59 protein-coding genes, 1 tRNA gene and 1 riboswitch (1 of these 61 running past the window's edge) are annotated in these 54020 nt (G+C 63.1%); of the genes, 27 read left to right on the forward strand and 33 right to left on the reverse strand.

Annotated elements, in window-relative coordinates:
• Positions 1-540 (forward strand): IS630 family transposase (locus RXV90_RS06140; protein WP_316647603.1); only part of this gene is annotated, 540 nt, incomplete at its 5' end.
• Between the two features lie 71 nt (positions 541-611).
• Here RXV90_RS06140 and RXV90_RS06145 read toward each other — a convergent pair.
• From RXV90_RS06145 to RXV90_RS06155, 3 genes are all read right to left on the reverse strand, one after another.
• Positions 612-1562: a 1-phosphofructokinase family hexose kinase gene (locus tag RXV90_RS06145; protein WP_316647604.1), complete on the reverse strand. Its 951-nt coding sequence runs from the start codon at positions 1560-1562 to the stop codon at positions 612-614.
• A 108-nt stretch (positions 1563-1670) separates the two neighbouring features.
• Positions 1671-2609, reverse strand: coding sequence for an MBL fold metallo-hydrolase (locus RXV90_RS06150; RefSeq protein ID WP_316647605.1), 939 nt, complete (start codon positions 2607-2609; stop codon positions 1671-1673).
• Between the two features lie 97 nt (positions 2610-2706).
• Complete coding sequence (locus tag RXV90_RS06155) at positions 2707-3111, reverse strand: metallopeptidase family protein (protein ID WP_316647606.1); 405 nt, start codon at positions 3109-3111, stop codon at positions 2707-2709.
• Between the two features lie 69 nt (positions 3112-3180).
• On the opposite strand from RXV90_RS06155, the gene gltX reads away from it, so the two are divergent.
• The 3 genes from gltX (at position 3181) to RXV90_RS06170 (ending at position 6430) form a co-directional block, all read left to right on the forward strand.
• Entirely contained in the window at positions 3181-4503 is a 1323-nt protein-coding gene (gene gltX / locus RXV90_RS06160) for a glutamate--tRNA ligase (protein WP_316647607.1), read from the forward strand.
• A gap of 99 nt (positions 4504-4602) precedes the next feature.
• Positions 4603-4977: a hypothetical protein gene (locus RXV90_RS06165; RefSeq protein ID WP_316647608.1), complete on the forward strand. Its 375-nt coding sequence runs from the start codon at positions 4603-4605 to the stop codon at positions 4975-4977.
• Between the two features lie 61 nt (positions 4978-5038).
• Positions 5039-6430 carry an MATE family efflux transporter gene (locus RXV90_RS06170; protein WP_316647609.1) on the forward strand — a complete coding sequence of 464 codons (1392 nt, stop codon included), beginning with the start codon at positions 5039-5041 and terminating at the stop codon, positions 6428-6430.
• Between the two features lie 3 nt (positions 6431-6433).
• Here the strand turns inward: RXV90_RS06170 and RXV90_RS06175 are convergent, their stop codons facing one another.
• Positions 6434-7042 (reverse strand): gamma-glutamylcyclotransferase family protein, encoded by a 609-nt coding sequence (locus RXV90_RS06175; protein ID WP_316647610.1) that lies wholly within the window; start codon positions 7040-7042, stop codon positions 6434-6436.
• 47 nt (positions 7043-7089) lie between these two features.
• A riboswitch (glycine riboswitch) is annotated at positions 7090-7182 on the forward strand.
• A 147-nt stretch (positions 7183-7329) separates the two neighbouring features.
• Here RXV90_RS06175 and gcvT point away from each other — a divergent pair.
• From gcvT to RXV90_RS06205, 6 genes are all read left to right on the forward strand, one after another.
• On the forward strand, positions 7330-8454 hold the full coding sequence (gene gcvT, locus RXV90_RS06180) for a glycine cleavage system aminomethyltransferase GcvT (RefSeq protein WP_458646485.1): 1125 nt from the start codon (positions 7330-7332) through the stop codon (positions 8452-8454).
• A 19-nt stretch (positions 8455-8473) separates the two neighbouring features.
• A complete protein-coding gene (gene gcvH / locus RXV90_RS06185; RefSeq protein ID WP_316647612.1) occupies positions 8474-8833 on the forward strand; it encodes a glycine cleavage system protein GcvH in 360 nt (119 codons plus the stop codon).
• 94 nt (positions 8834-8927) lie between these two features.
• On the forward strand, positions 8928-11807 hold the full coding sequence (gcvP, locus tag RXV90_RS06190; RefSeq protein ID WP_316647613.1) for an aminomethyl-transferring glycine dehydrogenase: 2880 nt from the start codon (positions 8928-8930) through the stop codon (positions 11805-11807).
• A 5-nt stretch (positions 11808-11812) separates the two neighbouring features.
• On the forward strand, positions 11813-12307 hold the full coding sequence (locus RXV90_RS06195) for an asparaginase domain-containing protein (protein ID WP_316647614.1): 495 nt from the start codon (positions 11813-11815) through the stop codon (positions 12305-12307).
• A gap of 197 nt (positions 12308-12504) precedes the next feature.
• A complete protein-coding gene (locus RXV90_RS06200; protein ID WP_316647615.1) occupies positions 12505-13086 on the forward strand; it encodes a hypothetical protein in 582 nt (193 codons plus the stop codon).
• Between the two features lie 54 nt (positions 13087-13140).
• Positions 13141-13216 (forward strand) — tRNA-Ala (locus RXV90_RS06205).
• Positions 13217-13275: 59 nt separating this feature from the next.
• Here RXV90_RS06205 and RXV90_RS06210 read toward each other — a convergent pair.
• The 10 genes from RXV90_RS06210 to RXV90_RS06255 are packed head-to-tail and all read right to left on the reverse strand — an operon-like array spanning position 13276 to position 22918.
• Entirely contained in the window at positions 13276-14580 is a 1305-nt protein-coding gene (locus tag RXV90_RS06210) for an ABC1 kinase family protein (protein WP_316647616.1), read from the reverse strand.
• A 40-nt stretch (positions 14581-14620) separates the two neighbouring features.
• Positions 14621-15412 carry a creatininase family protein gene (locus RXV90_RS06215; RefSeq protein ID WP_316647617.1) on the reverse strand — a complete coding sequence of 264 codons (792 nt, stop codon included), beginning with the start codon at positions 15410-15412 and terminating at the stop codon, positions 14621-14623.
• Between the two features lie 3 nt (positions 15413-15415).
• Entirely contained in the window at positions 15416-16351 is a 936-nt protein-coding gene (locus RXV90_RS06220; RefSeq protein ID WP_316647618.1) for an isopenicillin N synthase family dioxygenase, read from the reverse strand.
• Complete coding sequence (locus tag RXV90_RS06225) at positions 16348-16971, reverse strand: NAD(P)H-dependent oxidoreductase (protein WP_316647619.1); 624 nt, start codon at positions 16969-16971, stop codon at positions 16348-16350. Before RXV90_RS06225 ends, RXV90_RS06220 begins: the two co-directional genes overlap by 4 nt.
• Entirely contained in the window at positions 16971-17552 is a 582-nt protein-coding gene (locus RXV90_RS06230) for an NAD(P)H-dependent oxidoreductase (RefSeq protein ID WP_316647620.1), read from the reverse strand. The genes RXV90_RS06225 and RXV90_RS06230 overlap by 1 nt, the downstream gene beginning before the upstream one ends.
• Before the next feature lie 3 nt (positions 17553-17555).
• Positions 17556-18956: an FAD-binding oxidoreductase gene (locus tag RXV90_RS06235; protein WP_316647621.1), complete on the reverse strand. Its 1401-nt coding sequence runs from the start codon at positions 18954-18956 to the stop codon at positions 17556-17558.
• 1 nt (position 18957) lies between these two features.
• A complete protein-coding gene (locus RXV90_RS06240) occupies positions 18958-20223 on the reverse strand; it encodes a cytosine deaminase (RefSeq protein ID WP_316647622.1) in 1266 nt (421 codons plus the stop codon).
• A complete protein-coding gene (locus RXV90_RS06245) occupies positions 20223-21083 on the reverse strand; it encodes an ABC transporter permease (protein WP_316647623.1) in 861 nt (286 codons plus the stop codon). The genes RXV90_RS06240 and RXV90_RS06245 overlap by 1 nt, the downstream gene beginning before the upstream one ends.
• Positions 21080-21865 (reverse strand): ABC transporter ATP-binding protein, encoded by a 786-nt coding sequence (locus tag RXV90_RS06250; protein ID WP_316647624.1) that lies wholly within the window; start codon positions 21863-21865, stop codon positions 21080-21082. The genes RXV90_RS06245 and RXV90_RS06250 overlap by 4 nt, the downstream gene beginning before the upstream one ends.
• Positions 21866-21922: 57 nt before the next feature.
• Positions 21923-22918: an ABC transporter substrate-binding protein gene (locus RXV90_RS06255; RefSeq protein ID WP_316647625.1), complete on the reverse strand. Its 996-nt coding sequence runs from the start codon at positions 22916-22918 to the stop codon at positions 21923-21925.
• 235 nt (positions 22919-23153) lie between these two features.
• Here RXV90_RS06255 and RXV90_RS06260 point away from each other — a divergent pair, with 235 nt between their 5' ends.
• The 3 genes from RXV90_RS06260 (at position 23154) to parA (ending at position 24847) form a co-directional block, all read left to right on the forward strand.
• On the forward strand, positions 23154-23540 hold the full coding sequence (locus RXV90_RS06260) for a RidA family protein (RefSeq protein WP_316647626.1): 387 nt from the start codon (positions 23154-23156) through the stop codon (positions 23538-23540).
• Positions 23540-24157, forward strand: a complete 618-nt coding sequence (locus RXV90_RS06265; RefSeq protein ID WP_316647627.1) for an SOS response-associated peptidase — start codon at positions 23540-23542, stop codon at positions 24155-24157. Before RXV90_RS06260 ends, RXV90_RS06265 begins: the two co-directional genes overlap by 1 nt.
• A 66-nt stretch (positions 24158-24223) precedes the next feature.
• Positions 24224-24847, forward strand: coding sequence for a ParA family partition ATPase (parA, locus tag RXV90_RS06270; protein WP_316647628.1), 624 nt, complete (start codon positions 24224-24226; stop codon positions 24845-24847).
• 80 nt (positions 24848-24927) lie between these two features.
• Here parA and RXV90_RS06275 read toward each other — a convergent pair whose 3' ends face one another.
• The 4 genes from RXV90_RS06275 to trxB all read right to left on the reverse strand — a co-directional run bounded on the left by RXV90_RS06275 (position 24928) and on the right by trxB (position 28847).
• Positions 24928-25299, reverse strand: a complete 372-nt coding sequence (locus tag RXV90_RS06275; protein WP_316647629.1) for a hypothetical protein — start codon at positions 25297-25299, stop codon at positions 24928-24930.
• Between the two features lie 265 nt (positions 25300-25564).
• Positions 25565-27271, reverse strand: coding sequence for a bifunctional sulfate adenylyltransferase/adenylylsulfate kinase (locus RXV90_RS06280; RefSeq protein WP_316647630.1), 1707 nt, complete (start codon positions 27269-27271; stop codon positions 25565-25567).
• A gap of 122 nt (positions 27272-27393) precedes the next feature.
• Positions 27394-27852, reverse strand: a complete 459-nt coding sequence (locus RXV90_RS06285; protein ID WP_316647631.1) for a hypothetical protein — start codon at positions 27850-27852, stop codon at positions 27394-27396.
• Complete coding sequence (gene trxB, locus RXV90_RS06290; RefSeq protein ID WP_316647632.1) at positions 27849-28847, reverse strand: thioredoxin-disulfide reductase; 999 nt, start codon at positions 28845-28847, stop codon at positions 27849-27851. The genes RXV90_RS06285 and trxB overlap by 4 nt, the downstream gene beginning before the upstream one ends.
• Positions 28848-29025: 178 nt before the next feature.
• Between trxB and RXV90_RS06295 the strand changes: the two genes are divergently transcribed.
• The gene (locus RXV90_RS06295; RefSeq protein ID WP_316647633.1) at positions 29026-29526 is read left to right on the forward strand and encodes an Lrp/AsnC family transcriptional regulator; all 501 of its coding nucleotides are present in this window, start codon (positions 29026-29028) and stop codon (positions 29524-29526) included.
• A 9-nt stretch (positions 29527-29535) separates the two neighbouring features.
• Here RXV90_RS06295 and RXV90_RS06300 read toward each other — a convergent pair whose 3' ends face one another.
• The 5 genes from RXV90_RS06300 to lgt form a co-directional block, all read right to left on the reverse strand.
• Positions 29536-30351: a Hint domain-containing protein gene (locus tag RXV90_RS06300; RefSeq protein ID WP_316647634.1), complete on the reverse strand. Its 816-nt coding sequence runs from the start codon at positions 30349-30351 to the stop codon at positions 29536-29538.
• A 439-nt stretch (positions 30352-30790) separates the two neighbouring features.
• The gene (locus RXV90_RS06305; RefSeq protein ID WP_316647636.1) at positions 30791-30952 is read right to left on the reverse strand and encodes a hypothetical protein; all 162 of its coding nucleotides are present in this window, start codon (positions 30950-30952) and stop codon (positions 30791-30793) included.
• Between the two features lie 304 nt (positions 30953-31256).
• The gene (pgeF, locus tag RXV90_RS06310) at positions 31257-32015 is read right to left on the reverse strand and encodes a peptidoglycan editing factor PgeF (protein WP_316647637.1); all 759 of its coding nucleotides are present in this window, start codon (positions 32013-32015) and stop codon (positions 31257-31259) included.
• On the reverse strand, positions 32012-33085 hold the full coding sequence (locus tag RXV90_RS06315; protein ID WP_316647639.1) for a class I SAM-dependent methyltransferase: 1074 nt from the start codon (positions 33083-33085) through the stop codon (positions 32012-32014). Before RXV90_RS06315 ends, pgeF begins: the two co-directional genes overlap by 4 nt.
• A complete protein-coding gene (gene lgt, locus RXV90_RS06320) occupies positions 33073-33966 on the reverse strand; it encodes a prolipoprotein diacylglyceryl transferase (protein WP_316647640.1) in 894 nt (297 codons plus the stop codon). The genes RXV90_RS06315 and lgt overlap by 13 nt, the downstream gene beginning before the upstream one ends.
• 94 nt (positions 33967-34060) lie before the next feature.
• Between lgt and RXV90_RS06325 the strand changes: the two genes are divergently transcribed.
• The 5 genes from RXV90_RS06325 (at position 34061) to RXV90_RS06345 (ending at position 37366) form a co-directional block, all read left to right on the forward strand.
• Positions 34061-34309 (forward strand): accessory factor UbiK family protein, encoded by a 249-nt coding sequence (locus tag RXV90_RS06325; protein ID WP_316647641.1) that lies wholly within the window; start codon positions 34061-34063, stop codon positions 34307-34309.
• Positions 34310-34559: 250 nt separating this feature from the next.
• Complete coding sequence (locus tag RXV90_RS06330; RefSeq protein WP_316647642.1) at positions 34560-35060, forward strand: type III secretion system chaperone family protein; 501 nt, start codon at positions 34560-34562, stop codon at positions 35058-35060.
• 205 nt (positions 35061-35265) lie between these two features.
• Positions 35266-36078 (forward strand): pyrroline-5-carboxylate reductase, encoded by an 813-nt coding sequence (proC, locus tag RXV90_RS06335; protein ID WP_316647643.1) that lies wholly within the window; start codon positions 35266-35268, stop codon positions 36076-36078.
• Positions 36075-36410: a tRNA-binding protein gene (locus RXV90_RS06340; protein WP_316647644.1), complete on the forward strand. Its 336-nt coding sequence runs from the start codon at positions 36075-36077 to the stop codon at positions 36408-36410. The genes proC and RXV90_RS06340 overlap by 4 nt, the downstream gene beginning before the upstream one ends.
• Positions 36410-37366, forward strand: a complete 957-nt coding sequence (locus RXV90_RS06345; protein ID WP_316647645.1) for a 2-hydroxyacid dehydrogenase — start codon at positions 36410-36412, stop codon at positions 37364-37366. The genes RXV90_RS06340 and RXV90_RS06345 overlap by 1 nt, the downstream gene beginning before the upstream one ends.
• Here RXV90_RS06345 and RXV90_RS06350 read toward each other — a convergent pair.
• On the reverse strand, positions 37363-37956 hold the full coding sequence (locus RXV90_RS06350; RefSeq protein WP_316647646.1) for a thymidine kinase: 594 nt from the start codon (positions 37954-37956) through the stop codon (positions 37363-37365). The genes RXV90_RS06345 and RXV90_RS06350 overlap by 4 nt on opposite strands.
• A 259-nt stretch (positions 37957-38215) precedes the next feature.
• Here RXV90_RS06350 and RXV90_RS06355 point away from each other — a divergent pair, with 259 nt between their 5' ends.
• Entirely contained in the window at positions 38216-38674 is a 459-nt protein-coding gene (locus RXV90_RS06355; RefSeq protein WP_316647647.1) for a hypothetical protein, read from the forward strand.
• A 7-nt stretch (positions 38675-38681) separates the two neighbouring features.
• Here the strand turns inward: RXV90_RS06355 and carB are convergent, their stop codons facing one another.
• The 3 genes from carB to RXV90_RS06370 form a co-directional block, all read right to left on the reverse strand.
• Positions 38682-41960: a carbamoyl-phosphate synthase large subunit gene (gene carB, locus RXV90_RS06360; protein WP_316647648.1), complete on the reverse strand. Its 3279-nt coding sequence runs from the start codon at positions 41958-41960 to the stop codon at positions 38682-38684.
• A 63-nt stretch (positions 41961-42023) separates the two neighbouring features.
• Complete coding sequence (locus RXV90_RS06365) at positions 42024-43295, reverse strand: glycosyltransferase family 87 protein (RefSeq protein WP_316647649.1); 1272 nt, start codon at positions 43293-43295, stop codon at positions 42024-42026.
• An 89-nt stretch (positions 43296-43384) separates the two neighbouring features.
• Positions 43385-44617, reverse strand: a complete 1233-nt coding sequence (locus RXV90_RS06370) for a class I SAM-dependent methyltransferase (RefSeq protein ID WP_458646486.1) — start codon at positions 44615-44617, stop codon at positions 43385-43387.
• Positions 44618-44853: 236 nt separating this feature from the next.
• On the opposite strand from RXV90_RS06370, the gene aspS reads away from it, so the two are divergent.
• Entirely contained in the window at positions 44854-46632 is a 1779-nt protein-coding gene (gene aspS, locus RXV90_RS06375) for an aspartate--tRNA ligase (RefSeq protein WP_316647651.1), read from the forward strand.
• 12 nt (positions 46633-46644) lie between these two features.
• On the opposite strand, the gene RXV90_RS06380 is transcribed toward aspS, so the two are convergent.
• The gene (locus RXV90_RS06380; RefSeq protein ID WP_316647652.1) at positions 46645-47121 is read right to left on the reverse strand and encodes a hemerythrin domain-containing protein; all 477 of its coding nucleotides are present in this window, start codon (positions 47119-47121) and stop codon (positions 46645-46647) included.
• 76 nt (positions 47122-47197) lie between these two features.
• On the opposite strand from RXV90_RS06380, the gene RXV90_RS06385 reads away from it, so the two are divergent.
• Entirely contained in the window at positions 47198-47899 is a 702-nt protein-coding gene (locus RXV90_RS06385; protein ID WP_316647922.1) for a GNAT family N-acetyltransferase, read from the forward strand.
• Positions 47900-47913: 14 nt separating this feature from the next.
• Here the strand turns inward: RXV90_RS06385 and RXV90_RS06390 are convergent, their stop codons facing one another.
• A complete protein-coding gene (locus RXV90_RS06390) occupies positions 47914-48630 on the reverse strand; it encodes a response regulator (RefSeq protein WP_316647653.1) in 717 nt (238 codons plus the stop codon).
• A 155-nt stretch (positions 48631-48785) separates the two neighbouring features.
• Here RXV90_RS06390 and mce point away from each other — a divergent pair, with 155 nt between their 5' ends.
• Both mce and RXV90_RS06400 read left to right on the forward strand, forming a co-directional pair.
• Positions 48786-49190, forward strand: coding sequence for a methylmalonyl-CoA epimerase (mce, locus tag RXV90_RS06395; protein WP_316647654.1), 405 nt, complete (start codon positions 48786-48788; stop codon positions 49188-49190).
• Complete coding sequence (locus RXV90_RS06400; protein WP_316647655.1) at positions 49187-49477, forward strand: DUF1467 family protein; 291 nt, start codon at positions 49187-49189, stop codon at positions 49475-49477. The genes mce and RXV90_RS06400 overlap by 4 nt, the downstream gene beginning before the upstream one ends.
• On the opposite strand, the gene RXV90_RS06405 is transcribed toward RXV90_RS06400, so the two are convergent.
• The 4 genes from RXV90_RS06405 to RXV90_RS06420 all read right to left on the reverse strand — a co-directional run bounded on the left by RXV90_RS06405 (position 49413) and on the right by RXV90_RS06420 (position 51471).
• On the reverse strand, positions 49413-50132 hold the full coding sequence (locus tag RXV90_RS06405) for an EI24 domain-containing protein (protein ID WP_316647657.1): 720 nt from the start codon (positions 50130-50132) through the stop codon (positions 49413-49415). The genes RXV90_RS06400 and RXV90_RS06405 overlap by 65 nt on opposite strands.
• Entirely contained in the window at positions 50129-50707 is a 579-nt protein-coding gene (locus RXV90_RS06410) for a nitroreductase family protein (protein WP_316647659.1), read from the reverse strand. The genes RXV90_RS06405 and RXV90_RS06410 overlap by 4 nt, the downstream gene beginning before the upstream one ends.
• 63 nt (positions 50708-50770) lie before the next feature.
• Entirely contained in the window at positions 50771-51028 is a 258-nt protein-coding gene (locus tag RXV90_RS06415; RefSeq protein ID WP_316647660.1) for a hypothetical protein, read from the reverse strand.
• Positions 51029-51096: 68 nt separating this feature from the next.
• Positions 51097-51471: a thiol-disulfide oxidoreductase DCC family protein gene (locus RXV90_RS06420; RefSeq protein WP_316647661.1), complete on the reverse strand. Its 375-nt coding sequence runs from the start codon at positions 51469-51471 to the stop codon at positions 51097-51099.
• A gap of 104 nt (positions 51472-51575) precedes the next feature.
• Between RXV90_RS06420 and RXV90_RS06425 the strand changes: the two genes are divergently transcribed.
• The 3 genes from RXV90_RS06425 to malQ form a co-directional block, all read left to right on the forward strand.
• A complete protein-coding gene (locus RXV90_RS06425) occupies positions 51576-52280 on the forward strand; it encodes a M48 family metallopeptidase (RefSeq protein ID WP_316647662.1) in 705 nt (234 codons plus the stop codon).
• A gap of 87 nt (positions 52281-52367) precedes the next feature.
• Positions 52368-52619 carry a DUF6455 family protein gene (locus RXV90_RS06430; protein WP_316647663.1) on the forward strand — a complete coding sequence of 84 codons (252 nt, stop codon included), beginning with the start codon at positions 52368-52370 and terminating at the stop codon, positions 52617-52619.
• Positions 52620-52756: 137 nt separating this feature from the next.
• On the forward strand, positions 52757-54020 hold the 5' portion of the coding sequence (gene malQ / locus RXV90_RS06435) for a 4-alpha-glucanotransferase (protein ID WP_316647664.1). It continues 596 nt past the right edge of the window; the window shows 1264 of its 1860 coding nt (coding positions 1-1264); the start codon lies at positions 52757-52759; its stop codon lies off the right edge, out of view.

The following is a 54020-nucleotide window of genomic DNA, read 5'->3' on the forward strand; positions in this document are numbered from 1 at the left end:
ATACCCGCCGTGTCTGACCGGCCGGAACGCGTTGTCTTCATTGACGAAACATCCGTCAAAACAAACCTGACCCGCCAGCGGGGATGGTCACCACGCGGCGAGCGATTGGTCATGGATGCGCCCTTCGGATCGTGGGGGACGCAGACCTTCATCGCAGGGCTCACCGCCGATGCCATGATCGCGCCGTGGGTGATCAGGGGTGCAATGGACGGTGCAGCTTTTGCTGCTTATGTCGAAAAGGTTCTGGTGCCGGAGCTCTCGCCGGGAACGGTGGTCATCCTCGATAACCTTGCCACGCACAAGAACGCCGCAGCGGCCAAGGCGATGCAGGAAGCGGGGTGCTGGTTCCTGTTTTTGCCGCCCTACAGCCCCGACCTCAACCTGATAGAAATGGCCTTCTCGAAACTCAAAGCTCACCTGCGCCGGATTGGAGCAAGGACCTTCACAGACATGTTCCACGCAATCGCTGAAATCTGCGATCTATACTCACCCGAAGAGTGTTGGAACTACTTCAGGGCTGCCGGATATGTCTCAGGTTAAAGGCCGGATGCTTTAGTTCGCCAGAATTAATAATAAGTTGCGCGTCACCGAAAAACGCGTGGATAGCGCTGTCAGAGCCTGCGGATAGTGCAAGCGTCCATCAAGTCTTCGGTCATTTGTCGGTCGCAGAGCCGTGTGGCTTCCGTGGTAACCGCCGCAGAGGCCGCCGCAACACCGAAACGCAGGCAATCTTCCGTCTTCCATTCCCGCGCGAGTGCGAGCGTATAGGCCCCCACGAAACTGTCCCCTGCACCGACCTTGGATACCACGGGAACATCCGCCCCGACCGAATGCCACGACCCGTCTCGCGTGGCGAGAACAGAGCCGTCTGCGCCCCGCGCCACGATCACGTGCTGGGCCACACCCTTGGCGATCAGTCGTTCGGCGAAGCGGGCTGTGTCTTCGGGGGCGGGATGAGCGCTGCCCGCGATTTCTTCGCATTCCTCGCCGTTCATTCGCAAGGTGTGGATCGCCTCGCGCGGCTTTTCCACCAGGTCGAAAAGCGCGGAGCCAGAGGTGTCGACGATAATCCGCGCGCCCCGTCCTGCGATGTGGCCTGCAAGGATCGAGGGAAATTCCTTTGCGACGCCAGGCGGCTGGCTGCCGGACAAGACAACCAGCGTGCCATCGCCAGTCGCCTGATCGACGGTATTTAGTGCGCGCGGCACATCCTCTTCGCGCCAGGAGGGTCCTGGCATCACGAAGCGGTACTGTTCGCCTGTAGAATTGTCGGTAACGGAAACGGACTGACGCGTCTCGCCCGGGCCCTGGAAGGCCACAGTTGCCACACCCTCGAGCGCGAGAAGCTGCAGAAGGTGCGCACCGGTTGCGCCGCCTATGGCCACCAGAGCCACGGATTGTCCGCCAAGCTGCCGGATCGCGCGGCTAACGTTGATTCCGCCGCCGCCGGGATCGATGTGGGGCTCGGTACACCGCAGTTTCGGGCCGGCCACAACCTCGGGCGCCGATGTGGCGTAGTCCACGGTCGGGTTCAGGGTGATCGTGAGAATATGGGCTTTCATGGCACCGGGGGCTCGCCTGTTTGCGCTAACGTCGAGGCCGCAGACAAGCCGATCCGGGAAAGGGCGTCAACCGTAAATGCGGGGCCGGGCGTGCCGGCCCCGATACCGTCAAACGGTAAGCTGATAGGTTTCCGGCACAAAGTGGAAACCGTCGCCGCGCGTATCGACGAAGCCCACGCCGGGGAAGGGCATGTGATAGCCGATGAAGGGAATGCGGTCGGCCGCCAGCATGCCGAGAACCCGGCGGCGTGCGGCCGCGGCAGCGTCCTTCTCTATGTCGAAGCGAACTTCCCAGTCCGGATAGGCAAGCGACCAGACGTGGTGGTTGGCGAGATCTGCGGTGATCAGAAGCTGCTCGCCCTCGGAGTCGAGCATATAGACCATGTGGCCCGGTGTATGTCCGAAGGCCGCCATGCTGGTCACACCCGATGCCACGCTGTGACCGTCGCCTACGAACTCCGTCTTTTCGGCAAGCGGCGTGACATTGCCGGCGACGCGCTCGTTCTCCTGACCAGTCCAGTAGGCGTATTCCGCCTCGCCCGCCACGTACCGCGCGTTAGCGAAAGTCGGGGCTCCTTCTGTCATAAGCCCGCCGATGTGGTCGCCGTGCATGTGGGTCAGAACGACTGTATCTATGTCGTCGCTCGAGAAGCCCGCCGTGGCGAGTACGCCTGCGATGGCCTCACCGCCAAGTCCGGTGTCGAACAGGATCGTTTCCGATCCCGTCTTGACAACGGTCGGGTTGAAGAAGGCCTGAAACCTGTCTGCGGGGATGAAGTGTTCGGCTGAAGCGGCCGCGAAGGTGTCGCTGTCAACGTTCATACCGAACGTGCCCTGCGGGTCATCGGTCACCGTGCGGGTGCCGGCGAGCACGACGGTGACCTCGAAGGCCCCGAGCGTGAAACGGCGATGGGTGTCGCTGCGTGCCGGCGTCTCGCCATGGCCGCCAGCCGAGGCGAGCGTTGGCGCGAGGGTTGCCGCAAGGGGAAGGCTCGCGCCGCCGACGAGCGCAGCCCTGCGTGAAAGAGATGTCTTCTTGAGGGTCATTTAGCGGATCACTTTCTGTCTTTCCATGGCCTTACGAGTTAGGGCTAAGTGGGATCAGGGAAAGGAACGATCTCGTGAGAAGCGGAGATTTGCCGCTTCACTCCCACCAGCGGTCGATTCGGGCAATGTCCTCGTCGGACCAGCCGAAATGATGGGCGAGTTCGTGGACGAAGACATGGGCCACGAGATCGCCAAGTGCGACGTCGCCACGCGCCGCCCATTCGTCGAGGATCGGGCGCCGAAAGAGCCAGATCGTGTCAGGGCCATCGGGTTGATCCATCACCGATTTCTCGATCAGCGGGATTCCGTCGTAGAGACCTGTGAGGTCGAAGGCGTCCGCGATCCGCATCTCGTCAAGGATTGGCTCCGGCGCGAAATCCTCAACGCGAAGCGTCACCTCTGCCGCCGCAGCACGGTATGGTTGGGGTAGGCCCGCGATCGCCTCCTTGGCCATGTGCGCGATGTCCGCGGCATCGGGGGATATGTGTTCAGACCAGTCCATTCTGCGCCTCCGTATGGACAAAGAAGCCTGCCTGTGGAAGAGGCTTGGCCCGTCGAAGGAGCCCCGAAGATGACCGTCACACGTTTCGCACCCTCGCCCACCGGCTATATCCACATCGGCAACCTGCGCGCCGCTCTGTTCAACTGGCTGATTGCGCGGAAGGCCGGGGGCACGTTCATCCTGCGGTTCGACGACACCGATCCCGAGCGGTCGAAGGAGGAATATGTCGATGCGATCCGCGAGGATCTCGAATGGCTCGGTCTGACATGGGACCGGGAAGAACGGCAGTCGGCCCGGCTCGACCGGTATGCCGAGGCGGCGGACCGGATGCGCACCGACGGGCGGCTTTACGAGGCGTTCGAGACGCCGACGGAGCTTGACCTGAAGCGCAAGAAGCTTCTCAACATGGGCAGGCCGCCGGTCTATGATCGCGCGGCATTGGAGCTGTCCGAGGATGAGAAGGCAAAACTCAGGTCGGAGCGCGGGGCAGGTCACTGGCGGTTCAAGCTCGATCAGGAGCGGATCGAGTGGACGGACGGAATCCTGGGCGATGTGTCGATCGACGCGGCCAGCGTGTCGGACCCGGTGCTAATACGCGGCGACGGGCAGGTGCTCTATACGCTCGCCTCGGTGGTGGACGATCTTGAAATGGGGATCACCGACGTGGTCCGCGGATCGGATCACGTGACGAACACCGCTACTCAAATTCAGATTATGGCCGCCCTCGGCGGGACCCCGCCAGCATTCGCGCACCATTCCCTCCTGACCGGCCCGCAGGGAGAGGCGCTGTCGAAGCGCCTGGGCACCCTGTCGTTGCGCGATCTTCGCGCCCAGGGGATCGAGCCGATGGCCATCCTGTCGCTCATGGCGCGGCTCGGCTCGGCAGACCCGGTCGAATTGCGAGCGGCGCCCGAAGATCTGATCGAGGGGTTCGATGTCGGCCGCTTCGGCGCCGCGCCCACGAAGTTCGACGTGGCTGATCTGTCGCCGATGACCGCGCGGGTCATCGCCGCAATGCCCTATGACTTGGTGGCCGATGAGATTCGCGCCCACGGCGTACCCGACGACATCGCGCCGCGCTTCTGGGAGGTCGTGCGCGAGAATGTAGGAACGCGGGCAGAGATTGCCGATTGGTGGTCCGTATTTCGGGACGGAGCGACGCCGGTCATCGCCGAGGAGGATCGCGGCTTTGTGGCCGAGGCCTTGGCGCTTCTGCCGCCCTATCCCTATGACTCGGAGACGTGGGGCACGTGGACGACAGCGGTGAAGGAGGCGACCGGGCGCAAGGGCAAATCGCTGTTCATGCCGCTTCGTCACGCGATCACCGGGCGGACGCGTGGGCCGGAGATGGCGGATGTGATGCCGCTTCTGCAAAGCCCTCCAAAGGTCTGACATTCCTGACACAGGAAACCTCGCATCGATATCGGACGGCTAAAATTATGCCGCATTTGCCTGTAGAAACAGGTGGGTGAGGCGAAAGCGGAGCAGCAGATGGCCGACCACATTCCGGAAAACGCGAGGGCCGACCAGTCGGACGACTGCGTGTCGAAGAGGCCGTGGAGCGAGGTGGTGAGCCGCTCCGCCAAGCTGTTTATGTTCAATGCCGCGGGCGAGGGCGGGCGATCCTTTGGACGTATTCTGTTCTACATTCTCCTGGCCCTGATAGCGCTCGTAGTCGTGACTTTCGTCATCGACAGCATCACCGGATGGTTCTCCGACACCTTCGATTTCTGGCCATTCAACCGCGCTCCCGTGGAAGAGGAAACGAGCCGCGGATTGTTCGGCTTCGGCTCCGACGCGCCCAAGGCCGAAGAGGCCGCGGAAGAGGCGGAAAAGTGGTACTGCAGATGGAATCCGCTTTGCTGAAGCGGTCCTGAGGCGTTCTTACGCCTCTTGTACGGGGTGGGGTTTTCCCTAACCTCCCGGCATGGCGAAGCAGGCCCGGTTTCTCGAGGGCAACCTCTTTCGGCACATTACCGTGATGTCGCTTACCTCCTCTCTGGGGCTGATGGCGATTTTCGCGGTGGATTTCATCGACATGATCTTCATCGCAATGCTGGGGAAGGCCGAGCTTGCGGCGGCGATCGGTTATGCCGGGGCGATCCTGTTCTTCACCTCGAGCTTCGGGATCGGCATGGCGATCGCTTCGGGTGCGCTTGTGGCGCGGGCACTTGGCTCCGGCGATGCGTTGCTTGCTCGGCGGAGAGCGACGACGGCGCTGGTCTACAGCATCTTCTTCGGCGCGCTGTTCGCCGGCGCCGTGTGGATAAACCTGCGTCCTCTGGCCAGCCTCGTGGGGGCAAGTGGCCTCACCCTCGATCTGGCGGTTCTCTACCTTTCGATCATCATCCCGAGCCTTCCTCTCCTTGTCGTTGGAATGGTCGGCGGTGCGATCCTGAGGGCTCACGGTGCGGCGCGGAAGGCAATGCTGGTCACCATCACCGGTGGGGTGATCAACGCGGTACTCGACCCGATCCTGATCTTTGGCCTAGACATGGAGCTTGCAGGCGCAGCCTGGGCCAGTGTGGCGGCACGGGTCGGGATCGCAGTGTCAGCCTTCTTGCCAATCTTGCGCGAGCATGGCGGGTTGACGCGGCCGACGCCGGAGGCGCTTGCCAAAGATTTTCGGCCGATCCTGATGATCGCCTTTCCTGCGATCCTGACACAGCTCGCCACTCCCGTGGGGCAGGCCTATGTGACGCGTGCGATGGCCGAGTTCGGGGAGGCCGCGGTGGCGGGCATGGCAATCGTGGGGCGGATGACACCTCTGGCGTTCGGAGTGCTCTTCGCGCTGTCCGGTGCAGTGGGGCCGATCATCGGGCAGAATTCCGGGGCCGGGAAGACTGACAGAGTGGCGCGGGCCTATCGCGACGCACTTCTTTTCACTGCCGGGATCACCCTGCTGAATTCACTGATCCTGTTTCTTCTTCGTGAGCCCATAGCTGCGCTCTTCGACGCCCAGGGGATCACGCGCGAGCTTGTCTTCCTGTTCTGCGGACCGCTCGCACTCGCCTTTTTCTTCAACGGGATGATCTTCGTCTCGAACGCAGCCTTCAACAACCTCGGCCACCCATTCCAATCGACCTGGATCAACTGGGGACGGCACACGTTGGGAACGATCCCCCTTGTGATGATCTTCGCAGCGTGGCTCGGTGCGCCCGGCGTCCAGATCGGTCAGGCGGCCGGGGGCGTCTTCTTCGGGCTTGCCGCGCTTTGGCTCGCCAACCGAGTGATCCGGTCCGGTATGGCAAAGCCGGATCCGCGCGAACCTTTCTTCCGTCAAAGCCGCCTCTTCCAGATGCTCTATCACCGGCGGTGACAGTTAGAATTTCGGGGGTTCCACGTAGCGCGCACCCACCTCGTCTAGGTGCTGATCCACTAGGGCGCGTTCCTTTCGGGAAAGCACGCGGTGTCGGCTGTAGATCGGATCGGGTCGGTCGAAGGCGATCGGCGCGTCCCAGCCGTCGGTTGTGTCAAAGAAGCGCGCGACACCGTCGATCCCGTATTCGTTGAGGAACCCTTGCACGACCACGTCGATATAGCTGAGCAGCACGGGATGCGCGCGATCAGGTGCGCCGTGTTTGCCATGCGGGATCGTGTAGACCTCGACCGCCAGTTTGCGCGGACCCGAATGTGTGACCAGGGCGGCTTGCACGCGGTCGTAGGCGCGCTCGCGCTCGTCGAGGTCGCGCCAGTCGGCGCCCGGCACCCGCGCGATCAGCCCGTCGATTTCGCCGCCGTCGACTTCGACAGCGGTCAGGAAGGCCACGGGCCTCAGCGCGGTGTGCCGCCAGACTCGCCGCCAGCCCGTGAGAGTTGCCTTGTGAGCATCCTCATGGGCATGCGTGGCGCGGTTCACGAGAGAGCCGTATCCGAAAAACCATGGGTCGTGCATGCCAATCCCATGCCCGATCTGGCTGCGTCGCCTCAAGCCCAAATCTCCCCCTTGCCGGAATCCCACGGTATGCTAACGGTGGTAACGATCATGCGGGAGAATCCGGGCCGAAGCGTCCGGTGCCGAAGGAGCAACCGCCCCGGTAATCTCTCAGGCCGAAGGACCGCCTGATCGGACAAGACTCTGGAGAGTGGCGCATGTCGCGTCCGCCGAAGGGATAGCGATCTCAGGCGAAAGGACAGAGGGGGCATCGAGGATGCGCAGACCGCGCACCCAGAAAGATGCCCGGCGGCCAGGCCTCCGGGGAAGAGGGAGGAAGGCTCGTGTCAGATCTCAGACGCACGCCACTTTACGGCCTTCATGCCAGTCTGGAGGCGCGCTTCGTGCCCTTTGCGGGCTGGGAAATGCCCGTCCAGTTTGCCGCCGGGGTGATGAAGGAGCATCAGCATACCCGCGAGGCGGCAGGGCTTTTTGACGTAAGCCATATGGGGCAGGTCATTCTGCGGCCGGACAGCGGTGATGCGGCAGATGCAGCACGGGCGTTGGAGGCCCTGGTTCCGGCAGATATCCTCGGGCTCGGAGCGGGCCGCCAGCGCTACGCACTTTTCACCAGTGCCGAGGGCGGCATACTCGACGACCTGATGGTCGCCAACCGCGGCGATCATTTGTTTCTCGTGGTCAATGCGGCGCGGGCGGATCATGACATCGCGCATCTGCAAGACGGAATGACGGGCAAGGGCGTCACTGTTGAGCCGGTTGGTGATAGGGCGCTTCTGGCACTCCAGGGGCCGGCGGCACAGGCCGTGCTTGCGGCTCATGTGGCGGAAGCGGCGGACATGAGGTTCATGGACGTGACAGTGGTGTCATCGGCGTTCGGGGAACTCTGGATCTCGCGCTCGGGCTATACCGGCGAAGATGGTTACGAGATTTCCGTGCCCGCGTCCGAAGCGGAGAGGTTCGCGCGGGCACTTCTTGAGGACACGTGCGTAATGTCGATCGGTCTTGGGGCGCGGGATTCGCTCCGGCTCGAGGCCGGACTATGCCTTTACGGCACTGATATCGACGAAACGACGTCTCCTGTCGAAGCGGCGCTTACCTGGTCGATCGGCAAAGCCCGGAGGGTAGGCGGAATGCGCGAAGGCGGATTTCCCGGCTCCGAGCGCATTTTGCGGGAGATGGCCGAGGGAACCCAGCGCCTTCGCGTCGGTCTGGCCCCCGAAGGCCGCGCCCCGATGCGGGCCGGCACGAAAATTCTCGTCGGAGATGAGGAAGTTGGCGAGGTGACATCGGGCGCGTTCGGGCCCACGGTCGGCGCGCCGGTATCGATGGGATACGTCGCGTCAGGCCATGCGGCCACAGGCACGACGCTGGACGGCGAAGTGCGCGGCAAGCGCCTGCCGGTACGCGTGGCGGACCTGCCCTTCGTGCAGGCCGGTTTCAAGAGATAGAAATAGGGAAGGGATACCCATGAAGTTTACAGAAGAGCATGAATGGTTGCGCGTCGAGGGCGACGTTGTGGTTGTCGGCATCACCGAACATGCCTCCACCCAGCTTGGCGACGTCGTTTTTGTCGAGCTGCCGGAGGCAGGCACGACGGTGTCGAAGGATGACGAGGTCGTGGTGATCGAAAGCGTAAAGGCGGCCTCCGACATCCTCGCCCCGCTCGATGGCGAAATCGTTGAGGTGAACGACGCGCTTGCCGACAATCCCGGCCTCGTCAACGAGGATCCGATGGGAGATGCTTGGTTTTTCAAGATGAAGGCTGACGACCCGTCGCAGATGGACGACTACATGGACGAAGCCGCCTACAAGGCCATGATCGACTAGGCGGGGCCGGTCAATCGCCTCCGGCGGAGTTATTTTTGCCAAGATCAAGAATGGCCGGCGCCTGTCCGGCACGGCATGCGAGGAGTGATCCAAAGTGGCCTTCGAACCGACCGAATACCTTCCCTATGATTTCGCCAACCGTCGCCATATCGGCCCGTCTCCCGAGGAGATGGCCGATATGTTCGCGGCCCTCGGCGTGGAAAGCCTCGATCAGCTGATCGACCAGACGGTGCCGCAGGATATCCGCCAGTCGACTCCGCTTGATTTCGGCAAGCCGAAATCGGAGCGCGAGCTTCTTTGGCACATGCGACAGGTGGCGCAGAAGAACACGATCTTCACTACGATGATCGGGCAGGGCTATCACGGCACCGTCACGCCGCCTGCGATCCAGCGCAATATCCTCGAGAACCCAGCCTGGTATACCGCTTACACACCCTATCAGCCCGAGATCAGCCAGGGTCGGCTCGAGGCGCTTCTGAACTACCAGACGATGGTTTCGGATCTCACAGGCCTAGAGATCGCAAATGCCTCGCTTCTCGACGAGGCGACGGCGGCGGCAGAAGCGATGACCATGGCGCAGCGCGTTGCGAAATCGAAGGCGGGCGCCTTCTTCGTCGATGAGAATTGCCACCCTCAGAACATCGCCGTGATGAAGACGCGGGCCGAGCCGCTCGGGATTGAGGTGATCGTGGGGGCGCCCGACGACCTCGAACCGGAAGCGGTGTTCGGCGCGATCTTCCAGTATCCAGGGACCTACGGGCATCTCACGGATTTCACGCCGCATATCGCAAAGCTCCATGACGCGAAGGCGCTGGGCATCGTGGTAGCCGATCCTCTGATGCTGACGCTTCTCAAGGAACCGGGCGCGATGGGGGCTGATATCGCCGTGGGCTCGACCCAGCGCTTTGGCGTGCCGCTGGGCTTCGGTGGCCCGCACGCCGCCTACATGGCATGTCGCGACGCCTACAAGCGCGCGCTGCCGGGCAGGCTGGTTGGGGTCAGCGTCGATGCGCGCGGGAACAAGGCCTATCGCCTGTCGCTTCAGACGCGCGAACAGCATATCCGCCGCGAAAAGGCGACATCGAACGTCTGCACCGCGCAGGCGCTTCTGGCCGTCATGGCCTCGTTCTATGCCGTGTTCCACGGCCCCAAAGGGCTGAAGGCGATTGCCCAGCGGATCCATCGGAAAACCGATCGGCTGGCCCGGGGGCTCGAAGCTGGAGGATACAGGATCGAGCCTGAGTATTTCTTCGACACGTTCACCGTCGAGGTCGGCGCGCTTCAGGGCGTCATCCTCGAGGCGGGCCGCCGCGAGCGCATAAATTTCCGCAAAGTGGGTGAGACGAAGATCGGCATCACTGTGGACGAAACCGTACGCCCTGCGGTGCTTGAAGGCGTCTGGCGTGCCTTTGGGCTGGATTTCAGCCGCGACGATTTCCCCGCGGATTATCACCGTGTTCCCGAGGCGCTGGTGCGCGAGACGGAGTATCTGACCCATCCGACCTTCCACCATAACCGCGCTGAAACCGAGATGATGCGCTACATGCGCCGCCTTGCCGATCGCGACCTCGCCCTCGACCGCGCAATGATTCCGCTCGGGTCGTGCACGATGAAGCTCAATTCCGCGGCCGAAATGATGGCGATCACCTGGCCCGATTTCGCGAACCTTCACCCTTTCGCACCGGCGGATCAGGTTCAAGGCTATCACGAGATGATCGAGGATCTGTCAGCGAAGCTGTGCGAGATTACCGGATATGACGCAATGTCGATGCAGCCAAATTCGGGCGCGCAGGGTGAATACGCCGGCCTTCTGACCATTGCCGCTTATCACAAAGCGCGTGGCGAAGCACACCGCCGGATCTGCCTGATTCCCGTTTCGGCCCATGGAACCAACCCGGCGTCAGCCCAGATGGCGGGCATGGAGGTGATCGTCGTCAAATCCGCTGAAAACGGCGATATCGACCTCAATGATTTTCGCCAGAAGGCGGCGGAGGCGGGCGACAAACTTGCCGCCTGTATGATCACATATCCCTCGACCCACGGAGTTTTTGAGGAAACCGTGCGCGAGGTCTGCGACATCACGCATCGCTATGGCGGGCAGGTCTACATGGATGGGGCAAACCTCAACGCGCTCGTCGGGCTTGTGAAGCCTGGAGAAATCGGATCGGACGTGAGCCACCTGAATCTCCACAAGACATTCTGCATCCCCCACGGCGGTGGAGGCCCCGGCATGGGTCCGATTGGTGTTAAGGCGCACCTGAAACCCTTCCTGCCCGGTCATCCCGAAACCGGCGGCCAGTCAGTTTACGAAGCGACCGGCGGGCGTGAAGGACCAGTCAGTGGCGCACCCTTCGGGTCGGCTTCGATCCTGCCGATCTCCTGGGCCTATATTCTGATGATGGGGGGCAGCGGGCTGACCCAGGCCACCAAGGTTGCGATCCTCAATGCCAATTACATCGCGAAGCGGCTAGAGGGCGCCTATGATATCCTCTTCATTGGGGCGCACGGGCGCTGCGCCCATGAGTGCATCATCGACACTCGGCCCTTCGCAGAAAGCGCAGGTGTGACGGTCGACGATATTGCCAAGCGACTAATCGACAACGGCTTTCATGCGCCGACCATGAGTTGGCCCGTCGCGGGTACGCTGATGGTGGAGCCGACAGAAAGCGAAACGAAGGCCGAACTTGACCGTTTCTGCGACGCGATGCTTGCGATCCGCGAGGAGATCCGGGCGATCGAGGAGGGCAAGATCGATCCCGAGAACAACCCACTCAAGCGCGCGCCGCACACGGTCGAGGATCTGGTAGGAGAGTGGGACCGTCCCTACTCGCGGGAAGACGGCTGTTATCCAGTTGGCGCGTTCCGCGTCGACAAGTATTGGCCGCCAGTAAACCGGGTCGACAATGTCTATGGCGACCGGCACCTTGTCTGCACATGCCCGCCACTGGAAGATTATCTCGACGCGGCGGAGTGAGGACGTTGGAGCGATCGCTGAGGATCCTCATTACAGGTGGCACAATCGACAAGGTCCACGACCCGCGGAGCGAGGGGCTATCCTTTTCTCCGGACGGGGCGACGCATATTCCCGAAATGCTGAGGATCGGGCGCTGTCATTTTCCGGTGGTCGAGCTCTTGATGCTGAAAGACAGCCTCTACTTCGAGACGGGCGACCGGGAAGCGATCGCTGATGCCGTGAAACGAGCGCCGGAGGAGGCGGTGGTCATCACCCATGGCACGGGCACGATGGGTGAGACTGCGCGCTTTATTGAGGCGCGCCAGCCGGGCAAAACCGTCGTGCTGACAGGCGCGATGCGGCCATTTTCGCTTTACGCCTCGGATGGCGAGTTCAACCTCGGCGGGGCGATCGCGGCGGCCCAGATCGCACCGGCGGGGGTGTGGGGTGTCATGAACGGACGGGTGTTTCCGGCAGCGCGGCTCGACAAGAACGTTGAACAGGGGCGGTTCGACCTGTAGGGGGCGAAGCCTGGGCGGTTGAGGCAAGTGGTACGATCCAGAAGCCCTTCATTACAATCCTTGCGAACTGCGTTGCTGCTGATAGCCGCATTGAGGTTTGCGAAATGAGGCTCTGCACTGTGGAACGATTGGCCAATCCTAGCTCCTTAACCGCCCGAGCGCGGCCTGGTCCATGGCGTAAAGGAGTGGTCATCTGCATGCTCTTCGCCTTGCTTGGCGGGCTTTTGCTTGCCGGTCACCTGGGGGTGGAGGCTGCGTCCGGCCTTCTGGATGTGCGGAGCCGCCTGGCCAATGAAATAGTCCATTCCCCGTTCTTCTGGGGGCTCCTTTTGGCCTATGTTTTGCTGATGACGACGCCTTTCGTTCCGGGCGCGGAGATCGGGTTACTTCTTCTTGTGACACTTGGGGCGGACGCCGCCGGATATGTTTACATTGCAACTGTCACCGCACTTCTTCTGGCCTATTCCCTCGGTCGGCTGGTGCCGCTGGACGCGCTTTGGGCGGCATGGGTGACAATCTCGCCCAGCGATGTGCCACGGGTGCCGGATTTCGACGGATCGGCACATCCGATTGCGCGCAGTCTGTTGCGTCACCGGTGCTGCGCGGTCGCGTTGCTTCTGAACCTGCCTGGCAATGCCGTCCTTGGCGGTGGTGGTGGAATCGCCTTCGCTGCGGGGCTCAGCCGCACCATCACCGTCCCCCAATTCGCACTGACCGTGGCGATTGCAGTCGCTCCGGTTCCGGCCGCCGTATTCCTCGGGGCAAGCCTCTCCCCGTGAGCCGCGCACGCTCTATTGACTTCATGCGGCGGTTGCACCAAAACCGCGCGCGATGGGGCCGTAGCTCAGTTGGGAGAGCGCGTCGTTCGCAATGACGAGGTCGTCGGTTCGATCCCGATCGGCTCCACCAAATCCCCGCCAACTTCGCAAAGATCGCGGCAATGCGGCGTGCTTGGCGTGGTCATTCCCTTAGAGATAGGGCTCCAGTGCGGCACGGACGTTCACGCTTGCGCCGAGCCGGTTGAGCAGCAGGTAGGTTCCGGCAATCTTCCGCTGCAGGAACAGGGCGTCGATGGGCGGAACGTGGATGAAGGTGCCGTCCGCCCCAAGCCCCATCCCCAGGTCGTGCAATCTGCGGCGGAGGGCAGGATCGCCGAAGTCGACTGGGCGGTCCTCACGGATTGCGTCAAAGACAGTCATCACCATATCGAGGATGATTGCGCGGTGGTGCGGCGCAGTGTCTACGCCCCATGCGCCAACACGGGCAAGCACCTGTGCCGCACCCTCACGGTCATCCGCAAGGCCGCGGCGAAGGAGCGCTTGGGCCTCCGTTATCAGGGTTTCGGGAAGATCGCGCACGGCGCCGAAATCGAGGAGAACAAGGCAGTCCGCTTCCGGATCGTAGCGGTAATTCGCGAAATTGGGATCAGTCTGGCTCGCGCCAAACTCAAAGATCTCCGCGACCAGAAGGGCCACGATCCGTGCGGCCACCTCGTCACGGTCGGGATGGTCGGCGAGATCCTCGACTGGGCCCCCAGACACGTAACTCATGGTTAGGACGTCGCGCGTCGAAAGGTCGGCATGCACCTCTGGCATGCAGAGACTCGGCCAACCGGCCACGAACCCGGCATAGCGGCCTAGTTCCCGCGCCTCGCGCTCGTAATCCGCTTCGTCGCGAAGCTGGCGGCGGGCCTCTTCGAGCATGGGGTTCAAGTCGACTCCCTTCGGCAAAAGCCCCGAAAGGCGCACCAGGGCGCCCACATTGGCCACATCGCTGTCGATGCTGCCGCGCACGCCCGGATATTGAACCTTGATCGCCAGATCGCGCCCATCCTTCGTGACCGCGCGGTGTACCTGCCCGATCGAGGCTGCCGCCATGGGGCGCGGATCGAAGTGCTTGAAATGTGACAGCCAACCCTCGCCCCAGGCTTTGTCGAGAACGCTGCGTAATTGCCGGGGTGGCATGTGATCGGCATCGGCCCGAAGTCGGGCGAGTATCGCCTGGAGCTCCGGTGGAACAAGATCGCCCGCATCCATCGAGAGCAGCTGACCAACCTTCATGGCCGCCCCGCGCATACGCGCAAGCTCCCTTGTCAGCCGTTCTGTATTGTCCGGCGTCAGGATCAGGTCTCGCAGTTCGGGGCGATCGCCCCGGCTCCAGCGCCGTGCGCCCTCTACGGCCGCGGTTCCGGCAATACCGGAGGCTACGCTGCCGAGGCGGGCGAGGCGTGCGAGACGGGAGGAGGGTACACGGATCGGGCGGTTGTCGGACATGGTCGGGGAGGTAATGCGGCCCTCGCGCCCGGCAAGCGCTTCAAACCGGTGGCATTGTCGGCGAAAGCCCATCGAGCGGCGTCGCGACCACCTTGCGCAGCAGATCGATGAAGCCCGAAACCTGATGCCCCGCTGTGGCCTCTCCCTTTTCGGCCGTGGCAGTGGATGCGTCGCCGACGGTGCCGTTGGGGTTCAGATCGCTCGCCACCCAGCCGTAGGAGATCGCTCCGATCGGGGAAATCGCCGTATCCTCGGCCGTCGAGCGGTTCATGGCGGCCTGGCTCATGTCTACCGTCTCGGGGCGGAAATGCAGCATGAGAGAGGTCTCTACATCCCCACCATGGATCCCGAAACGCGCCTCGTACTCTGAGTACATGCCCTCGGGATAGCCGAAAGCACCCCACTGGCATTTGACCGCCAGCATGCCCGCCCGCACCCGAAGCTCGCGCGAAAGGATTGAAATCAGATCGAGGTTTCCGCCGTGGGAGTTCACGATCACGATCTTGCGCACACCCGCCCGTGCCACGGACAGCCCGATTTCCTGCCAGGCCTGGAGCGCGGTCGGCGCCGAAAGGGTCAGCGTTCCGGGAGCATGGATATGCTCGTTCGATTTGCCCACCGCCTGCACGGGCAGGATGCGAATATCGAGATCATCGGGGCAGGCTTCCCTGAGTCGCGCAAGCATTCCTTCGGCAATCATCGTATCGGTGCCTGTAGGGAGGTGTGGCCCGTGCTGCTCGATCGCAGCGGTAGGAAGGATCGCAACCGTGCGCATCGGATCGATGTCTTCGAACTCCGTCGTCCTGTATGCCGCCCAGTCCAGACGCCGCATGGGTCAGGCAGGCTCCGGCGTGTAGGTCGCGTCGAGGCGCATCTTCAGGTATTCCGCGCCCGTCACCGGTGGATACTTCGCCTGACCTGTGCCCGGCAGGGCAGAGATCACGGCTTCGGGATTCGGATCGAGGAAGAAGGCCAGCGACCGGCGCACCCGTTGCGGCACCAGTACACGGTGCGGGGTCGACACATAGATGTCATTCGTCCAGCGCATCAGGCAGTCGGCGATGTTCACGATGAAGGCGCCGGGGATCTGGGGCACATCGATCCAGTCGCCGCCGCGCGGACGCACCTGCAGGCCGGGTTCGTCATCTGTCATCAGAAGTGTGATCGATCCGTAATCGGTATGCGCGCCCGCTCCGATCGCGTCGCCATCCCGGTTTCCGCCCGGGTAGCGGAGCATCCGAAGGGTCGCGAGAGGTGCATCGAGAGAAGGGGCAAAATAATGCTCATCGAGCCCGAGGTCGAGCGCGATGGGGCGGTGAAGATCGATCCCAAGCTGGTGGACCGCTGCAAAATACGCGAGCGCCGTGTCCTTGAAGCCCGGCAGATTTTCCGGCCAGTGATTGATGCCCCGGAAGGGTTCTCCTGACAGGATGCGCGGATCGTCCGCGGCCATCTCGAGGCCGATGTTGAATGCCTCCTTGCGATCGACCTGGGTGGTCGTGTCGTCCAGATTTTCCGAGCCTTCTGCAGTCCACCCCCGATTGGTGCCGAACTTGCGAATGTCGAGTGGGGCTTTCTCGGCCACCGGCAGATCGAAGAACGCATCCGCCACCCGGAACGTTTCGTAGATCAGGCTTTCGGGGATGCCATGACCTGAGACAAGGAAAAATCCCGTTTCCCGGCAGGCGCGACCGAGATCGGCGACGAAACCTGCGCGATCTGCGCCGCTTTCGAAACGCGACCAGTCCAGGACCGGGATGGCAATGCTCATGGTGTGGCTTCCTCTGGATGACTTGGCACTACCGCCCATCTGTCCACGGCGCGGCCGACGCGGTCAAGATGCGCAGTCAGGCTTTCCGGCGTCGCGCTGTCCATCCGGTAATGCGCGCTGAAGCTTGTTTTGCAGCCCTTTGCACAGAGGAGCCTGACCCCGCGCAGGATCGTCTTTCGCCCTGGCGCACCGATCAGGAAAGTCAGCCAGCGGCTCGCTCCGCAAGTGGTGAATACCGCAAGGCGGGTGATGTGAGTAAGCGCCGGTTTGATATCGCCGTTCTCGTCGGGCATTTGAAAGGCGACGCCGGGCACCAGCACCCGATCGAGCCAGCCTTTCAACACGGCGGGAAGCCCGTACCACCATGTCGGGTAGATGAAGATCAGCGTGTCGCACCAGCGTAGATCCGCCACATGCTCTGCCACGCCCGCGGTGTTGCATGCCTCGTCGGCGTAGGAGACCAGTTCTTCCGGTTTAAGGCGCGGATCGAAACCGTCGCGATAGAGATCGCGCAGCCGGATCTCGGCTCCGACGGCCTCCAGCCGGTCGATCACCCGGTCACGTACGGCGGCTGTATAGCTCGTGGGGTTCGGGTGACAATAGACAACGAGGGCCCGCATCAGAATGCAGCCATTTCCCGGGCAACACGTGCCTGGAAGGCCCGGCGCTGGCCATCGGTCGCGCGGTTCATGTCGTAGAGGGCGAGGTATTTCATGCTGCGCGGGCGGCAGACATGCCAGACTGCCCGCGTCACGCATTTCCGGGGGGGATCGCCGGCCAGAACGGCACGAAGCCGCGTGCCCCCGTAAGTCGTGACCGCTGCCAGCCGCTGAATTTTCGTGAGATTGGGTAAGACCTTGCCGTCTTCAAGCCGGAACGAGACGCCGGGCAGGAACACCCGGTCGAGAAACCCCTTCAACATTGCGGGATAGCCGAAGTTCCAGACCGGAAAGACCATCACTAGGGCATCCGCCGCCTGCACGCGCTCGACATACTCGGCGACCGACGCAAGGTTCTTCGGCACGTCGTGGTATCCGCGCCGCTCCGCCTCGGTCAGAACAGGCGAGAAGCCCTCGGCATAGAGATCGCAATCGTCCACGTCCCAGCCCCGGCCTTTCAATGTCTCGACCACTGTGTGGTGAAGGGAGGACGAAAAGCTTTCGGGGCATGGGTGCGAGAAGAGAACGAGCGCCCGCGTCACGACTTACTCAGCCGCCTGCAGCTTCGGATAGGCATACATGCTCTGATAGGACCAATCCGGATCGTCCCAGGCGATCATCTTGCCGGGGTTTAGAAGGCCCTTCGGGTCTGCCTCCCGCTTGAACGCAAGCTGCCGGTCGTCCACCGTTTGCCGCCCACCTTCTTCCAGTGTGTAGCGGTGCGGGTTGAAGATCATCGCACCTGCCTCTTCGTGAATGCGGATGATTTCGTCCAGCCGGTCCTCCGTCGTGAACTTGACGAGGCTGAGGCCCGCGAAGATCACCTTGCCGCCCTCCTTCAATACCTCGAGATGTTGAAGTACTTCGGGCGAAAACTCCGTCCGCATCCTTTCCACCAGATCGCGATGGTTGGGAAAGCCATAGCGCACCTGCAGATAGGTGATGCTCGGATCAACCTTGAGGGCGCGCAGGGTCGTATGGTTCCAGCCATATTCGAATACTGGCCCTGGTCCGCGCGCCCAGTCATTGTCGTCCGAGCGGTAAATGACCGTTGCCTCGGGCCTCCGCCCGAGGAAGGTTAGGAACCCATCCAAAGAATGGGGCGCCACCATCAGGCCGACGAGATGCGTTCCGGCCTCCACATGGGGTTTCACGCGCTGAAAGTAGGCATGGGCAATCGGCGCCTCGAACACGTTTGCAAGCTTGATGAGAATGCCGTCGTGATTGGCAAGCTCCTCCGCGAAGGCCATGGCCGAGGTAAACTCGTCGAAGGCCACGAACATCTCGGTCCAGTCGTAGGCCGGAGCAAGCGGCATTTCGATTTCTGTGATGATCCCATTGGTGCCGTAGGCGTGGCTGACGCGCGCCAGCTCCTCGCCCCTGAATTCCAGCACCCGCGGTTCTTCCTCCATCGTCACAACCCGAAGTCGGATGATATTGCCGAGGTCGCGAAGGCTGCCCCAGGTGCATGATCCCACCCCGCCGGAGCCTCCGGCGATGAAGCCGCCGATCGTTGCCGTGGCCCAGGTGGAGGAGAACATGCGTATCTCCTGCCCCGAATGTTCCTTGCAGGCGGCGTCGAGATCTTTCAGTAGCACTCCCGGTTCGGTGATCACGCGGCCGGCGTGTATTTCCTTCACCTTGTCCAGGTGACGAAGGTGCATGACACATCCACCGGCAAGCGGCATTGCCTGTCCGTAGTTTCCCGTTCCCGCCCCTCGCGTCGTCACCGGGCAATCATGGGCATAGCAGGTCTTGAGGATTTCGATGACCTCCGCCTCGCTCTTGGGGCGCACCACGAAATCTGCCGTCACGTGATCCAGCCGGTCCTTTAGAACCGGCGAATACCAGAAGAAATCCCGGGAATTCGCACGAATCGCACTGTCCGAGGTTTCGATCTCGAGGTGCGAGAGCGCTTCTTTGGCAGCAGCAACATTCGGTTCCATGTCAGGGCCTCATCAGATGGTCGAGTTCGGCGTAATCGGGCAGCATACGATCGATCGGCCGGCCGGAGCGTATCACGATGCGGTCCGCCTGAGGGCGGGCGAAGAGCTCGGTCCAGTCCCGCGCGGCACAGACCACCAGGTCCGCCGGCGCGCCGGGGGAAAGGTCGGGCGCTGCAAAGCCGCAGATCTCTGCAGGCGTGGAGGTGAATGCGCGGGGCCAGTCCTCACGCGAGTGATCCAGGTGACCGATCCTCGTGGCTTCGCGCATCACTTCTATCATGTCCATGTCGCCATAAGCGTAAAACGGATCGCGCGTGTTGTCCGAGGCGAAAGCCACAGAGATCCCTCGCTCGGCCATTTCGTGCACCAAGGTAATCCCTCTGTTTCGCGGCGTCCGCCCTGCGCGTCTGTCCTGCAGGTAGAGGTTGCACATTGGCAGGCTGACCACCCGAATCCCGGCCTTGGCAACCAGGTCGAGCGTGTCGAGCGCCCGTGCCTCGTCCTGCACCGACAGAGAACAGCAATGACCGACCGTTACCGGCGCGTCCCACCCGGTTTCAATTACCGCTTCGGCGATTGCGCGCAGGGTCTCGGCACCGGGATCGAGGCTTTCGTCCACGTGGAAGTCTGCCTCAAGACCATAGCGGTCGGACAGGTCGATGAAATCACGTATGCGCCGGGCCACGTCCGGAACGGGATAGGTGACCATGCCCAGCACGCCACCATGGTTTGCCACCAGTGCGGCCGTCTCCGCATAGTCCCGCGCGATGCTTTCAAAGCTGTCGCAGCCGACAAGGCTCGATCCCTGAAGCGCGATCCGTCCCGCCCATTCCTCCCGCACCTCGGCGAAGACGGGCCAGGAAATCCCGCCCTGCGGCGGCAGGCTGTCAAGATGCGTGCGGATCGCCCGCGTGCCATGCGCGTAGGCGCATCTAAGTGAGAAAGTCATTCGCGCACGCACATCTTCCGACAACCAGTTAGCCGCCCGATCGACCCCAACAGTCGTCAGCGCGCCCATGAAACTGCCATCGGGGTTTGCCGCACGCGGCCATATATGCCCCTTGTCGAGATGTGTGTGCATGTCGACGAAGGCTGGGAAGATCATTGCGCCGTTCAGATCGATTGCGGTGAACGCGCCATCGCTGATCGTCCCGTCCGCGATCGAGATATCCCGACGGACAATCGAGGCGCTCTCACCCACGAAACACCCTGGAACGGACGCGTTCCGAAGCGTCACCGGACCCTCTGGAAGCACCGGAAGAGGCATCAGCGTTCCCGGCTCAGCGCACTCTCGTGCCAGGATCTGAGGCACAGGTGACTAATGATCGAGGTGATCGCGAAGATCACGACCCCCATGAGTGAAATCAGTATCAGCGCAGCATAGAGCCGCCCGAAGTTGAAACGATAGGATGCCTCGAGAAGCGTTGAGGCAAGGCCGAGCCCCGTGCCTGCGCGCCCGATCACGAATTCCGCCACCACCGCGCCGATAAGCGCCAGGCCGCCCGCGATCTTCAGCCCGCCGAGGAAAAAAGGCAGGGCAGACGGCGCGGCAAGATATCTCAACCGCTGCCACCGCGACGCGCCATAGATCGTGAACAGGTCTTCGAGGTTGTGATCTGCCGATTTAAGCCCGATCGTCGTATTCGACAGGATCGGAAAGAAGGCCACGATCCAGGCGCAGAGAAGCGCGGCCACGAAGGCACTTTCCACATAGATCTGCAGAAGCGGTGCAATGGCGATCACCGGCGTCACCTGCAGGATCACGGCATAGGGGAAAAAGCTCATCTCCGCCCATTTCGACTGGGTAAAGGCCACGGCGAGGCCCACCCCGCCCAGGATCGCCATTGCAAGCGCCATGATCGTCAGCCGGCCGGTCACCAGCGCGGCTTCGGAAAGCAGGCCCCAGTCCTCGATCACTGTGCTGAACACGAGAACCGGCCCCGGCAGGATGTAGTGCGGCACCTCGCCAATCGTTACGTAAAGATGCCACGCCAGAACCGAGATAACGAGAACGAGCGATGGCAGCGTCCATTTTGCGATCCGGTTGATCTTCGCGCGGCGGGCGCGGGCCAGTTCCTCCTCGTCCACGGTGACGGCGGTAATAGGGGCGTTCTCTACAAGGCTCATGCGGCCACTCCGATCGCGTCGCCAAGGGCCTCAGACGCCTGCCGGCAGAATGCCGCGTATTCCGCCGAGGTGCGGAACTCCTCGGACCTTGGGTAGGGCGTGTCGATCACCAGCTCTCTGATCACGCGGCCCGGCCGCGCAGCCATCACGATGATCCGGTCGGACAGAAAGACACTTTCGAAAACGGAATGGGTCACAAATATCACTGTGCACCCGATCTTGGCCTTCAGTTCCAGGAGATCGTTGTTGAGCTTGAAGCGCGTGATCTCGTCCAAAGCCGCAAAGGGTTCGTCCATCAGGATCAGCCTGGGTCGCGTCACCATCGCCCTCGCGATCGACACCCGCATCTTCATCCCGCCCGACAGCTCGCGGGGATAGGCATTCTGGAACTTCTCGAGCCCCACAAGCTTCAGGGCTTCCAGAATCTCGTCGCGCACCGACGCGTATGACTGCCCGCGCAGGCGGAATGGCAGCCACACGTTCTGCGCCACAGTCGCCCAGGGCATCAGGGTCGGTTCCTGGAACACGATGCCCAGGTCGTCGCGCCCATGTCCGCCGACCCATTGAATGCGCCCCGAAGTCGGATGCATCAGATCGGAAATCAACCTGAGTGCCGTCGATTTCCCGCAGCCCGACGGCCCGAGAAGCGAGATGAAATCGCCCTCGTTGACCGCAAGGTTCATATCCCGCAGCGCGACGATATCCCGCCCGAACGTCTTTTCGACGTGGAGCATGTCAAGTAGCAGGGGGCGTTCCCCTACCGGCGGCGGCGTCGGGGCCATCGGTATCTCCCGTGGTCGTGATACGGGCGGGCGCCGGGACAGCGCCCGCCCGATGCGTCAGTTCTTGAGGTCCAGCCCGACACCTTTGCCGACGAATTCGGTCGTGTAGGTCGCGGAGTAATCCAACCCTGCCTCGACCACACCGGCCTCGACCATTTTGTTGTAGAAGTCCTCAACCTTGGCGTCGGTGATCACGCCGATCCCCATTGTTTCGGTATCCCCGGAATCCACGATGCCCCACGCTTTCATCTTCTCGATGGCGTAGGCGATCTTGTCATCGGTCATCTCGGGATTGGCCTGTTTGATCAGCTCGTTTGCTGCCGCGTTGTCGCCGTAAAGGTAGTTGTACCAGCCCTTTACGGACGCATCGACGAAGCACTGAACCTTCGCGGGATCTTCAGCAATGGTATCCGCCATGGTCTCGATCGTTGTGGCGTAGGAAGAATATCCCGCATCCGCAATCAGGAAGACGCCGGGTTCGAACCCGCCCTCCTTCTGAACAAGATAGGGCTCGGAGGAGAGGTATCCCTGCATGCCCACGCGCTTGTCGGCAAGGAAGGGTGCTGGGTTGAATGTGTAGGGCTCACGTTGTTCGGCGGTGAAGCCGTGCGCCGCGATCATCCACTGATAATAGGACTGAAAGCCGTTGTCTCCGATCAGGAGCGTAAGATCCTTCAGATCCTCCCAGCTTTCGGCCTCGCCCGGATGTGTCACAATGACCTGCGGATGCTTCTGGAAGATCGCCGCGATGTTCACCACCGGAATGCCTTCCTTCGCAGCATTGAAGGCCTGCAACAGATCGCCGCCCATGTGAAAATCCATCCGCCCCGCCAGCATGAGCGCGCGGTTGTTCACCTGCGGACCGCCCGGCAGAATTTCGACCTGGTAGCCGCACTCCTCGAGATACGTACCGTCAGCGACGGATTGGTAGAAGCCGCCATGTTCGGCCTGGGCGAGCCAGTTCGTCCCGAAAACGACTGTGTCCTGCGCCATGGCAGCGCCGGCGCTCAGCGTCACGGCCGCAAGGCCACAAACGAGGGGTTTTGCAGACATGAGATCCTCCGATGTTGGTGTCACGTTTGACCTGTGATCCAGCCCCGGCAATGAAAAGCGAGGTTGGCTCACGGCGCGCGCGATTCCGTTTCTTTCGATCAAGTTTTAGTCGGATCGCCCAGGATTGCCAAAAATTTAGTCGGCGCCGGCACCGAAGCATACTCTCTTGTCAAACCGCGCGACACACGCGCAGGAATAGGGGCGTGGCAGAATGTGGAGATGGAGAGGTTACTGAATGGAAGAGCTGACGCCGGAAGACATCGCACCGCCCTTTGCCCGTTACGCCCATGGGGTCGCTGTGCCAGCCGGACGGCGGTTGGTCTTCACGAGCGGACAGCTGGGCGTCGCGGCCGACGGTACGGTGCCGGAGCATCCCGAAGCGCAGGCCGACATCTGCTTTGCCAATATCGATGCGATCCTCGCCGCGGGCGGGGCAGGGAGGGCGGATGTCGTCCGCATCAACGCGTTCGTCACCGACCGGGCGCATATGGTGGGCTACATGGCGGCGCGCGATCGCTGGCTGTCCGGGATTTCCCGTCTTCCGGCCTCGACGCTTCTGATTGTTGCGGGCTTCACGCGAGAGGAATTCAAGGTCGAGATCGAGGTGGTGGCTGCGGTGTGATGCCGGGACGGATATTTCTTACCCGCCCAGTTGCGGAGATTGCCGGGATCCTCGGAATACCAGCGCCGGAGAACGAAGATCAGCCCCGCCGGAACATCCAGCCGGGTCAGGAGATATGGGCTATCGCCGCGGGGCCGACCTTGCGCCGGATGCGCTGGGGCATGCTTCCCGTCGGCCGCACCAATGCGCGGGGTCGTCCGGTGATGGAAACGATCGTCAACGCGCGATCCGAAACCGTCTTCGACAAGAGCGCATTTGCGGATGTCGGCCGCTGCGTTGTTCCCGCCGATGGCTGGTACGAGTGGACAGGCAAGGCGCGGCGCAAGACCGCGTGGTCGATCCGCGCGAAGAACGGCGCTCCCCTCTGGTTTGCGGCGATTTCCGATCTCTGGCGCGCGCCTGACGGGCGCGAGATGTGGCAGGTCGCGACGGTGACATGCCCGCCTAACGCCGATGTGGAGGCGATCCACGATCGGATGGGTGTGCTGCTGGATCCCGCAGATATCGGCCGCTGGCTCGACGGCGAAGAGGCCGTTGCTCGGTCTCTTCTGAACACGCTGCCCGAGGGCCGATTGATGATCGAAGAAGCGATTGGCGTCGACTGGTCCGGCGCATAAGGCCGCATTGCATTTCACCTGCGGACGTGTATTGCTGCACCGCAGCATTTCCCGGGGGAAACGGATATGGGCCAGGTCATCACGGTCGCACAACAGAAGGGCGGGTCGGGCAAAACGACGCTCGCGGCTAATCTTGCAGTGGCGCTCACCCGCGACGGTGCGTCCGTCGCGCTTCTCGATACCGATCCGCAGGGCTCTCTCGGAAGATGGTTCATGGCGCGGCGCGAGGCCGGGATCGAGGATATGGAGTTTTCCACCGCTTCTGCCTGGGGCGTGTCCTACGAATGCGAGAAGCTGAAGAAACTCCACGATTTCGTTCTCGTCGATACGCCGCCCAAGGTGGATGCCGACCTGCGCCCCGCACTGCGCGAAAGCGATCTGGTGATCGTACCGGTGGCTGCAAGCCAGGTTGATGTCTGGGCCACGGAAAGCGTTCTTGATCTGGCGCGACGGGAACGGCGGACGGCGATGGTTGTCCTCAACCGCGCAAAGGCCGGCACACGCGTGTTGGCCGATGTGACAGAGGCGATCGCCGCGCTCGACGCCATCCAGGCGGAAACGGTGATCGGAAACCGCGTCGCCTATGCCGAGACGCTGGGCCACGGCCGTGGGGTTCTGGAGCGCGGCAAGGGCGCCTGGACGGCGGAGATCCGGGGACTGACCGACGAAGTCCGCGCCCATCTCTCTTAGGGCTGAAAAAAAAGGCCCTCCGTGTAGGAGGGCCTTTCGAGTGGTGGAGGCGGGAGGGAGCGTCCTGAACAGGCGGCAGCTTAGTTGTCGCCGCGCTCGCCTTCGTTTTTCAGGTGGTTGAAGACGAAGCGCGCGAGGTCATTGTTCTTGGTCGACAGAACTGTGCTCGACTGGTCGGATCCCGGCTTGTAGCGGGCGCCGTCGCCGGGTTCGTGATCCTGGGCGAAATGCGACCGGACGACGTGGTTGAGATCGCGGTTCGAGGTCGACATCGTCACGGTCGTCTGGCCGACCTTCTGGCGGAAGAAGCGGGGGCCGTCTCCGGGCTCGTGATCCTGGGCGAAGTGGCGCGCGACGAATTCGTTGAGCGAGCCTGCGCCGTCATAGGTGTCGGCGAACGCGGGGGCGGAGAGGGCCATGGCGGTTGCGGTGGCAAGAACGAGGGTCTTCATGGGTCTGGTTCCTTTCTGGTCTCGGGGGCCTGAGGCGGCCCCGCCGGAGTGGATTTGGGTGGGAGGATTGCGCCTCCGATGGGATAAAGCTGGGGGAGTTGCGGCCTCTCTTCAACGCACGGACACGTGAGATTTGCGCGAGATGGGTGCGTGTGCGCACAGTGCGCTGTGCAGGTGCCGGATCCTGAAACAGAGCACACGGCGCCGCGAGGCGCCGTGTGCGTTTCGTCAGGATTCTCTCAGTATCGTGAGGGGGTTAGACCGTTCAGGCGGCTACGAGGCCCATCTGTTCCAACTTAAGGAGAACCTGATGCGCACAGTGATCCACCTCGACGTTTTCCGTATCGAGCCGAAGCTCCGGCGCCTCAGGCGTGTCATAGGGATCCGAGATGCCGGTAAACTCCTTGATCTTGCCCTCGCGGGCGAGCCGGTAAAGTCCCTTGCGGTCACGCCGCTCGCACTCTTCGAGCGAGGTCGCCACATGCACCTCCACGAAGGCGCCGTATTGCTCGATATCCTCGCGCACGGCCCGCCGGGTCGTCGCATAGGGCGCAATGGGCGCGCAGATCGCAATCCCGCCGTTCTTGGTGATCTCCGAGGCGACATATCCGATCCGCCGGATGTTGAGATCGCGGTGCTCTTTCGAGAACCCAAGTTCAGATGACAGGTTCTTCCGCACGATATCGCCGTCAAGAAGCGTCACGGGCCGCCCACCCATCTCCATCAGCTTCACCAGAAGCGCGTTCGCGACCGTCGATTTGCCGGATCCGGACAGCCCGGTGAAGAAGACAGTGAAGCCCTGTTGCGAACGGGGCGGGTACCGGCGGCGCAGTTCCGCCACGACTTCGCCGAAGGAGAACCATTCCGGGATCTCGAGCCCTTCGCGCAGACGGCGGCGCAATTCTGTGCCGGAGATGTCGAGGATCGTGGCATCCGCCGGCACCTCGTCTCGGGGGTAGTATTGCGCCTTCTCCTGCACGTAGACCATGTGCTTGAAGTCCACCATTTCGATCCCAATTTCGGACTGGTGCTCCTTGAAGAGTTCCTGCGCAGCGTATGGATCGTAAAAATCCTCGCCCTTCGAATTCTTGCCGGGGCCTGCATGGTCGCGTCCGACGATCATGTGCGTACAACCGTGATTGCGGCGAATGATCCCGTGCCAGACCGCCTCGCGCGGTCCCGCCATCCGCATCGCCAGGTTCAGAAGGCTGATCGTCGTCGTCGCGGCGGGGTACTTGTCGAGCACAGCCTCGTAACAGCGGACGCGGGTGAAGTGATCCACGTCCCCCGGCTTCGTCATACCCACGACCGGGTGGATCAGAAGGTTCGCCTGCGCTTCCTTCGCCGCCCGGAATGTCAGTTCCTGGTGGGCACGGTGAAGCGGGTTGCGCGTCTGGAACGCAACAATTCGCCGCCAGCCCAGCTTCCGGAAATAGGCCCGAAGTTCGTTCGGCGTGTCGCGGCGGGCCTTGAAATCGTAGTGAACGGGTTGCTGGATCCCGGTGATCGGGCCGCCAAGATAGACTGGCCCCGCGACGTTGTGGAGGTAGTTCACCGCAGGATGCGCGCTGTCGTCTTCGCCGAAGACGTGCTTTGCCTCCTTCGCCTTGTCCGGCGTCCACTTGTCAGTGACCGACATGATCGCCAGGATCACGCCCTCCTGATCTCTGAGCGCGATATCCTGGCCTTCCTCAAGGCCATCCGCGAAGCCCTGGCTCACGTCGAGGGTGATCGGCATCGGCCAGAGTGTGCCGTCGGCAAGCCGCATGTCGGTTACGACGCTGTCGTAATCCTCGGGGCCCAGAAAGCCCTTCAAGGGGTAGAACCCGCCGTTCATCAGCAGTTCCAAGTCACAGATCTGGCGAGGCGTCAGGTCCCAGGACGGCAGATCGCCGGCCTCGGCCTTCAGCTTCTGGGCACTCTCGTAAGAGACATAGAGTTCCGGGATCGGGACAAGGTTGGGAAGCTGCATGAGAAACGGCCTTGCGTGTTGCGAACGTGGGCGCCACCTACCTCTAAACGAGGCCCGGTTTCAACTGGTACTCGCCTGCTTTCCGAGTATAGCCGCCTTGCAATAACGACTGGGCTCGCCCGCTATGTGATCAGCGTCTTGATCCGTCCGGCGACCCATCGGCGGAACGCCAGCGCCTTCGCATCGTTTGCCGGAGCACCGGCAACCCGTGGGGGAGGCATCGGCACATCCGGCCCAACAGGCTGAAGCGCCCTCCCGTAAAACAACTGAAACACCTTGCTGTCTGCGTCTCCACGCCACCGATCTATGAAGACAAGCGCGTCCAGCAAGGCGTCCTCCGTCGCGGGCGGAGGTGACTTGGAAAACGGTGGCGCGTCGCCAGGCTGCCAGCCCTCGGCAAATGAGTGTCCTGTCCCGCTAAGGGATCTGGTCATGTATCCCAGACGCCCCAGAAGGAGCGGCGGCCCCTCGAGATCGTTTTCCCAGAAGTGCTGATACTCCGCACCCGCCCCATGCACGACTGCAGTGCGCCCCCAGATTTCCGCCACCAGTGCCTCGATCAGCCGAGCACGCCGTGTCATTCCGCGGCGCCTGCGACCTCCGCCCCATAGCCGAGTGGCGCGCTGACATCCTCGCCCTGGGCCTCCGCCAGGAACCGCTCCGCCTCGAGCGCGGCCATGCATCCCATGCCGGCGCTCGTCACCGCCTGGCGATAGACGTGATCGGTGATGTCCCCCGCGGCGAACACCCCGGGGATGGAGGTGGCCGTCGAGTCGGGTTTCGTCACCACGTAGCCCCCGTGATGGGTTTCAAGCTGGTCGATCACGAGTTCAGAGGCCGGCGCATGGCCGATCGCCACGAAGAATCCGCTGACCTTGATCTCGCGGGGCTCGCCCGTCTGCGCGTGCTTCAGCCTCAGACCCTCAACACCGCGCGGATCCTGCGCACCCAGAACCTCGTCAACCTCGTGGTCCCAGATGACTTCGATCTTGGGGTTCTTGAACAGCCGATGCTGCAGAATTTTTTCGGCCCGAAGAGAATCCCGGCGGTGGATCAGTGTCACCTTCGACGCGAAATTCGTGAGGAACAGTGCTTCTTCGACAGCGGTGTTGCCGCCGCCTACCACCGCGACCTCCTGGCCGCGATAGAAGAACCCGTCGCAGGTTGCGCAGGCAGAGACGCCGAAGCCCTTGAAATGCTCCTCGCTCGGCAGACCGAGCCACTTCGCCTGTGCGCCCGTCGCGATGATCACCGCGTCGGCGGTATATGTCGTGCCGCTATCGCCTTCTGCAGTGAAGGGGCGCTTCGAAAGATCGAGCGACTGGATGTGATCCGCTACGATTTCGGTGCCGACGGCACGCGCATGCGCTTCCATCCGGACCATTAGGTCGGGGCCCTGAACCTCGGTGTCGCCGGGCCAGTTCTCCACTTCGGTCGTGATGGTAAGCTGACCGCCGGGCTGGATGCCCTGGATCAGAAGCGGCTCCAGCATCGCGCGGCTGGCATAGACCCCGGCGGTATATCCGGCCGGCCCCGAACCAATGATCAGTACCTTCGTGTGCCGTGTGTCGCCCATGTTCGCCTCCGCCAAAGCTCAGGCATTCGATATAGACAGGAGATAACGGAACGAAAAGGGTGGCAGTGTCCGTTCGGGCGGTAAGGTGGGTTGCATAACGATATTGCGCTATTCTGAAATATTATTGCGTATCGGCGGCTCTCAGCCTAAGTTTCAGAAAATTCGGGTGGGAGGAAACATGGCGACGCATAAGCTTGATGAGATCGACAGAAAAATCTTGGCCGAGCTCCAGGAAGATGGCCGGATGACGAATGTCGAGCTGGCCCGCCGCGTCGGAATCTCTGCGCCGCCCTGCCTGCGCAGGGTACGTGCGCTCGAGGAGGACGGCTATATCTCGGGCTACCACGCGCGGGTGAACATCCGCGCGCTGGGGTTTGAAGTCCAGGTCTTTGCCATGGTCGGCCTCACCAGCCAGGCCGAGGCCGATCTTTCGCGATTCGAAAATCGCTGCCGCGCCTGGCCGCTCGTCCGGGAATGCCACATGCTGAACGGCGAGGTGGATTTCATCCTGAAATGCGTGGCGCCCGATCTGTCAACGTTCCAAACCTTCCTGACCGAGGAACTGACAGCCGCCGAGAACGTGGCGAGCGTCAAGACCTCGCTGGTCATCCGCGGCGCGAAGGACGCGCCGGGCGTGCCGTTTGATGTCTTGGAAGAGAGGCTCGCCCGCTCTGCCTGAGGCGGACGGTCAGACGATTTCCAACTCGCCGGTGTCCTGCGCCTCGACCCGCGGCCAGAGCACGCGGCCGAAATCCTGCATGACTTCGACGTAGGGAAAGAGACCGAGGAAGACGGCGCGCAATTCCTGGCTCATGGAGTAATGGGCATCGGGGCCGGGGTGGTAGCTTTCGACTTCAACGCCGCCCACACGGATGACGTGATGGCGATCGAAGGCAAGGTGGTAGACGCGGACAGGCGAGACCGGGTTCAGTTCCGCAACGCCGATGCCGTCGACGAAGGTCGAAACCGGGGCAAGCGCGGCCTCGCAGCCCAGCGCGTTGCGCACCGCCGGATCGCGGTTGAGAAGCCGGGCAGCGGGGCCGAAGGTAACATCGGTCGCCGGACGGCCAAGGCCGAATGCATCGGCGGTCACACGGTAGAGTTTCTGCCCGCCTTCGCGTGCCGACGGCGCGCCGGGAACAAGCGTAATCGCGCCGACCCAGCGCAGGACGGCAACTTCGCCCGAGGCTGTCTCGACGGCCATACCGGGAACCAGATCCTCGACAGCGACGGGGCCTTCCGTCGTCGGGATGATCGCGCCATGAGCGAAGGCACTGAAGGCATCCTCGAAGATCGGGATTGCCGGGGCAATTCGAATGAAATCCTCGACCTGACCATCAGCGTCGAGCCACATCACTTCGTAGCGACGGGTCAAGGGAATGGTACGGGGCGTTGGCTGGACGGGCGCCGTGCCTGCGGAGCGGACGCTCCAGGGTTTGTTCTTGCGGGTAATGGTGGCGCCAGCGGCCAAGGCCGGAAGCCGGGTGGGGAAACTCGTACTCATGCGATCAGTCCTCGCGGTCTGGTCACATCTGCATCGGCCCCCACCGATACGTTCGTGCAGAATGACTGGTTACTTACACTTCGATGTGTGGGACGATGCCCTGTTCGAGGGCCGTTTGTCAAACAATCCGGGATATTCGTGACCGTCCGCCCGTTAATGCGCCAGTCACTTCCTCCTTTGTTTCGGCATCCGTGACGATATCACGACGGCGCCGGATTGCCGCCCGAATCGCCACAAAACCGGCCAATCGGTGCATGGTTTGTGGTGTGGAGAGCCGCCGAGGTGCGCCGTTCCGGATGGCCAACCCGTATGACAATCATCAAGGGTGCTATGCTTGGCGGCTCATGGAACACCGCGCTTATGCCGGTTCGCAAAAAAGGCGGCTCCGCTGGGGAGCCGCCTCAGTGTGAACACGAGGTGTGGGGGAGTGATTTTTCACTCAGGCGCGCTTTGCGTCCGCCTTGAACGGTCCCGACAACCGTTTGTCACTGCTCGAATTGGCCTGGCTGCGGCGCTGCCACGGAAGCGGGGTGGACATTGCATCCGCCTCTTTCAGAACCGTGGTGATCCAGCGCTTCTTCAATCTGATTTCCATCTGCATGTCTGCTCGCTCCAGCCTATTCGTCCCGTTGCTGCCGGACCTGCCCCCGGCCTAGTTGCAAGGTGACGGGGCAATGCGGCAGCGGTTAGGCGCGATACGTGGTTTTTCGTCCCGGTTCCGATAACTCCAACGCTGCGCCCCGTTTATGCCTCCGTAAGGTTAACAAGGTGTTGAAAAAGAGGCGGTTTCTCTTGCTTCGCAACAATCATATGTGCGGTGGCCGGATTGTCGCTCTCCGGGGAAAGCAAAGCTTTTCCAGGGGTTTCGCCACAGTTTTGCCATGAACGGCGCCGGATTGGCGATCCTAGAGACGAATCACTGAAATCAGCCGTCCGTAATCCGCTTCCTTGCGGTGCACGCTTCTCCGGTAGGAAAAGAACCGCGCGGGATCGGAATAGGTGCAATGCCGCGTCCACTCTGCCTCACCGATGCCAGCGGCTCTGAGCCGTGCAAGCCCGTAGGCTGGCAGGTCGAATTGAACGCGGTCGCCGTCGCCACCGGCGAAGAAGCGCGCCGTCGCGGGGTCGGTGTCTAGAAATCGGTCCATGAATTCCGGCCCGACTTCGTAGGCACGCTGGCTGATCGCAGGCCCAATGACCGCGCAGATCCGGCCACGCTTCGCGCCGAGCCCCTCCATCGCATCGATCGTCGCCTCGAGTACCCCTTCGAGCGCGCCCTTCCATCCCGCATGTGCGGCCCCGACGACCCCGGCATCGGGATCGGCAAAGAGCACGGGCTGACAATCGGCGGTGAGCACGGCGAGCGCCAGGCCAGGCGTTGCCGTCACCAGGGCGTCGGCCTTTGGCCGGGGCGTGCCGACAGGCCCGTCGACCTCAATCACATCCGGCGAATGCACCTGGTGCACCGTCAGAAGGGCGTCTGGCCCGACATCCATCGCCTGCGCCACACGCGCCCGGTTGATCTCGACCATTTCCTTCTGGTCCGATGAACCCGGGCCGCAGTTCAGGCCATCGAACACGCCGGAAGAGGCCCCGCCCTTTCGAGTGAAGAACCCGTGGCGGATCCCTTTCAGGAGAGGCGAAGTGATCATTTCGATCGTCATGTCTCGAGGCCCGGCGGCGGTGCGCCCGTCGTGGAATGAATCGACATTGCCTTGAAGAGGTGGCCCATTTCCTGAGGGTGGGTCAAGCGGCGGTGGGCGGCAATATGCGCATCGAGCGCGGGGCCCCCCAGCCCGCGGGCGATCGCACGGGCGCGCTCGGTGATTCCAAGCCGTTCAAGGAAGACACCTTGCGGCGTAATCGCACTGACGGCGGCGCCTGCGGACATGGCGGCCCGGGCCAGCGCCCCGAAATCCACATGCGCCGTCAGATCCGCCGCTCCGGGGGCGTCAAGCGGATCGGCAAATCCGTGCGCGCGCACCGCCTGAAACGTATCTCCGAGCGATCGGTCGTCACCATAGTCGACGATCAGCGCCGCGCCGCCATGGGCCGCGATATGCCGCCCGATCCGCTCTGCATCAGCCTCGCCCTGCAGATTGACCTCCACGATATCCCCCTGCTCGGTGTCGGCCTCGCGGGGGACAAGCAGGCCCACGGGGGCGGCGGGGGACCAGCCGAAGGCAAGTTCGCCTTGGGGCCCGAGGCCCACCATCCGCTCCGACCAACCGGTCTTCTCGCGCCGGAACTGCCGGATCGGAAGAGCGTCGAAATACTCATTGGCCACAAGGTAAAGCGGCCTTTCGGGCAGGGCTTCAATCCCCTCGGCACAGGTAACGTCGTAGTCCGAAAGCGCCTTTGCCTGTACCGCCCTGAGCGTCGGCGAAACCTCGATCAGAAGGATCGTAACTGCAGCATGAAATCCGGGAACGCCGCGCGTCGCCCTCAGGATATCGGCCATCAATGTTCCGCGTCCGGGCCCAGCCTCTGCCAGCGTGACGGCGGCGGGCGCTCCGGCCTCGATCCAGGCCTGAGCAAGTGAAAGCCCAAGAAGTTCTCCGAACATCTGGCTGATCTCGGGCGCCGTGGTGAAATCCCCGCGGGCCCCGAGCGGATCGCGGCCGGTGTAGTAGCCGTGCTCGGGATGAGTGAGGCAGGCCGCCATGTATTCAGACAGAGGCATCGGTCCGATGGACCGGATGCGACGCACAAGCTGACCCTTCAGCGCGTCCATGTCCCCCACCGGGCCAGGGCGATCAGCACAAGGCCAAGCGCCAGCATCGGAAGCGACAGAAGCTGGCCCATGGTAACGCCGGCCTCGCCAAGCCGGACGACATGGCCGAACGGATTGCCGGGCGTGATGAACTGGGCATCCGCCTGCCGGAAAAACTCGACTATGAAGCGCGCCGTGCCATAGCCCGCGAGGAAAACGCCGGTAAGCTGCCCTGGCCACTTCAGCGCGCCCTTCCGATAAGCGAGCCAGAGAAGCAGAGCACCGAGGATCAGCCCCTCCAGCACGGCCTCGTAAAGCTGTGATGGGTGGCGTGCACACAGCCCCTCGATCCCGGGGCAATCCTGCGCCCGGAGGCCGGGGAAAATCACGCCCCAGGGCAGGTCCGTCGGACGCCCCCAAAGTTCACCGTTGATGAAATTCGCGCTGCGCCCAAGAAAAAGGCCCGGCGGCGTGGCGACGGCCAGAGCATCGGCTGCCGACATGAGCGGCGCGCCATGTTTGCGTGCAAACAAGACAAGCGCTAGCGCAACCCCAAGAAGCCCGCCGTGGAAGGCCATGCCGCCCTGCCAGATGAAGAGGATCTCCACGGGGTTCGCGAGGTAATAGGCGGGCTGATAGAAAAGGACGAACCCGATCCGCCCCCCTAGGATCACGCCCAATACGATGAAGGTAAGCAGGTCCTCGACGGCCTCCCGGCTCATCGGGGACGTTTCGTTTCGCCAGAGCGCGGGACGGCTGGACAGTGATTTGACGATCTGCCAGCCAATCAGGATGCCCGCGATATAGGCAAGCGCATACCACCGGATCGCAAACTCGAACCCGGCAATGGAAAACGCGAAGAGCTCCGGCCCGATCTCGGGAAATGGGATCGCAAACACCATGTCCGCCGGATGCGCAGACCCGCGGCGATTGTCAACCTTGCGGCTGCGCAAATCGCGGCCATATAGAGGGGGTGCCGATCACAGGAGCGCGACCATGCAAAGCCGGAACAAGATCCTCGAAGACGTCTCGCAACTTATGACCAACGCCATGGGCGTGGCACAGGGTGCGCGGGAAGAGGCCGAGACGGCGATGAAAGGCTGGGTCGACCGCTGGCTGGCCGACCGCGATTTCGTGACGCGCGAGGAATTCGATGCAGTTCGCGCCATGGCCCAGAAGGCCCGGGAAGAGAATGAGGCGCTGAAAGCCCGGCTCGACGCGTTGGAGGCCGCTGCGAAGAAGTAAGACGCGCGGCCGCGGGCGACCCCCCTCACAAACTCAACGCGAAAAGAAACACCTGCGCCTGAATTGAGCGTATCGTTCCCCGCCGGGCAGGCGGGGAAGACGATTTCAGAAATTATCCCTTTACAGGCCCCTCCCGGTGCACCACCATATCTTGTAAGGGATGTGGCGACTGCACGCCGCCCCTAGAGCAGGCACCAAAGCCTAGTGGGCCGGTCACAGGCCCCGGGCAATAACAGATGAGGCCTAAGGCATGTCGCTTTCCGAGCAGTTTCTGACCGAAGACATTCATCCTATCGATATCGTCGAGCACATCGCCGAGCATCACGAATGGGATTTCGACCGCGTTGCCGATGACCAGATAGCGATGGCGGTGGAAGGCCAGTGGCGAACCTACTCCATCACGCTCGCCTGGTCCGGTTATGACGAGACCCTGCGTCTGATCTGCACCTTCGAAATGGAACCTCCGTCGGATCGCATGGGCGCGATCTACGAGACGCTCAACCGCACCAACGACATGTGCTGGGCCGGGTCCTTCACCTATTGGGAAGCGCAGCGGCTTATGGTCTATCGCTACGGCCTTGTTCTTGCAGGCGGCAATATGGCCAGCCCCGAGCAGATCGACACGATGATCGCGACGGCGGTAATGGCGGCCGAACGCTTCTACCCGGCATTTCAGTTGGTGGCATGGGGGGACAAACCCCCGGCCGAGGCGATGCAGGTCGCCATCTCCGAGGCTTACGGTCGGGCATAACACCGAAGTCTCACCCAAGACGGACCCGCTGCGCCTTGCGTCGGCGGGTCCTGTCGTTTCACGCGTTCCCTCTTCGGATGGCCGGCGCAGGTAACACCCCTCGAGGTCGACGAGACGGCGGTAGGCCGCGAAATGCATTTCCGCACGGCCGGGAAATGCTTTAGGGCAGGGCGGACGTCCGGAACGCGATTTTGGGGGAGGGACCATGAACTTCGACAGTATCGCCGCGCGGGGCCTCGTGCTTCTTGGCTGCGGCAAGATGGGATCTGCAATGCTGGAAGGATGGCTGAACGGCGGGTTGCCGGCCTCATCGGTCCACGTGATTGACCCTGCCCCGTCCGACTGGCTGAAGGAACAGGGCGTTAAGATCAACGCAACCCTTCCCGAAAGCCCCGCCATCGTCCTTCTCGCGATCAAGCCCCAGATGATGGGAGATGCCCTTCCTCAGGTCGCGGCCCTCGGCGGTGGCAAGACCCTGGTCCTCTCGATTGCCGCCGGCACCCCGATCGCACGGTTCGAAGAGGTGTTCGGTCCGACCACCCCGATCGTCCGCGCCATGCCCAACACGCCTGCCGCCGTGGGCCGGGGCATCACCGCCATCATCGGCAACGCCAACGCGACATCGGATCACCTTGATCAGGCCGAGGCGCTTCTCTCTGCCGTGGGCGCGGTTGTCCGTCTGGACGGCGAAGAACAGATGGATGCGGTCACCGCTGTCTCCGGGTCCGGACCCGCCTATGTCTTTCACCTGATCGAAACGCTCACCGCAGCCGGGGTGGCGGAAGGTCTCCCCGAACCTCTCGCCGCCCAACTCGCCAGCGCCACGGTCGCTGGTGCGGGCGCTCTCGCCGAAGGCTCCGGACAGGACCCCGCGGCGCTTCGTGTGAACGTCACCAGCCCGGGCGGCACCACCGCCGCCGCACTCGCGGTGCTTATGGACGAAGACCGTGGCTTCCCGAAACTCCTGAAAGACGCCGTCGCCGCCGCCGCCAACCGCAGCCGGGAACTCGCCCAATGACCATCAGCTTCGACGACTTCATGAAGGTCGATGTCCGCGTGGGGGAAATCTCCCGCGCCGAACCGTTTCCCGAAGCCCGCAAGCCTGCAATCAAACTCTGGGTCGATTTCGGGCCGGAGATCGGGGAACGGAAGTCCTCCGCCCAGATCACCCGCCACTACTCGCCCGAGGAATTGCCGGGCAAACGCGTGCTTGCCGTGGTGAACTTCCCGCCGCGCCAGATCGGGCCGGTGATGTCTGAGGTGCTGGTCCTCGGTGTCCCTGATGCCGATGGCGAAGTCGTGCTGATCACGCCCGATAAGGACGTACCCATTGGCGGGAGGCTCTATTGATGCCTTCCGTTCTCGTGGGCCGTCCACTGCCCGAGCCAGTGATCGAGCATCTTCGCAACGCCTTCGAGGTAGAGGTGCGCACCGAAACCCTGCCGATGACCGATGCCGAGATGATCGGCGCGCTGGAACGCCATGACGCGATCCTGCCCACGCTGGGCGATCGTTTCACGGCTGAAATCTTCGCCGCCGCGAGCCCCCTTCGAGCTAAAATCCTCGCGAACTTCGGCGTGGGTTACAATCACATCGACGTCGCCGCGGCCCGCGATCACGGGGTAAGCGTCACGAACACCCCCGGCGCAGTCACTGACGCCACCGCGGACATCGCGATGACATTGATCCTCATGACCTGCCGCCGGGCAGGGGAGGGTGAGCGTATGGTGCGCGCGGGGAACTGGCCCGGCTGGCATCCCACCCAGCTTCTGGGCCTCCACGTCACCGGAAAAACCCTCGGCATCGTCGGCATGGGCCGGATCGGCAAGGCCATCGCGCGCCGCGCCCATTTCGGCTTCGGGATGGAGATCCTGTTCCACAACCGGTCCCGTGTCGAGGACCCCGGAGTTCCTTCGCGGCAGGTTGAGGGGCTGTCCGAATTGATGGAGGCTTCCGATATCATCGCCATCGCCGTGCCGGGCGGCGCAGGTACGCGTCATTTGGTCGACGCCGCGGCGCTGGCCGCGATGAAGGCCGAAGGCTACCTCGTCAACATTGCTCGAGGCGACGTGATCGACGAGGCCGCGCTGATTGCCGCGCTTCAGGACGGTCGGATTGCCGGCGCGGGGCTCGATGTCTACGAACACGAACCCCACGTTCCCGAGGCCCTGAAAGCGATGGAAAACGTCACGCTCCTCCCCCACCTTGGCACCTCGGCACTCGAGGTCCGGATCTCCATGGGCCAGATGGCTGCCGATAACCTGATCGCCTGGGCGGAGGGAAAGGAATTGCCGAACCCGGTTTAGGTCCTGGCCTCCCTATCCCCCACCGCCTCGCGCCAGTGCTTCCGGCAGAGCGACAGGTAGGTCTCGTTTCCGCCGATCTGCACCTGCGCGCCTTCCCGGATCGCCCGGCCATCCGCATCCTGCCGGATCACCATGGTGGCCTTCTTGCCGCAGGTGCAGATCGTGCGCGCCTCGCGCATCTCGTCGGCCCAGGCCAGAAGTGCTGCCGATCCGGGGAACAGTTCTCCCTGAAAATCGACGCGAAGCCCGTAACACATGACCGGAACATGCAGGTCATCCACCGCCTGCGCCAGTTGCCAGACCTGAGACTTCTCAAGGAATTGCGCTTCGTCAATGAAGACACACGCCACCGGGCCGTCTTCCAGCCGCCGCGCGATCTTGCCGTAGAGATCCTCCCCGGGCGCGAATGTCGCCGCGGGCTGCGAGATCCCGATCCGCGATCCGATCTGCCCCGCACCCGCCCGGTCGTCGAGTTGAGCGGTGATTAGGTATGGCGTCATTCCCATCTCGCGGTAGTTGTGCGCCGCCTGCAGAAGAAGCGTCGACTTGCCCGCGTTCATGGTCGAGTAGTGAAAGTACAGCTTTGCCATGGCGATGCGCGTAGCGCAGGCAAGGGCCAAGAGCAACTTGCAAGGCCCGCTGCGCCTCTGCCGTCCCCGGCTTCGCCGTCCCCACACGCCGAAAGCGCAGTCGGACCCTACGATCACCGGCAAGGGGTTTGCCGGTCACTCGTAAAAAAACCGGGGCATTGCCCCGCTTGATGATTACTGACACAGCGTTGCCAAGGGCTTAATGGGAAGAAGCGGGCAGGTTTCCCCGTAGTTTGAGACGAACGGGCAGGGACGATACATGGCCGGACCAAACCTTTACCTGAAGCGGCATACCGAAATCCTGGTGAAGACGGTGGGCTTCGCGGCCGCCTGTGAAGCCACTGGCAAGTCGAAGGCCACCCTTGGGCGCTATTTCTCTGACGCCCCGGAACATGCCGACCGGTTCATGCCTGTCGACACTGTCGCGGTTCTGGAAGAGGCGGCCGGCTACCCCCATGTCACGAGCGCGTTGGCGGAACTTTCAGGCGCACGGGTCGAACACGATCCGGCCCGCCCGAACCAGCCGGAGCGCAACATGAACGACCATGTGATCGCTCTCAGCCAGCGTTTCGCGCTTCTGATGGCGGAATATCATCAGTCCATCGAGGACGGCGTGATCTCGGTCAACGAAGCCAAGCGGATGCTGAGCGAAACCCTCGCCCTTCAGCAGGTGCTCATCGATATCAAGATGAAGCTCGAGGCCGAGGCGACGGGCTAGGCCCAGCTTAGCCCGTTGCCATTTCCTGCAGGCTGCGCACCCCAATCTCGCCTTCTCGCGAGGCCTTCATCGCCAGCGCAGCCGCATGGGCCGCCGCTGCCGTGGTGAAATAGGGGATCTTGTCCATCAGCGCGACGTTCCGCATGGATCGCGAATCTTCCACCGCCTGCGCGCCTTCAGTGGTGTTCATGACAAGGTGCACGAGACCGTCCTTCATCACGTCGACGATGGTGCGCCCGCCCTCATAAGCCTTGTTTACCACATCCGAGGCGATGCCGTTCTCGGTCAGGAACTGCGCCGTCCCCCGCGTCGCCAGGATCTTGAGGCCCAGTTCCGACAGTGTCTTGGCTGTCTCCACAAGCTGCGGTGTCTTGTCGTCATCCTTGATCGAAAAGAACACCGTTCCCGCCTCCGGCAGGATCGTTCCTGCTCCGAGCTGCGCCTTCAGAAATGCGCGGTGGAAGCTGGCATCCGAGCCCATCACCTCGCCGGTGGAGCGCATCTCGGGGCCCAGAAGCGTATCGACGCCGGGGAACCGCGCGAAGGGCAGAACCGCCTCTTTCACCGCGAACCCGTCGATTGCGGGATCGACGAGCTCGAACGCAGCCAGGCCCTCTCCGGCCATCAGACGGGCGGCGATCGAGGCGATGGGCGAATTCACCGCCTTCGCCACGAAGGGCACGGTGCGCGATGCCCTCGGGTTCACTTCGATCAGATAGATTTCCCCATCCTTCACCGCGAACTGCACGTTCATCAGGCCGACGACGTTCAGGGCCCGTGCCAGCGCCTCGGTCTGGCGCTTCAGTTCCTCGATCACCTCGGCGCTCAACGAATAGGGCGGCAACGAACAGGCGCTGTCGCCCGAATGCACGCCGGCCTCCTCGATATGCTGCATGATCCCGGCCACATGCACAGCTTCGCCATCGGCCAGCGCATCCACGTCAACTTCGGTCGCCCCGGACAGATAGCTGTCAAGCAGCACGGGGCTGTCGCCGGACACCACTACCGCCTCACGGATATAGCGTTCCAGTGAGGCCATATCGCGCACGATCTCCATGGCGCGGCCGCCCAGCACATATGAAGGGCGGATCACCAGCGGAAAGCCGATTTCCTCTGCCGCGGCCATCGCCGCTGCATCGGTCGACGCAATCGCGTTCTTGGGCTGCTTGAGGCCAAGCTGGTTCACGAGCGCCTGGAACCGCTCGCGGTCCTCGGCGAGGTCGATCGCGTCGGGCGAAGTGCCGAGGATCGGAATGCCCGCTTCTTCCAGCGCATTGGCAAGCTTCAGGGGAGTCTGCCCCCCGAATTGCACGATCACCCCGTGCAGCGTCCCCGCTTCCTGTTCGACCCGCAGGATCTCCATTACGTGTTCGAAGGTCAGCGGTTCGAAATACAGCCGGTCCGAAGTATCGTAATCCGTCGACACCGTCTCGGGATTGCAGTTGACCATGATGGTCTCAAAGCCGGCATCCGTCAGCGCGAAACAGGCGTGGCAACAGCAGTAGTCGAATTCGATGCCCTGGCCGATCCGGTTCGGGCCGCCACCGAGTATGACGATCTTCTTCTTGTCCGTCGGCCGCGCCTCGCATTCAACGTCGCCCATAACGGGGGTCTCGTAGGTCGAGTACATGTAGGGCGTCTGCGCCTCGAACTCGGCGGCGCAGGTGTCGATCCGCTTGAAGACCGCGCGCACGCCCAGGTTCTCACGGGCCCGCCGCACCTGTCCCTCGTCGCGGCCACAGAGCGTGGCAAGCCGGGCATCGGTGAAGCCCAGCATCTTGAGGCGCCTCAGCCCGTCCTCGGTCATTGGAAGGCCGTCCTTCCGAACCCCGGCCTCCTCGTCGATGATCTCGCGGATCCGGGCAAGGAACCACGGGTCGAACTGCGTGGCGACTGCAATGTCGTCATCCGAAAGCCCGTGGCGCATTGCCTGCGCGATTATTCTCAGGCGATCCGGCGTCCGCTCCGAAAGGGCACGTGTGATAGAGGCCACGTCGGGCGCGCCCGGTATATCGATCTCGTCGAGCCCGGTGAGCCCCGTTTCCATCGAGGCCAGCGCTTTCTGCATCGATTCGTGGAACGTCCGGCCAATCGCCATCGCCTCGCCGACTGACTTCATCGCTGTGGTCAGTTCCGGTTTCGCGCCGGGAAACTTTTCGAAGGCAAAGCGCGGAATCTTCGTCACCACATAGTCGATTGTCGGCTCAAAGGAGGCCGGCGTGACCTTGGTGATATCGTTGTCAAGCTCGTCGAGCGTATAGCCCACCGCCAGCTTCGCCGCGATCTTCGCAATCGGGAAGCCGGTGGCTTTGGAGGCCAGCGCCGAGGACCGCGACACACGCGGGTTCATCTCGATCACCACCATACGACCGTCGGCGGGGTTGATCGCCCATTGCACGTTAGACCCGCCGGTCTCCACCCCGATCTCGCGCAGAACGGCGATGCTGCCATTCCGCATGATCTGGTATTCCTTGTCGGTCAGCGTCAGCGCCGGGGCCACGGTGATCGAATCGCCCGTATGCACGCCCATCGGGTCCACGTTCTCGATGGAGCACACGATGATTGCGTTGTCCGCCCGGTCGCGGACGACCTCCATCTCGAATTCCTTCCACCCAAGAAGACTTTCGTCGATCAGGATCTGTGCCACCGGCGAAGCTTCCAGCCCGCGGCGGCAGATCTCGAAGTAATCGTCGCGGTTATAGGCCACACCGCCCCCGGTGCCGCCAAGTGTGAACGCAGGCCGGATGATCGCGGGCAGCCCGATATCTTCAAGCGCGTCCATCGCACCTTCCAGACCCTTCGCGATGTCGTACCGACCCGTGCCGTCCTTCGGCGCCGCCACGATCGTCGCGCGCGGGTTTTCAAGCCCGATCCGGTCCATCGCCTCGCGAAAGAGCTTCCGGTCTTCGGCCATCTCGATCGCATCGCGCTTAGCCCCGATCATCTCGACGCCGAACTTCTCCAGCACCCCCATCTCTTCAAGCGCAAGCGAGGTGTTCAGCCCGGTCTGCCCGCCCATCGTCGGCAACAGCGCGTCGGGGCGCTCCTTCTCGATGATCTTCGCCACGATCTCGGGCGTGATCGGTTCGATATAGGTGGCGTCCGCCAGCCCCGGGTCGGTCATGATCGTTGCAGGGTTCGAATTGACGAGGATGACGCGATAGCCCTCCTCCTTCAGCGCCTTGCACGCCTGCGCTCCGGAATAGTCGAACTCGCAGGCCTGTCCGATAACAATTGGCCCCGCGCCGATGATCATGATCGAGCGGATGTCTGTGCGTTTCGGCATGGCTGTCCCCGGCTTCCTTGCCCGGTGCGGCCCGGGCAAATCGCCGTGGGTTATAGCGGGGGGCTACGCAGGTGCAAGGGCCTCCCGGCGAACTGGCAGGCGCCCGGTGATCATAGCCAGCAGAAGCGCCGCATAAAGTGCCATTGCAAGGGTGCCGAGAAGCCCCGCATAGGCGTCGAACGCCAGTACAGGCAGATCGGAGAAAACATACGGCACACTCGTGGGCGCAAGAAGCACCAGGCAGGTGACGAGTCCCGGTCCCGAACCGAGCCTGTCGATAAGCGCGGGTACGAAAGCGATTGCCGCGATGTAGTGATAGCCCCAGCTTAAAGGGCTCAGAAGTGCGATCACCGTAATCGCAAGCGGCCAGAACAGGGGATCGGCGCCAAAACGGCTGCGGGCAAGGGCGGCGAGTCCGGCGAGTGCCACGAGAATCGCGGCCGTGTTGAGCGCGGCCCAGACGGGCGGCTTCGCCATCACAAGCCAGCCGCCCGGCGCACCCGACGCCAGGCTCTCGACCGGGGTGAGGTTCGCGGGGAAGACGAACTGCCCCAGAACCGGATCTGCCGAGTGGCTGAATACTGTGACGAGAACGGTGTTCGAGATCGTTCGAATCTGCGCAAGAAATTCCGCGTGAAGCGGCCAGCCTGCAACTGCGATCGACAGAAGGCCGAGGCCCGCGCCGGCGAGGGCAAACGAAGCCGCGGCACGACGTTCGCCGCGCGCGAGCCAGAAAAGCGCGAAGAGCGCGGGATAAAGCTTCAGCGACGCGGCAATTGCCAGCGCCACTCCTCCGGTAACCGCAGCGCCGGATCTCGTACGCTCTATCGCCAGAACGGTAAGGAACGCGACAAGGATCTGCGGCTGGTTCTGTTCCAGCGCTCCAAGAACGATTGTCGTGGAGGCAAACAGAACGACGCCTATGGCAACGAAGGCCATCGCACCCAACCGCCCTGCGGCCAGGCGTGCGGCAAGCCAAAGCGTGAGCCCGAGGAGGACGGGGTTCACGACCGTCGCCACCCGTACGAAATTCTCGTACTCCGCCAGGCGTGAAAAATGCCCGGTGACCCAGGCCCAAAGCGGCGGGTAGATAAATGGAAAGATCGCACCGTCATACCCATCGCTGCGCAACTCGGTTATCCACGCCTCGGGCGGCCGCATCGTGAAGACCTCGCCTAGCTGGGGATACACTGCGGAATGATCGCCTCGGGCGAAACTCACCCCCGCCATCCATGTGGCCAGCAGATCGGGCGAGTTCACACCCCAGAACCGCACCGCCGAAAACGCCGCGCAGGCACAGATAAGGGCCATGAGTCCGAGGGTCTGACGGGTCATTTGCGACCGTTTCACTGCTTCGATAGCGAAGAGTGTTGCCGAAGGAATGCGGCGATTTTACGAACGCGACCCGACGCTTTCACGAAACCCTACTCGGCGGCGTGGCGCACCGTGTCGCTGCCGCTGGCCGGATAAAGGTAATCCCGCGTCAACGGCACCGCCTCCTGCCGATGGGCCAGCTGCACCTGGAATACCGCTTGCCGCCCATGCCGGAATGTCATTTCGCAGGCCACCAGGTAATAGCGCCACATCCGGCAGAACCGTTCGTCATAGATCTTCCGCGCCTTGGCCTCGTTCGCCTCGAACCGCTCGTACCAGTGCTTCAGAGTCTCCGCGTAGTGCAGCCGCCAGATCTCGATATCGGTCTGGTAAAGCCCTTCATGCTCCACCGCGGCCATCATCTCCGATAGCGACGGCACATAGCCGCCGGGGAAGATGTACTTCTCGATCCAGGGGCTGGTGAAGCCGGGCGGCGCAGTGCGACCGATGGTGTGAATAAGGGCCACGCCTTCGGGGGCGAGCTTGTCGGAAACATGCCGGAAATACTCCCGGTAATGCGGCACGCCCACGTGTTCGAACATTCCGACTGAAACGATCCTGTCGAAGGTTTCGTTCACATGACGGTAATCGATGAGGCGGAAATCAACCTTGTCGTCGAGCCCTTCCGCCTTCGCTCGCGCCGTTGCGATCTTATGCTGTTCCTCGCTCAGCGTAACGCCCACGACCTTCGCGCCGTACTCGCGCGCGAGTGTGAGGCCCATTCCGCCCCAGCCGCAACCGATGTCGAGCACCCGCATCCCCGGCTCAAGCATCAGCTTTCCGGCGATATGCGCCTTCTTCGCCACCTGCGCTGCTTCAAGCGACATGGCCGGATCGGCGAAATAGGCACAGGAATACTGTTTGTCGGTGTCGAGGAACAGCCCGTAAAGTTCAGCGGACAGATCGTAATGGTGCGCCACGTTCGAGCGCGCGCGCTTCGCCGGGTTAAACTGCCGCCACCAGCGAAGGGCCTTACGGACGGATTCCGCCGGATGCTGCCACCAGACGGGGCCGCTGTGGAACACGTTCCGCACGGCAAGCGCCATGAAACTCCGAAGATCGTCATTCTCGATGGTCAGGGTCTCGTTCATGTACCCCTCGCCCGCGGCGAGCTCGGGGTTCATGATCAGGCCGCGTACGATATCCGTGTCGTGCAGGGTGACTGTCACAGGGGCTCCCGTGCCATCCCCATAAGTCCGATGCGATCCGTCAGGAAAGTTAACGTTCAGCGTGCCGAGCCGGAATAGCGCCGACAGCATGCTATGCAGCGTTGCGATCCACATGTCTCACCCCCATTGATGCCCCCCGGCATCGAATTTGGCGTTTTCTTCCTCTTCCGTTCGCCGGGATCACGCGCGAACTGCGACATTCTGGCAAAAATACCACGCGTCTGTAAAGGTTTCGCCTTCTCCGCGACGTGTCGTCGGCGGGACACCGCAGGGTAGTGCCCTCCCTTGACTTCCCGGTCTGAGGCGTATGTATCGGCGCCGATCGTCCAGCCGCACCGGGATATGAGAAAATGCACGCTTTTCGCAGCCACACCTGCGCCGACCTCAACGCATCGCACGTGGGCGACACCGTGCGCCTGTCGGGCTGGGTTCACCGGGTCCGCGATCACGGCGGGGTGCTCTTCATCGACCTGCGCGATCACTATGGCGTGACTCAGGTATTGGCGGACCCCGACAGCCCTGTATTCTCCGAGGTCGAGAAGGTGCGATCGGAGTGGTGCATCCGTATCGACGGCACGGTCAAGGCGCGCGACCCCGAACTGGTGAATCCGAAGATCCCGACTGGTGAGGTCGAGGTCTTCATCCGCGACCTCGAGGTGCTGGGCCGGGCCGAGGAACTGCCCCTGATGGTCTTCGGCGATCAGGATTATCCCGAAGAGACGCGCCTTCGGTACCGCTTCCTCGATCTCCGCCGCGAAGGTCTGCACGAGAACATCATGCTCCGTTCGCGAGTGATCCGCGACCTGCGCGACCGCATGTGGGACAGCGGCTTCACCGAATTTCAGACGCCCGTCATCACGGCGTCGAGCCCGGAGGGCGCGCGCGATTTCCTCGTGCCCTCCCGCCTTCACCCGGGCAAGTTCTACGCGCTCCCTCAGGCCCCGCAGCAGTTCAAGCAGCTGATCATGGTCGCCGGCTTCGACCGCTATTTCCAGATCGCGCCCTGCTTCCGCGACGAAGATCCGCGCGCCGACCGCTCGCCCACCGATTTCTACCAGCTCGATGTCGAAATGAGCTTCGTCACCCAGGACGATGTCTTCGCCGCGATGGAGCCGGTGCTGAAAGGGGCCTTCGAAACCTTCGGTGGGGGCCGCAAGGTCGATGACGTCTGGCCGCGCATTCCCTATGCCGAAGCGATGCTGAAATACGGCACCGACAAGCCCGACCTTCGCAACCCGATCGAAATGCAGGTGGTTTCCGAGCATTTCCGCGGCTCGGGCTTTGCAATCTTCGCCAAGCTCCTCGAGCAGGAGGGCACCGAAATCCGGGCGATCCCGGCCCCCGGCGGCGGCTCGCGCAAATTCTGCGATCGCATGAACGCCTACGCCCAGAAAGAGGGTCTGCCCGGCATGGGCTACATCTTCTGGCGCGAGGGCGATGACGGGATGGAGGCCGCTGGCCCCCTTGCGAAGAACATCGGCCCCGAGCGCACCGAGGCGATCCGCCAGCAGCTTGGCCTGGACGTGGGCGACGCCGCGTTCTTCCTCGGCGGTAAGCCGGCATCGTTTGAAGCCGTAGCCGGCCGCGCCCGCACAGTGATCGGCGAAGACCTGAACCTCACCGAGAAAGACCGCTTCGCGTTCGCCTGGATCGTCGATTTCCCCATGTACGAGGCCGACGAGGAGACGGGGAAGATCGACTTCTCGCACAACCCTTTTTCGATGCCTCAGGGCGGGCTCGACGCGCTCGACGGCAACCCGCTCGATGTCCTTGGCTTCCAGTATGACCTTGCTTGCAACGGGTACGAACTCGTCTCGGGGGCGATCCGGAACCACAAGCTCGATGTGATGTACAAGGCTTTCGGGCTCGCGGGCTACGGCCCCGAAGAGGTCGAAAAGCGCTTCGGCGGCATGGTCAACGCCTTCAAATACGGCGCGCCGCCCCACGGCGGCTGCGCGCTTGGCATCGACCGGATGGTGATGCTCCTCGCGGACGAAGTGAACATCCGCGAGGTTATCATGTTCCCCATGAACCAGCGCGCGGAAGACCTGATGATGGGCGCTCCCTCTGAACCGACGGCGGAGCAGCTGATGGAACTCGGGCTCCGGGTTCTGCCAAAGGAGGAATAGTGCGGGGCCCGCTCAATCCTCTAGGCTGTCCTCCACCTTTTCGTCCGCGAGCTTGCGTTCCTCGGCCTTCCGGTCGAGGAAGCGCTTTCCAAACCCATCGATTTCCTCTGCAGCAATCACTTCCTGCGCGCGGGTGAAAACCTCGTCTTCCTCCTCATCCATGTGGTGTTCGTATTCGTGGCGGAGCGTCTTGAACTTCTGAAGCCAGCCGGGCGATGCCATATCGGCCTCGTTCAGCTCCTCCATCAGATCGTCAAGCTGCTGATGTTCGTGCACCGAGTGACGCGCCGCATCCTGGCCCCATGTCTTCGAGATCAGTTTCGAATAGAAGGTCTCTTCTTCAGCCGCCGCGTGGCTTTTCACTTCGTAGTAAAACGTCTTCCAGGCATCCCGGCGCGCCGTGCTGTCGCCTTCCGTTTCGGAAATCTTCTCCAGAAGGCTGCGGTGTTCGTCGTGGTCGGATTTGATGGCATCGTAGATCGAGGGCATGTATCGCTCCTTTTACAGGGGCTTGGGAAACGCGCGAGGCGCGGCGGGGTTCCTGCGGTCTTGGGAGGTTGGCATGATGCATGATCCGAACGCGGCCGTGCCGGGGTGGACGCCGCCGCCGCGCCCGACCCGCACTGTGCTGGAAGGCCGTCATGTGACGCTCGAACCTCTCTCCCGCGCGCACCTATCACAGCTTCACGAGGCCAACCGCCAGGATGACCGAATCTGGGTGTATCTGCCCTACGGCCCATTCACGACCGAGGCGGAATATGGTGCTTGGCTCGACTGGGCTGCAGCCTCGGAGGATCCGCTCTTCTTCGCAATCCGCCCGCGGTCGATCGGACAGGCTCAAGGTGTCGCAAGCTATCTCCGCATCGCGCCAGAGGCGGGCTCAATCGAAGTCGGTCATATCAACTTCGCCGCCCCCCTTCAGCGCACTATCGCAGCCACCGAGGCAATGTACCTGATGATGCGCTGGGCCTTTGGGGCGGGCTACCGGCGTTACGAATGGAAGTGCAACGCGTCGAACTTCGGCTCCCGCCGCGCGGCGGAGCGGCTGGGTTTCAGTTTCGAGGGGGTCTTCCGCCAGGCTGCCGTGATCAAGGGCCGAAACCGCGATACCGCTTGGTTCGCGGCGATCGACGGGGAATGGCCAGCGCTCGAAGCGGCATTCGAGGCGTGGCTCTCTCCGGAGAATTTCGATGCCGACGGCCACCAGCGGCAGAGCCTCTCGCAGCTAACGGCACCGATCCTGGCTGCCCGCGATCCCACTCTCTGAAGGGCGCGGGCGGGTCAGATCGCCGCCCTGACACCCAGGCTGTCGCGCACAAGCTCCGAAACACGTCCAATGCCACCCTGCGGATCCTTCATACTCGCAAGCTGTGCAAGCTCGTCCGCCGCAGCATCGAGGCGGGCATCGCCAGAAGTGCGCGCCACACTGCCGAGAAACTGCGCCAGATAGACGAGTTCATCCTGCGCCGGTCCCCGATCCAGCGCTTCCGCAACCAGCGTCAGGTCATCCTGAAAGGCAAGCGTATCGGGTGCCACCTCGGTCTCGGATACGGCCCTTGGCCCGGGGGGCCGCATGTCGGGAGGCAGGCGGCTTAGAATTGCCTCCTGAAAGCTCGCCAGCTTTGACAGGGGTTTCACGAGCAGGCCCTGCGCCCCCGCCGCCAATGCTTCCTCCTGCACCGTATCGTCCCCGGAGATCGCGAGTATGACGGGGATCGGCGGATCGGTCGCCGCGATCTCGCTGATAAGGTCCGCGCCGGAGCCGTCCGGCAGGCCCATATCGACGATCGCCACGCTTGGGCGGTAGCTCGCCAGATGACGTGTGGCGCTTGCCAGGCTGTCGGCCCGGCGCACCCGGGCGCCCGATTTCAGGCAAAGCAGCCGAAGCGCCTCCGACGCATAGCGGCTGTCCTCCACAATCAGCACGGTCTGCCCCTGCAGAGGTCGGTCCGGCGTCGGTTTCTGTCGAAAGAAGAACGGTTCGTTGAGATCCGGCATATCAAGCCCCCATAGCCGCCTTTGTACACCGTGCCCGATTCTCGCCTAACCAACGGTTAATCCACCCGCCGCTGCACTGCGGCGCGCTGTCCCTTGTCCATCCCGGCCCGCGCGCCCATAACCCGCGGGGATGCTCAGAGACGGAGGTTTGCGCAATGATCGGACGGCTTAATCACGTGGCAATCGCTGTGCCTGATCTCGAAGCCGCGGCTGCGCAGTATCGCGATACGCTGGGTGCCGAGGTCGGCCAGCCGCAGGATGAGCCCGACCACGGCGTGACGGTCGTCTTCATCACTCTGCCGAACACCAAGATCGAGCTTCTCTATCCACTGGGCGAGAACTCGCCCATACAGGGTTTTCTCGACAAGAACCCCTCGGGTGGCATCCATCACGTCTGTTACGAGGTCGAGGATATCCTCGCCGCCCGCGACAGGCTCCTTACTTCGGGCGCGCGTGTGCTGGGTGACGGCAACCCAAAGATCGGTGCCCATGGCAAGCCGGTTCTCTTCCTCCATCCCAAGGATTTCACCGGCACTCTGGTGGAGCTTGAACAAGTATGAGTATCGTCTCAGGCCTCGTCCTTTATGCCGTGATCTGGTTTCTTGTGCTGTTCATCCTGATCCCTGTGGGGCTTGAAACTCAGGGCGATCGCGGCGAGATCGAGCCAGGTACCCATGCGGGCGCCCCGGCGAATTTCAATGTTCGAAAGACGGTGATCCGCGCCTCGTGGATCTCGGCCCTGATCTGGGTCGTGATCGCGGCTGTGCTGTTTTCCGGGCTGATCAGCGTGCGGGATCTGGATTTCTTCGACCGGATGCGCTCTCCAGCCGGTGGTACAGGTGGGTAAAGGTCGCTGCCCCGACCACCGGCACCAGCAGGTTTAGAAGCGGCACCGTCAGCGGCGCGGCCATAAGTGCACCCGCCAGCCAGATTGTCCCCGCGTTACGCTTCCGCGCCCGCCGCGCGCCCTCCGGGCCGAGGCGGCGCAGTGCGATCAGCTGAAAGTATTCCCGCCCGAGAAGATATCCGTTCACGGCGATAAAGATCAGCGGCGCCATGGGGGCGAAGATCAGGTAGAGGATCAGTGCTGCGAGGTTCACCGCAACGATCACCCCCATGAAGCCGAGGCTGTCTTTCAGCCCTTGAAGAAAGCCAATCCTGGGGGCTGGCGTCAGGTCGGGATAATACGCCGCTTCCACCGCGTCGGCCACATCGTCGAGGAAAAGCGAGGTGAAGGCCGAGGCCACAGGCACCATCAGGAAGACGGACAGAACCAGCATCAGAAGAAGAGATGCCCCTGACAGAAGATCGTTGATCCAGGTGATCTCGCCGATCCAGGGAAGGGAAACGCTTTCCGGCAACAGCCAGTTCAGAATCCACAGAAACACGGCATAAACCACGACCAGAAGCACGACGGTCAGACCGACGCCAAGCGCCAGGACGCGGCGAAACCGGGGATCAGACAACTGCGACAGCGCACGCGAGACGGAGGCAAAGATCATTCCGTAACCCATGTCGTGATGGCGCCCAGGTCGGGCCGCGGCCGCTCGGGTGGCGCGGCCCGTTCCGTCCCGATATGGATGAAGCCCGAAACCGTTTCGCCTTCCGAAAGGCCAAGCGCCTCGCGTCGGAACACAGGATCATGGGCCATCCAGCCCGTCAGCCAGTTCGCCCCCCAACCAGCCGCCAGCGCGGCATTCAGTAGTGCAAGGCAGACGGCGCCGGAGGACAGAAGCTGTTCAATTTCAGGAATTTTCTCGCTCGGTTTCGGCGATGAAATCACGGCAACCGCCAAATGTGCATCGGAAAACTGAAGCACGCTCTTGGCGATCCGCTCCGGCTCGATCCCGGCATCGGCCCCCCGCGCTTCCGTCGCGGCGGCGAGCCGTAGAAGGGCAGGACGCTCCAGTACGATGAACCGCCAGGGCTCCAGCTTGCCGTGATCCGGCGTCCGCGCGGCGGCTTCCAGAAGCGGCATCAGGGCAGCGCGATCCGGAACCGGGGTTGTCAGGGTCTTCGCAGGGCGCGATCGGCGGGTTTGCAGGAATTCCAGCGCGGCCGGGTTCGGTGTGGGCATGGATGTCTCACTTCGATCTTTCGTTCCATGTCGGGCGCGCGCGGCCCGGCGTCAAGAACGCGGCTAGGCTTTTGACGGATCCTTGGGTTTCCTCGGACGCAGACGGTAGACGCCCTCGGGCAGGTTCAGCGCTGCCGAAAGATCGCGCAGTTGTGCGGGTGAAAGCGTCACGCGCTGCAACCGGTCCGTCGTAGGCTCGAACTGTTCAATCGTCACGCAATCCTCGAAGGCATTGACGATGACATCTTCCTGCCGATGCGTGGCGGGGTCGTCGACGAGCGTAATGACAGTTGCGTCGAAATCGTGCTCGATAGTGAACATGCGCTGCTGCTCCGGGGTCTGGTTTGCCCTTGGGCCTAGCCTGCCGTCGGGGCACGGGCAAGGCCCGGTCACCCCGCCTGCCGCATGCGCCGCGACCTGTGCCAGCGATAAAGGGCAGGTGCTGCGATCCGGTCATAGGTAAACCGCATCACGGGTCTGAGCCCTGGTGCCTGCGCCACGCCCGCCAGCCAGCGATAGCCGTCGAGCCGCCCCCAGATCAGCGCGAAGGCATCGATCCCCGATATCAGAACCGGTCCCCGCGCCACGTAAAGCCGCCGCGCCGCATCGTCCCGCGTCAGGCCATAGCGCGCGGGGTTCTCGACACTGAGGTCGACAAAGTTCAGATCAGCCCCTTGCTCTTCGGCGCGCGACCGGTAAAGCGCCACCTCGCGAGAGCAGATCGGGCAGCTGCCATTGTATATCACGGTCAGATGATCACTCATGATGGGTGAGCTAGGGCGGCGCCCCGCCGAGGTCGAGCGAGGGGCGTTGGAACCAATTGTCGCGCCCGCTATTGTCTGAACAGAACATCCAAGGATTCCGATACATGCGCCGCTTGATTGCCCTGGTCTCCGTCTTTTTCCTCTCGGCCTGCGTGGTGACACCGGTTCCGACAGGCCCGGCCCCGGGCACGGCGCCGTCAAGCCCGCCACCTGTTTCGGCCACTCGCGCCAGCGCGGCTTTCACCTCGGTGGTGGAACGGGTGGGGCCGGTGGCGGTGCAGGTCTGCCGCGAACGTACCCGCAATACGAATTGCAATTTTCGCATCGTGGTCGACGACCGACCCGGCCTGCCGCCCAACGCCTTCCAAACGCTGGATAGGCAAGGTCGCCCCGTAATCGGCTTTACCGTTGCGCTCATCAACGATGCCCGCAATGCCGATGAACTTGCCTTCGTCCTTGGCCACGAGGCGGCCCACCACATTCGCGGTCACATCCCGCAATCGCAGCAGCGTGCGGTCGAAGGCGCGCTCCTCGGCACCGTCGTGGGGGCTTTGATCGGCCTCGAAGGGGCAGCGCTTGAAACCGCGCAGCGCGCGGGCGGCACGATCAACTCCCGCAGGTTCTCGAAAGAGTTCGAGCTTCAGGCCGATGCCCTCGGCACGATCATCGCGGCGCGTGCGGGCTATGATCCGGTGCGCGGCGCGCAGTTCTTCGCCCGCATTCCCGACCCGGGCGACCGCTTCCTAGGCACCCATCCGCCCAACGCGGATCGCATCGCCACGGTAAAGCGAACGGCGGCAGGGCTCTGATCGGCCGTATTTGACTCCGATCAAAGAATCATGGCGCGGCCCCGTGCGAGGATGACCCATCCTTGCAAGCGACAAAGGGCCGTGCCCATGTTCTCGACACACTATTTTGACAAGCATATCCGCCTGATGACCCGTATGGCCGACACGCTCGGGGTTGATCTGGAAACGGAAATCATGTCGGGCCGCCTGTCGCCCGAAAGCTACCGCTCGCGGGTCTTTGCCTGCGTCGGTTGCCAGAATGCAGGAGACTGTGCGGCGTTTCTCGACGCTTCGGGAGGAACGGCCGAGGCTGCGCCGGATTACTGCCGCAACAAATCCGTCCTCGACTCGCAGCGCTGAGCGGGAAGGGGCGACCTCCAAAGATCACGTAAGCGCGGCGCGCCCGTAGTTTCGTCGGGGCGCGGCGCTTTTCCTCGTCCTCGTTGCGCTCTAAACCTCGACGGAATGGCAAGACGCCCCGTCGGGTTAGGACATACATGAGCGACGATCTCAGCGCGCTGGCCCGCCTGTCAGGGGTACAGCTCAGCTACACCGGCCAGATGAGCGAGCGGCGTGCCGCCTCGCCAGAGACACTGCGCGCGGTGCTTGCGGCCATGGGCCATGCGACGGGCAGCCCTGCAGAGATACGCGCGTCCGTCGACGCGGCCCGATCTCTGGCTGAGGCTCAGATCCTGCCGCCCTACGTCGTGGCCGTGCCCGGGACGTCCCGCACGATCGGCACCGGTGGCACGTGGACGCTAACGCTTGAGGACGGGACCGAAACCCGGGGCAGGGGGCCTTTGCCGCCCCTTCCGGTCGGCCGCCACAGCCTCGTGGCCGACGGGGCGCGGTGCTGGATCCTCACCGCCCCGGCGCGCCTGCCACTGCCCAAGCGCGGCTGGGGTGTCACCGCCCCGCTCTATGGGCTGCGCGGGCCGGGTGGCGGACTCGCGGATTATGCCGATCTCGCTGAGGCGGCGCGTGCACTCGCCGCTCATGGTGCAGGCTTTCTGGGCATCAATCCCGTCCACGCCGGGTTCCCAAGCGATCCGGCACAGTTCAGCCCCTATTCGCCGTCCCACCGCCGCCGCCTTTCAGTCGCTCATCTCGCAATTCCGGGCGACGCAGCAACCGGGGCCGGCGGTGCGCTGATCGATTACGCCACCGCGCTTCCTGCCCGCCTTGGCGCCGCCCGCCGCCAGTTCGAAGCCTCGGGCTCCACACCGGAATTCGACGCCTTCCTCGCAAGCGAGGGCGCGCGGCTTACCCGTTTCGCCACCTATCAGGCGCTGGCTCAACACCACGGGCCTCACTGGTCGTCTTGGCCCGCCGCGCTCCGCAGCCCCGACAGCCCCGACGTGCGCGCATTCGCGGCGGCCCACCAAGATGCCGTCCGCTTCCACGCATGGCTGCAGTTCCTCGCACATGAACAGTTGAGTGCCGCGGCCCAGGCCGCCCGCGAGGCGGGTATGGCCCACGGGCTCTACCTCGATCTCGCCGTTGGCACCCATCCGCATGGGGCGGAAACTTGGTCCGACCCCGAAGGCTTCGCCAAGGGCGTATCCCTCGGCGCCCCGCCCGATGCCTTTTCGAAGGATGGGCAGACATGGAACGTGGCCCCCTTCAACCCGCGTGCCCTGATCGCCAGCGGTTTCGCGCCCCTCGCCGCGACGCTCCGCGCCCAACTGCGCTATGCCGGGATGCTCCGGGTCGATCACATCCTCGGCTTCGAACGCGCCTTCTGGGTGCCTGATACAGGGG

Origin of the sequence: Ovoidimarina sediminis, assembly GCF_032586175.1 — a bacterium.
Taxonomy (GTDB): domain Bacteria; phylum Pseudomonadota; class Alphaproteobacteria; order Rhodobacterales; family Rhodobacteraceae; genus Ovoidimarina; species Ovoidimarina sediminis.

What these genes read in the sequence shown, in the direction of transcription:
- RXV90_RS06145 (WP_316647604.1), bottom strand. Translation starts at nt 1,562, where the DNA reads ATGAAAGCCCATATTCTCACGATCACCCTGAACCCGACCGTGGACTAC.
- RXV90_RS06150 (WP_316647605.1), bottom strand. Translation starts at nt 2,609, where the DNA reads ATGACCCTCAAGAAGACATCTCTTTCACGCAGGGCTGCGCTCGTCGGC.
- RXV90_RS06155 (WP_316647606.1), bottom strand. Translation starts at nt 3,111, where the DNA reads ATGGACTGGTCTGAACACATATCCCCCGATGCCGCGGACATCGCGCAC.
- gltX (WP_316647607.1), top strand. Translation starts at nt 3,181, where the DNA reads ATGACCGTCACACGTTTCGCACCCTCGCCCACCGGCTATATCCACATC.
- RXV90_RS06165 (WP_316647608.1), top strand. Translation starts at nt 4,603, where the DNA reads ATGGCCGACCACATTCCGGAAAACGCGAGGGCCGACCAGTCGGACGAC.
- RXV90_RS06170 (WP_316647609.1), top strand. Translation starts at nt 5,039, where the DNA reads ATGGCGAAGCAGGCCCGGTTTCTCGAGGGCAACCTCTTTCGGCACATT.
- gcvH (WP_316647612.1), top strand. Translation starts at nt 8,474, where the DNA reads ATGAAGTTTACAGAAGAGCATGAATGGTTGCGCGTCGAGGGCGACGTT.
- RXV90_RS06200 (WP_316647615.1), top strand. Translation starts at nt 12,505, where the DNA reads ATGCTCTTCGCCTTGCTTGGCGGGCTTTTGCTTGCCGGTCACCTGGGG.
- RXV90_RS06210 (WP_316647616.1), bottom strand. Translation starts at nt 14,580, where the DNA reads ATGTCCGACAACCGCCCGATCCGTGTACCCTCCTCCCGTCTCGCACGC.
- RXV90_RS06215 (WP_316647617.1), bottom strand. Translation starts at nt 15,412, where the DNA reads ATGCGGCGTCTGGACTGGGCGGCATACAGGACGACGGAGTTCGAAGAC.
- RXV90_RS06220 (WP_316647618.1), bottom strand. Translation starts at nt 16,351, where the DNA reads ATGAGCATTGCCATCCCGGTCCTGGACTGGTCGCGTTTCGAAAGCGGC.
- RXV90_RS06225 (WP_316647619.1), bottom strand. Translation starts at nt 16,971, where the DNA reads ATGCGGGCCCTCGTTGTCTATTGTCACCCGAACCCCACGAGCTATACA.
- RXV90_RS06235 (WP_316647621.1), bottom strand. Translation starts at nt 18,956, where the DNA reads ATGGAACCGAATGTTGCTGCTGCCAAAGAAGCGCTCTCGCACCTCGAG.
- RXV90_RS06240 (WP_316647622.1), bottom strand. Translation starts at nt 20,223, where the DNA reads ATGCCTCTTCCGGTGCTTCCAGAGGGTCCGGTGACGCTTCGGAACGCG.
- RXV90_RS06245 (WP_316647623.1), bottom strand. Translation starts at nt 21,083, where the DNA reads ATGAGCCTTGTAGAGAACGCCCCTATTACCGCCGTCACCGTGGACGAG.
- RXV90_RS06250 (WP_316647624.1), bottom strand. Translation starts at nt 21,865, where the DNA reads ATGGCCCCGACGCCGCCGCCGGTAGGGGAACGCCCCCTGCTACTTGAC.
- RXV90_RS06255 (WP_316647625.1), bottom strand. Translation starts at nt 22,918, where the DNA reads ATGTCTGCAAAACCCCTCGTTTGTGGCCTTGCGGCCGTGACGCTGAGC.
- RXV90_RS06260 (WP_316647626.1), top strand. Translation starts at nt 23,154, where the DNA reads ATGGAAGAGCTGACGCCGGAAGACATCGCACCGCCCTTTGCCCGTTAC.
- RXV90_RS06265 (WP_316647627.1), top strand. Translation starts at nt 23,540, where the DNA reads ATGCCGGGACGGATATTTCTTACCCGCCCAGTTGCGGAGATTGCCGGG.
- parA (WP_316647628.1), top strand. Translation starts at nt 24,224, where the DNA reads ATGGGCCAGGTCATCACGGTCGCACAACAGAAGGGCGGGTCGGGCAAA.
- RXV90_RS06275 (WP_316647629.1), bottom strand. Translation starts at nt 25,299, where the DNA reads ATGAAGACCCTCGTTCTTGCCACCGCAACCGCCATGGCCCTCTCCGCC.
- RXV90_RS06280 (WP_316647630.1), bottom strand. Translation starts at nt 27,271, where the DNA reads ATGCAGCTTCCCAACCTTGTCCCGATCCCGGAACTCTATGTCTCTTAC.
- RXV90_RS06285 (WP_316647631.1), bottom strand. Translation starts at nt 27,852, where the DNA reads ATGACACGGCGTGCTCGGCTGATCGAGGCACTGGTGGCGGAAATCTGG.
- trxB (WP_316647632.1), bottom strand. Translation starts at nt 28,847, where the DNA reads ATGGGCGACACACGGCACACGAAGGTACTGATCATTGGTTCGGGGCCG.
- RXV90_RS06295 (WP_316647633.1), top strand. Translation starts at nt 29,026, where the DNA reads ATGGCGACGCATAAGCTTGATGAGATCGACAGAAAAATCTTGGCCGAG.
- RXV90_RS06300 (WP_316647634.1), bottom strand. Translation starts at nt 30,351, where the DNA reads ATGAGTACGAGTTTCCCCACCCGGCTTCCGGCCTTGGCCGCTGGCGCC.
- RXV90_RS06305 (WP_316647636.1), bottom strand. Translation starts at nt 30,952, where the DNA reads ATGCAGATGGAAATCAGATTGAAGAAGCGCTGGATCACCACGGTTCTG.
- pgeF (WP_316647637.1), bottom strand. Translation starts at nt 32,015, where the DNA reads ATGACGATCGAAATGATCACTTCGCCTCTCCTGAAAGGGATCCGCCAC.
- RXV90_RS06315 (WP_316647639.1), bottom strand. Translation starts at nt 33,085, where the DNA reads ATGGACGCGCTGAAGGGTCAGCTTGTGCGTCGCATCCGGTCCATCGGA.
- lgt (WP_316647640.1), bottom strand. Translation starts at nt 33,966, where the DNA reads ATGGTGTTTGCGATCCCATTTCCCGAGATCGGGCCGGAGCTCTTCGCG.
- RXV90_RS06325 (WP_316647641.1), top strand. Translation starts at nt 34,061, where the DNA reads ATGCAAAGCCGGAACAAGATCCTCGAAGACGTCTCGCAACTTATGACC.
- RXV90_RS06330 (WP_316647642.1), top strand. Translation starts at nt 34,560, where the DNA reads ATGTCGCTTTCCGAGCAGTTTCTGACCGAAGACATTCATCCTATCGAT.
- proC (WP_316647643.1), top strand. Translation starts at nt 35,266, where the DNA reads ATGAACTTCGACAGTATCGCCGCGCGGGGCCTCGTGCTTCTTGGCTGC.
- RXV90_RS06340 (WP_316647644.1), top strand. Translation starts at nt 36,075, where the DNA reads ATGACCATCAGCTTCGACGACTTCATGAAGGTCGATGTCCGCGTGGGG.
- RXV90_RS06345 (WP_316647645.1), top strand. Translation starts at nt 36,410, where the DNA reads ATGCCTTCCGTTCTCGTGGGCCGTCCACTGCCCGAGCCAGTGATCGAG.
- RXV90_RS06350 (WP_316647646.1), bottom strand. Translation starts at nt 37,956, where the DNA reads ATGGCAAAGCTGTACTTTCACTACTCGACCATGAACGCGGGCAAGTCG.
- RXV90_RS06355 (WP_316647647.1), top strand. Translation starts at nt 38,216, where the DNA reads ATGGCCGGACCAAACCTTTACCTGAAGCGGCATACCGAAATCCTGGTG.
- carB (WP_316647648.1), bottom strand. Translation starts at nt 41,960, where the DNA reads ATGCCGAAACGCACAGACATCCGCTCGATCATGATCATCGGCGCGGGG.
- RXV90_RS06365 (WP_316647649.1), bottom strand. Translation starts at nt 43,295, where the DNA reads ATGACCCGTCAGACCCTCGGACTCATGGCCCTTATCTGTGCCTGCGCG.
- RXV90_RS06370 (WP_458646486.1), bottom strand. Translation starts at nt 44,617, where the DNA reads ATGTGGATCGCAACGCTGCATAGCATGCTGTCGGCGCTATTCCGGCTC.
- aspS (WP_316647651.1), top strand. Translation starts at nt 44,854, where the DNA reads ATGCACGCTTTTCGCAGCCACACCTGCGCCGACCTCAACGCATCGCAC.
- RXV90_RS06380 (WP_316647652.1), bottom strand. Translation starts at nt 47,121, where the DNA reads ATGCCCTCGATCTACGATGCCATCAAATCCGACCACGACGAACACCGC.
- RXV90_RS06385 (WP_316647922.1), top strand. Translation starts at nt 47,198, where the DNA reads ATGCATGATCCGAACGCGGCCGTGCCGGGGTGGACGCCGCCGCCGCGC.
- RXV90_RS06390 (WP_316647653.1), bottom strand. Translation starts at nt 48,630, where the DNA reads ATGCCGGATCTCAACGAACCGTTCTTCTTTCGACAGAAACCGACGCCG.
- mce (WP_316647654.1), top strand. Translation starts at nt 48,786, where the DNA reads ATGATCGGACGGCTTAATCACGTGGCAATCGCTGTGCCTGATCTCGAA.
- RXV90_RS06400 (WP_316647655.1), top strand. Translation starts at nt 49,187, where the DNA reads ATGAGTATCGTCTCAGGCCTCGTCCTTTATGCCGTGATCTGGTTTCTT.
- RXV90_RS06405 (WP_316647657.1), bottom strand. Translation starts at nt 50,132, where the DNA reads ATGATCTTTGCCTCCGTCTCGCGTGCGCTGTCGCAGTTGTCTGATCCC.
- RXV90_RS06410 (WP_316647659.1), bottom strand. Translation starts at nt 50,707, where the DNA reads ATGCCCACACCGAACCCGGCCGCGCTGGAATTCCTGCAAACCCGCCGA.
- RXV90_RS06415 (WP_316647660.1), bottom strand. Translation starts at nt 51,028, where the DNA reads ATGTTCACTATCGAGCACGATTTCGACGCAACTGTCATTACGCTCGTC.
- RXV90_RS06420 (WP_316647661.1), bottom strand. Translation starts at nt 51,471, where the DNA reads ATGAGTGATCATCTGACCGTGATATACAATGGCAGCTGCCCGATCTGC.
- RXV90_RS06425 (WP_316647662.1), top strand. Translation starts at nt 51,576, where the DNA reads ATGCGCCGCTTGATTGCCCTGGTCTCCGTCTTTTTCCTCTCGGCCTGC.
- RXV90_RS06430 (WP_316647663.1), top strand. Translation starts at nt 52,368, where the DNA reads ATGTTCTCGACACACTATTTTGACAAGCATATCCGCCTGATGACCCGT.